At 62.4% G+C, this 57,671-nt stretch carries 43 protein-coding genes and 1 tRNA gene (1 of these 44 cut by a window edge); 26 read left to right on the top strand and 18 right to left on the bottom strand.

Annotation, left to right across the window (positions count from 1 at the left end):
• Nucleotides 1-702: 702 nt before the first annotated feature.
• From proP to argA, 3 genes are all read right to left on the bottom strand, one after another.
• Nucleotides 703-2,172, bottom strand: a complete 1,470-nt coding sequence (gene proP / locus G3O01_RS18140) for a glycine betaine/L-proline transporter ProP (protein WP_205806521.1) — start codon at nt 2,170-2,172, stop codon at nt 703-705.
• A 738-nt stretch (nt 2,173-2,910) separates the two neighbouring features.
• On the bottom strand, nt 2,911-3,186 hold the full coding sequence (locus tag G3O01_RS18145; RefSeq protein WP_205806522.1) for an oxidative damage protection protein: 276 nt from the start codon (nt 3,184-3,186) through the stop codon (nt 2,911-2,913).
• A 52-nt stretch (nt 3,187-3,238) separates the two neighbouring features.
• A complete protein-coding gene (gene argA / locus G3O01_RS18150) occupies nt 3,239-4,618 on the bottom strand; it encodes an amino-acid N-acetyltransferase (protein ID WP_205806523.1) in 1,380 nt (459 codons plus the stop codon).
• A 23-nt stretch (nt 4,619-4,641) separates the two neighbouring features.
• On the opposite strand from argA, the gene hrpA reads away from it, so the two are divergent.
• The 5 genes from hrpA (at nt 4,642) to G3O01_RS18175 (ending at nt 13,305) form a co-directional block, all read left to right on the top strand.
• Entirely contained in the window at nt 4,642-9,054 is a 4,413-nt protein-coding gene (gene hrpA / locus G3O01_RS18155; protein WP_205806524.1) for an ATP-dependent RNA helicase HrpA, read from the top strand.
• Nucleotides 9,055-9,300: 246 nt separating this feature from the next.
• Nucleotides 9,301-10,314, top strand: a complete 1,014-nt coding sequence (locus G3O01_RS18160; RefSeq protein WP_205806525.1) for a beta-propeller fold lactonase family protein — start codon at nt 9,301-9,303, stop codon at nt 10,312-10,314.
• A 94-nt stretch (nt 10,315-10,408) separates the two neighbouring features.
• Nucleotides 10,409-11,392, top strand: a complete 984-nt coding sequence (locus G3O01_RS18165) for a sterol desaturase family protein (protein WP_205806526.1) — start codon at nt 10,409-10,411, stop codon at nt 11,390-11,392.
• Nucleotides 11,393-11,591: 199 nt separating this feature from the next.
• Nucleotides 11,592-12,449 (top strand): EI24 domain-containing protein, encoded by an 858-nt coding sequence (locus G3O01_RS18170; RefSeq protein WP_205806527.1) that lies wholly within the window; start codon nt 11,592-11,594, stop codon nt 12,447-12,449.
• Between the two features lie 19 nt (nt 12,450-12,468).
• Nucleotides 12,469-13,305, top strand: a complete 837-nt coding sequence (locus G3O01_RS18175; protein ID WP_205806528.1) for a molybdopterin-binding protein — start codon at nt 12,469-12,471, stop codon at nt 13,303-13,305.
• A 166-nt stretch (nt 13,306-13,471) separates the two neighbouring features.
• Here the strand turns inward: G3O01_RS18175 and G3O01_RS18180 are convergent, their stop codons facing one another.
• On the bottom strand, nt 13,472-13,936 hold the full coding sequence (locus G3O01_RS18180; RefSeq protein ID WP_035990574.1) for a rhodanese-like domain-containing protein: 465 nt from the start codon (nt 13,934-13,936) through the stop codon (nt 13,472-13,474).
• Nucleotides 13,937-14,391: 455 nt separating this feature from the next.
• Between G3O01_RS18180 and glnA the strand changes: the two genes are divergently transcribed.
• From glnA to ntrC, 3 genes are all read left to right on the top strand, one after another.
• The gene (gene glnA, locus G3O01_RS18185) at nt 14,392-15,807 is read left to right on the top strand and encodes a type I glutamate--ammonia ligase (RefSeq protein WP_028365844.1); all 1,416 of its coding nucleotides are present in this window, start codon (nt 14,392-14,394) and stop codon (nt 15,805-15,807) included.
• 269 nt (nt 15,808-16,076) lie between these two features.
• A complete protein-coding gene (gene glnL, locus G3O01_RS18190) occupies nt 16,077-17,219 on the top strand; it encodes a nitrogen regulation protein NR(II) (RefSeq protein WP_205806529.1) in 1,143 nt (380 codons plus the stop codon).
• A gap of 63 nt (nt 17,220-17,282) precedes the next feature.
• Entirely contained in the window at nt 17,283-18,794 is a 1,512-nt protein-coding gene (gene ntrC / locus G3O01_RS18195; RefSeq protein WP_205806530.1) for a nitrogen regulation protein NR(I), read from the top strand.
• Nucleotides 18,795-18,900: 106 nt separating this feature from the next.
• Here the strand turns inward: ntrC and xth are convergent, their stop codons facing one another.
• Together xth and G3O01_RS18205 are read right to left on the bottom strand one after the other, a co-directional pair.
• Nucleotides 18,901-19,677, bottom strand: coding sequence for an exodeoxyribonuclease III (gene xth / locus G3O01_RS18200; RefSeq protein WP_205806531.1), 777 nt, complete (start codon nt 19,675-19,677; stop codon nt 18,901-18,903).
• 174 nt (nt 19,678-19,851) lie between these two features.
• A tRNA-Met gene (locus tag G3O01_RS18205) sits at nt 19,852-19,928 on the bottom strand.
• Between the two features lie 174 nt (nt 19,929-20,102).
• Here G3O01_RS18205 and G3O01_RS18210 point away from each other — a divergent pair.
• Entirely contained in the window at nt 20,103-21,392 is a 1,290-nt protein-coding gene (locus G3O01_RS18210) for an amidohydrolase family protein (protein WP_205806532.1), read from the top strand.
• Nucleotides 21,393-21,491: 99 nt separating this feature from the next.
• Here the strand turns inward: G3O01_RS18210 and G3O01_RS18215 are convergent, their stop codons facing one another.
• A complete protein-coding gene (locus G3O01_RS18215) occupies nt 21,492-23,606 on the bottom strand; it encodes a M3 family metallopeptidase (RefSeq protein ID WP_205806533.1) in 2,115 nt (704 codons plus the stop codon).
• A 418-nt stretch (nt 23,607-24,024) separates the two neighbouring features.
• Here G3O01_RS18215 and G3O01_RS18220 point away from each other — a divergent pair, with 418 nt between their 5' ends.
• On the top strand, nt 24,025-25,161 hold the full coding sequence (locus G3O01_RS18220; RefSeq protein WP_205806534.1) for an acyltransferase: 1,137 nt from the start codon (nt 24,025-24,027) through the stop codon (nt 25,159-25,161).
• Between the two features lie 109 nt (nt 25,162-25,270).
• Here the strand turns inward: G3O01_RS18220 and folD are convergent, their stop codons facing one another.
• The 5 genes from folD to fixL all read right to left on the bottom strand — a co-directional run bounded on the left by folD (nt 25,271) and on the right by fixL (nt 32,580).
• Nucleotides 25,271-26,128: a bifunctional methylenetetrahydrofolate dehydrogenase/methenyltetrahydrofolate cyclohydrolase FolD gene (folD, locus tag G3O01_RS18225; RefSeq protein ID WP_205806535.1), complete on the bottom strand. Its 858-nt coding sequence runs from the start codon at nt 26,126-26,128 to the stop codon at nt 25,271-25,273.
• Between the two features lie 329 nt (nt 26,129-26,457).
• Entirely contained in the window at nt 26,458-27,432 is a 975-nt protein-coding gene (locus tag G3O01_RS18230) for a DUF2950 domain-containing protein (protein WP_205806536.1), read from the bottom strand.
• An 80-nt stretch (nt 27,433-27,512) separates the two neighbouring features.
• Nucleotides 27,513-28,793: a DUF3300 domain-containing protein gene (locus G3O01_RS18235; RefSeq protein ID WP_205806660.1), complete on the bottom strand. Its 1,281-nt coding sequence runs from the start codon at nt 28,791-28,793 to the stop codon at nt 27,513-27,515.
• A 629-nt stretch (nt 28,794-29,422) separates the two neighbouring features.
• Complete coding sequence (gene fixJ, locus G3O01_RS18240) at nt 29,423-30,067, bottom strand: oxygen response regulator transcription factor FixJ (RefSeq protein ID WP_205806537.1); 645 nt, start codon at nt 30,065-30,067, stop codon at nt 29,423-29,425.
• Nucleotides 30,064-32,580, bottom strand: coding sequence for an oxygen sensor histidine kinase FixL (gene fixL, locus G3O01_RS18245; RefSeq protein ID WP_205806538.1), 2,517 nt, complete (start codon nt 32,578-32,580; stop codon nt 30,064-30,066). The genes fixJ and fixL overlap by 4 nt, the downstream gene beginning before the upstream one ends.
• Before the next feature lie 287 nt (nt 32,581-32,867).
• Between fixL and aceE the strand changes: the two genes are divergently transcribed.
• The 3 genes from aceE to lpdA all read left to right on the top strand — a co-directional run bounded on the left by aceE (nt 32,868) and on the right by lpdA (nt 39,622).
• Nucleotides 32,868-35,567, top strand: a complete 2,700-nt coding sequence (gene aceE, locus G3O01_RS18250) for a pyruvate dehydrogenase (acetyl-transferring), homodimeric type (RefSeq protein WP_205806539.1) — start codon at nt 32,868-32,870, stop codon at nt 35,565-35,567.
• Between the two features lie 82 nt (nt 35,568-35,649).
• On the top strand, nt 35,650-37,293 hold the full coding sequence (gene aceF / locus G3O01_RS18255; protein ID WP_205806540.1) for a dihydrolipoyllysine-residue acetyltransferase: 1,644 nt from the start codon (nt 35,650-35,652) through the stop codon (nt 37,291-37,293).
• Nucleotides 37,294-37,561: 268 nt separating this feature from the next.
• Nucleotides 37,562-39,622, top strand: a complete 2,061-nt coding sequence (gene lpdA / locus G3O01_RS18260) for a dihydrolipoyl dehydrogenase (RefSeq protein ID WP_205806541.1) — start codon at nt 37,562-37,564, stop codon at nt 39,620-39,622.
• 1,112 nt (nt 39,623-40,734) lie between these two features.
• Here the strand turns inward: lpdA and G3O01_RS18265 are convergent.
• Nucleotides 40,735-41,319, bottom strand: coding sequence for a phasin family protein (locus G3O01_RS18265; protein WP_035990605.1), 585 nt, complete (start codon nt 41,317-41,319; stop codon nt 40,735-40,737).
• 773 nt (nt 41,320-42,092) lie between these two features.
• Between G3O01_RS18265 and pbpG the strand changes: the two genes are divergently transcribed.
• Nucleotides 42,093-43,256 carry a D-alanyl-D-alanine endopeptidase gene (pbpG, locus tag G3O01_RS18270; protein ID WP_205806542.1) on the top strand — a complete coding sequence of 388 codons (1,164 nt, stop codon included), beginning with the start codon at nt 42,093-42,095 and terminating at the stop codon, nt 43,254-43,256.
• A 66-nt stretch (nt 43,257-43,322) separates the two neighbouring features.
• On the opposite strand, the gene G3O01_RS18275 is transcribed toward pbpG, so the two are convergent.
• Nucleotides 43,323-44,135 carry an IclR family transcriptional regulator gene (locus G3O01_RS18275; protein WP_205806543.1) on the bottom strand — a complete coding sequence of 271 codons (813 nt, stop codon included), beginning with the start codon at nt 44,133-44,135 and terminating at the stop codon, nt 43,323-43,325.
• 189 nt (nt 44,136-44,324) lie between these two features.
• On the opposite strand from G3O01_RS18275, the gene G3O01_RS18280 reads away from it, so the two are divergent.
• Both G3O01_RS18280 and G3O01_RS18285 read left to right on the top strand, forming a co-directional pair.
• A complete protein-coding gene (locus G3O01_RS18280; protein WP_205806544.1) occupies nt 44,325-45,047 on the top strand; it encodes a (Fe-S)-binding protein in 723 nt (240 codons plus the stop codon).
• 66 nt (nt 45,048-45,113) lie between these two features.
• Nucleotides 45,114-46,526, top strand: a complete 1,413-nt coding sequence (locus tag G3O01_RS18285) for a lactate utilization protein B (protein WP_205806545.1) — start codon at nt 45,114-45,116, stop codon at nt 46,524-46,526.
• A gap of 108 nt (nt 46,527-46,634) precedes the next feature.
• Here G3O01_RS18285 and G3O01_RS18290 read toward each other — a convergent pair whose 3' ends face one another.
• On the bottom strand, nt 46,635-47,141 hold the full coding sequence (locus G3O01_RS18290; protein WP_205806546.1) for a hypothetical protein: 507 nt from the start codon (nt 47,139-47,141) through the stop codon (nt 46,635-46,637).
• A 272-nt stretch (nt 47,142-47,413) separates the two neighbouring features.
• On the opposite strand from G3O01_RS18290, the gene G3O01_RS18295 reads away from it, so the two are divergent.
• The 10 genes from G3O01_RS18295 (at nt 47,414) to iscX (ending at nt 54,415) form a co-directional block, all read left to right on the top strand.
• The gene (locus tag G3O01_RS18295) at nt 47,414-47,641 is read left to right on the top strand and encodes a hypothetical protein (protein WP_205806547.1); all 228 of its coding nucleotides are present in this window, start codon (nt 47,414-47,416) and stop codon (nt 47,639-47,641) included.
• Nucleotides 47,642-47,745: 104 nt separating this feature from the next.
• On the top strand, nt 47,746-48,273 hold the full coding sequence (locus tag G3O01_RS18300) for a low molecular weight protein-tyrosine-phosphatase (RefSeq protein WP_205806548.1): 528 nt from the start codon (nt 47,746-47,748) through the stop codon (nt 48,271-48,273).
• Between the two features lie 110 nt (nt 48,274-48,383).
• Nucleotides 48,384-48,908 carry a Fe-S cluster assembly transcriptional regulator IscR gene (gene iscR / locus G3O01_RS18305; protein WP_205806549.1) on the top strand — a complete coding sequence of 175 codons (525 nt, stop codon included), beginning with the start codon at nt 48,384-48,386 and terminating at the stop codon, nt 48,906-48,908.
• A 67-nt stretch (nt 48,909-48,975) separates the two neighbouring features.
• Nucleotides 48,976-50,199: an IscS subfamily cysteine desulfurase gene (locus G3O01_RS18310; RefSeq protein ID WP_205806550.1), complete on the top strand. Its 1,224-nt coding sequence runs from the start codon at nt 48,976-48,978 to the stop codon at nt 50,197-50,199.
• 65 nt (nt 50,200-50,264) lie between these two features.
• Entirely contained in the window at nt 50,265-50,681 is a 417-nt protein-coding gene (iscU, locus tag G3O01_RS18315) for a Fe-S cluster assembly scaffold IscU (protein ID WP_205806551.1), read from the top strand.
• Nucleotides 50,682-50,833: 152 nt separating this feature from the next.
• Nucleotides 50,834-51,157, top strand: coding sequence for an iron-sulfur cluster assembly protein IscA (gene iscA / locus G3O01_RS18320; RefSeq protein WP_029967490.1), 324 nt, complete (start codon nt 50,834-50,836; stop codon nt 51,155-51,157).
• Nucleotides 51,158-51,272: 115 nt separating this feature from the next.
• Nucleotides 51,273-51,800, top strand: a complete 528-nt coding sequence (gene hscB, locus G3O01_RS18325) for a Fe-S protein assembly co-chaperone HscB (RefSeq protein WP_205806552.1) — start codon at nt 51,273-51,275, stop codon at nt 51,798-51,800.
• 82 nt (nt 51,801-51,882) lie between these two features.
• Nucleotides 51,883-53,754, top strand: a complete 1,872-nt coding sequence (hscA, locus tag G3O01_RS18330) for a Fe-S protein assembly chaperone HscA (protein ID WP_205806553.1) — start codon at nt 51,883-51,885, stop codon at nt 53,752-53,754.
• Between the two features lie 106 nt (nt 53,755-53,860).
• Entirely contained in the window at nt 53,861-54,202 is a 342-nt protein-coding gene (gene fdx / locus G3O01_RS18335; RefSeq protein WP_205806554.1) for an ISC system 2Fe-2S type ferredoxin, read from the top strand.
• Nucleotides 54,203-54,217: 15 nt separating this feature from the next.
• Nucleotides 54,218-54,415, top strand: coding sequence for a Fe-S cluster assembly protein IscX (gene iscX, locus G3O01_RS18340; RefSeq protein WP_205806555.1), 198 nt, complete (start codon nt 54,218-54,220; stop codon nt 54,413-54,415).
• A 106-nt stretch (nt 54,416-54,521) separates the two neighbouring features.
• Here iscX and G3O01_RS18345 read toward each other — a convergent pair whose 3' ends face one another.
• The 3 genes from G3O01_RS18345 to prfB all read right to left on the bottom strand — a co-directional run.
• Nucleotides 54,522-55,280 carry a glycine zipper 2TM domain-containing protein gene (locus tag G3O01_RS18345; RefSeq protein WP_205806556.1) on the bottom strand — a complete coding sequence of 253 codons (759 nt, stop codon included), beginning with the start codon at nt 55,278-55,280 and terminating at the stop codon, nt 54,522-54,524.
• Nucleotides 55,281-55,638: 358 nt separating this feature from the next.
• Nucleotides 55,639-57,180 (bottom strand): lysine--tRNA ligase, encoded by a 1,542-nt coding sequence (gene lysS, locus G3O01_RS18350; RefSeq protein ID WP_205806557.1) that lies wholly within the window; start codon nt 57,178-57,180, stop codon nt 55,639-55,641.
• A gap of 114 nt (nt 57,181-57,294) precedes the next feature.
• The gene (gene prfB / locus G3O01_RS18355; RefSeq protein WP_205806558.1) for a peptide chain release factor 2 occupies nt 57,295-57,671 on the bottom strand (it continues 728 nt past the right edge of the window). Within the gene, nt 57,295-57,671 belong to an annotated coding region that runs on past the window's edge; the region does not span the whole gene.

The following is a 57,671-nucleotide window of genomic DNA, read 5'->3' on the forward strand; positions in this document are numbered from 1 at the left end:
GCAACTTCTCAGTCGCCGCCCGTTGCCAACGCTTCGAATAGTCGTCTCACCCACTTCAATCACCCGTAGCGCAAGCAGCGGCAGCGAATGGTTGCGGCCGCCCAGGTGGCAAACTGTGTGTAGGTCGTAGTGGCTCACGCGTCAGCGCTCCTACGACACCGATCCCGCTTCGAGCGCGACCTTGGTTTTCAGTCCGGAGTGAAGCGCATGAGCCGTGAAAGCCGACACACAGTTTGCCGCTATAGGACGCGTGCAATGCGACTGCGCATGCCTCGACGCGGGAGCGTGAAGCAGGTGATGAGCTAATTCGACGCGTTGGCAGCGGGCATCGAGAAGAGAGATGCCGCAGGCAGGACGGGGCCGTTGGGGGCCCGTGGGAAGGGAGAGGAGTTGGCGGTGTTCAGCGGCTTTCTTTTGCCTACTTTTCTTTGCCGCGGCAAAGAAAAGTAGGTGCTGCCCCGCACAGGGGCGACGCGTGAAGGGGTAAGTCATCTCGCGGATGCCAGCGACAACACGAGCAAACCAAACCAGCGTCGCGAGACAAACCAAAAGCAAACACCGCCCCGCACAAGTGCAACGCCAGCACCGCGCAGACGCCACGTGAATGCCAGCAACGGCAAAACCAACCCACCTGCTTGCGCAGCAAAAAAAACGGGCCAACCTCAGCTGACCCATTTCATCTCACGCAGACACTGCGAGAACTTAAGCGCGAGCCGTCACGGCATTGGCATAAGCCTCTTCAAGCTCGGCTGCTTCGCGTTCGCCGCGCAACACGGCATGCGCTTCCGCCCGCGTCGCGACGCACGGACCCGAGCCGAGCAGCGGCTTGCGAGCCGTCTCGCGCAGTGCGAGCACCGACACGATACCGATGATCGATGCACCCATCAGGTAATACGCGGGCATCATGAGGTTGCCGGTGCGATCGACCAGCCATGCCGTCACGAGCGGCGTCGTACCACCAAACAGCGATACCGACACATTGAAGCCAATCGCGAGCGCGCCATAACGGATCTTCGTCGGGAAGAGAGCAGGCAGCGACGAGGGCATAACACCCGTGAACGTTGACAGCAGCGCACCGAGAATCAGCAGCCCACCGAATACGGGCATCACAGCACCCGTACGGATCAGCAGCAGCGCAGGAATCGACAGCACGAACAGACCCACGCAGCCCAACAGCATCACAGGCTTGCGGCCGATCTTGTCCGACAGGTGACCCGCATAGATCGTCATCGGCATCATCAACACCATCACGGCCAGCACGAGGAACAGACCGTGCGATTCGTTGAAGTGCAGCGTCGCCGACAGATAGCTCGGCAGATACGACAGCGCCATGTAATCGGTGACGTTGAAGATCAGCACGAGACCCACGCACTGCAACAGCGGCTTCCATTGCTGCGCGAGCAGTTCCATGAAGCTCTGCTTCGGACGCGACTTCTCGTCGGCTTCACGTGCTTCCGCTTCCTTCTTGAAGGCAGGCGTTTCTTCGAGCTTCATCCGGATGTACAGACCCACCAGACCCAACGGACCCGCGATAAAGAACGGCACACGCCAGCCCCACGACAGCAGGGCTTCCTGCGACAACGAAGCCGTCAGCACCGCCACCGTTCCGGCACCGAGGATATAGCCTACCAGGGTGCCGAATTCGAGGAAGCTGCCCGCGAAGCCGCGTCGACGATCTGTGGCGAACTCGGCGATGAAGGTCGCCGCGCCACCGTATTCGCCACCCGTCGAGAAACCTTGCACCAGACGCGCAACCAGCAGCAACGCCGGAGCGAGAATGCCGATCGAGCCATAGCTCGGAATCAGGCCGATCGCGAACGTGCCGATGGCCATCATGATCATCGTCATGGCGAGCACGCGTTGTCGGCCGATGCGGTCGCCGAGCGGGCCGAACACCATGCCGCCGATCGGGCGCACGAGGAAGGCTGCTGCGAACGTGCCGAACGTCGCGATCAGCTGCGCGGACGGGCTGCTCGACGGGAAGAAGACTTTGCCGAGCGTCACAGCGATATAGCTGTACACGCCGAAGTCGAACCATTCCATTGCGTTGCCGAGCGCCATGGCGCCGACGGCACGCTTGAGAAGAGAGTTGTCGACGACCGTGATGTCGTCGAGAGTCAGGCTATTGTCGTTGTTCTTTTGTCGCCAGAAGCCGTTGCTGGAAGCGGTCAAGGTTAATGCTCCTATGACTGCGGCCGAACGCGACAAGGCGCTCCGCCACGGATTGCTGGTAAGTGCAGTTTCGCGAACGGCCAAAGGCGTCATGCCTGGCACGGACCACGCAAAGGCGCGCTGCGCAGGCGTGCATCAGCACTACGCGCAGAAAAAGTAACGCCCGTGCATCGCGAAGGTCGTCGCGAAAGTGCACTCGTTGGTTGCTGCTAAACGTTGGTACCCACGTGGCCTTGCAGGGGGGCAGATACCGGAGGACATTCACGCACGCAGTGCGCTCATGCCGCTTGAAAAAGGCTTGAAACGAAAAAGGCCGGCGAGGCGTCGCTCTCGATCGCACCGGTCTAACCGATGCGACTTGCAACGAAACAACCGACAAGCCTTCTTGTATAAAAAACAATTCAATCCGACCCGGCGCGCATGGCTGCCAGCGTGCGAACTGAACGCGAATGAAGGGTTAAAGCTGTCAGAACGAAGAACATGATAGCACGATAAGCGATGATCGTGCAAACCGCTTGTCCGGCGCGGCTCGGGCGGTGACGCGCAATCCCTTGCCTGGCGGGGGATTGCGGGAATTCGGCAGGTGCAGAAAAAGTGGCTCGGGATTAACGGTTTCGTTCAATTTTCTGGACGGCACCGGGCACCGCCCGATGCCCGACATCAACGGAAACAGGCGAAAAAAATCCGCGCACCGGGCGCGGATTTTTTGTGGCCTGCTGCAGGCTTTGGAGCGAATACTCAGCCTTCTGCGGGCGGCACGTAGCCCTGAGCCTGATCGGCGCCTTCGCCGAAGAAGAATTTCTCCGTCTGCTTCATCAGATACTGACGCGCGCGCGGATCGGCCATGTTCAGGCGGTTTTCGTTGATCAGCATGGTCTGCTGCTTGAGCCATTGCTGCCACGCTTCCTTCGAAATGCTCTCGTAGATCCGTTTGCCGAGTTCGCCCGGCAGCGGCGGGAAATCGAGACCTTCGGCTTCCTTGCCGAGCTTCGTGCATTGAACCATGCGAGTCATGCTGTGCTTCTCCTGTAATCGGTGGGGTGTGGCGTGGCGCTATTGTGCGCGCTCAGAGCTGTTTCATCAGCACGAGCGACTTGCGCTGCCAGTTATAGAGGCGGCGGCGGTCTTCAGGCAGGTCGTCGACCGTCACCTTGACGAAGCCGCGCTTGAGGAACCAGTGCTCCGTGCGCGTGGTCAGCACGAAGATGCGTGTCAGGCCGCGTGCCCGCGCGCGTTGTTCGACGCGCTTGAGCAGCCGCTCGCCGTCGCCCGAGCCTTGTGCTTCCGGCGATACCGTCAGGCACGCCATCTCGCCGATGCGCTCCGCCGGATACGGATACAGTGCCGCGCAGCCGAACAGCACGCCATCGTGCTCGATCACCGAGAAATGGTCGATGTCGCGTTCGATCTGGTGACGCCCGCGCCGCACCAGCGTGCCGTCGGACTCAAGCGGCTCGATCAGCGTGAGAATGCCGCCGACGTCGTCCGGCGTCGCTTCGCGCAGGCTTTCCAGATTCTCGTACGAGATCATGGTGCCCACGCCATCGTGCAGGAACAGTTCCAGCAGCAGGCTTCCGTCGAGCGCGTACGGAATGATGTGCGCGCGGGTGACACCGCCGCGGCAGCCGCGTATGGAGTGCTTCAGATAGAAACCGGCGTCGCCCGTCACTGCGCCGCTTTCGTGCAGGCGGTACGCGTCGTCCAGCGACAGTTCGCGGATCAGCGCGCCTTCTTCATCGAGCAGGCCGTCGGTTTCGGTGAGAAACACGATCTTGTCGGCGCGCAGCGCGATCGAGGCCGCCGATGCGACGTCTTCCATCGACAGATTGAATGCTTCGCCCGTCGGCGAGAAGCCGAGCGGCGACAGCAGCACGATCTTGCCGCTTGCGAGCGACTGGCGGATCGACTCGGCATCGATCTTGCGCACCACGCCCGTGTGCTGGAAATCGACCCCGTCGAGAATGCCGACGGGCCGCGCCGTCACGAAGTTGCCCGACACCACGCTGATGTGCGCGTGCGCCATCGGCGTGTTCGGCAAGCCCTGGCTGATCGCGGCCTCGATGTCCAGACGCACTTCGCCGGCCGCTTCTTTCGCGGATTCGAGCGCGCGCGCATTGGTGATGCGCATACCGTGCGAAAACTCGGACTCGACGCCGTGCAGGCTCATCTGCTCTTCCACTTGCGGACGCGAGCCATGCACGAGCACGATCTGGATACCCATCGCCTGCAACAGCGCGATATCGGACACGAGCGCGTTGAGCAGCCCCTGATGCACGACCTCGCCGCCGAAGCCGACGACGAACGTCTTGTTTCGGAACGCGTGGATATACGGCGCGACCGATCGCATCCAGTCGACGAATTGCGCGTGCTGCAACAGGGTTTCCGCGTCGCCGGACGATGCCGGGGAAGGGGCGGGCGTGGGGACGAGGTCGGTTTGGGAATTCATGCCCCGGATTATAATGCGCCCCCATGTCGAATGTACCCAAAAGCTCCAAGGGAGCCGATACGAAAAACGCGCCTGACGCGAGCGCGAAAGATGCTGCCGCGCCCGCGCGGCGCGGCCCTCGGGACGCATCACCCGATGCGCGCGGCGACGCAGTGCGTCGTGACGTTTCCGTGAATGTTGCGAATGAGCCGCGCCCGGGCGCTGCGGCGCACGACGGCGCGAGGAAAAACGAAGGCGCGGGCGGTGCGAAAAGCGGGCCGCGCGAGCCGCGGAAGGGCGCGCCTGACCGTCAGCGTGACCCGCAGCAGGGCAAGCGTGGTCCAAACCAGGCGGGCGACGCCGGCCGGCAACAACAGTCGCGTGCTCACGGGAACCCGCAACGCAGTCCGCAAGGCAAGCCGCCGGCCGGCAACCAGCCGGGCGGCGACACGCAGCGCAACGCGCCGCGTGAGCCCCGCGAGACGCATAAGCCCGCGCGCGAATCCCGGAAACCCGTCGAGCCGAACCCCGTTCCGCCCATCGCGTTCCCCGAAGCGCTGCCCGTTTCCGGCCGCCGCGAGGAAATAGCGCGTGCGATTGCGGGCCATCAGGTCGTGATCGTCAGCGGTGAAACGGGTTCGGGCAAGACGACGCAGCTGCCGAAAATCTGTCTCGCGCTCGGGCGCGGACTCGGCGCGGGCGGCAGCGGGCTGATCGGCCATACGCAGCCGCGCCGGATCGCGGCATCGGCGACAGGGCGGCGCATTGCCGAAGAACTCGGCACGCCGTTCGGCGAAGTGGTCGGCTACAAGGTGCGTTTCACCGACAACCTCGCGCCGGGCGCGTCCGTCAAGCTGATGACGGACGGCATTCTGCTCGCGGAAACGCAGACCGACCCGCTGCTGAAGGCCTACGACACGCTGATCATCGACGAAGCGCATGAGCGCAGCCTGAACATCGATTTTCTGCTCGGCTATCTGAAAGAGATTCTGCCGAAGCGTCCTGATCTGAAGCTGATCGTGACGTCGGCGACGATCGATGCCGATCGTTTCGCGCGTCATTTCGGCTCGGAAGAGAAGCCCGCGCCCGTGATCGAGGTGAGCGGGCGTCTGTATCCCGTCGAGGTGCGATACCGTCCAGTGGCGGAAGATTCGCCCGCGGTGAAATCGGCGGAAGGCAACACAGGACGCGAGCGCCCGAAGAGCCAGCGTGAAACCGACCGCGATCTGATGGACGCGATCGTCGAAGCGGCCGACGAACTGTGTCGCGAAGGCCCCGGCGACGTGCTCGTGTTTCTGCCCGGCGAGCGTGAAATTCGCGACGCGGCGGAAGCGCTGCGCAAGCACCATCCGCCGCATACGGAAATTTTGCCGCTGTTCGCGCGGCTGTCGGCGGCCGAGCAGGAGCGCGTATTCCGGCCATCGAACGCGCGGCGCATCGTGCTCGCGACCAATGTCGCGGAAACGTCGCTGACGGTGCCGGGCATTCGCTATGTGATCGACACGGGCCTCGCGCGCGTGAAGCGCTACTCGTACCGCAACAAGGTCGAGCAGCTGCAGGTCGAGTCGATTTCGCAGGCGGCGGCGAACCAGCGGGCAGGGCGCTGCGGCCGGGTCGCCGATGGCATCTGTATCCGTCTTTACGAAGAGAGTGATTTCCAGGCGCGGGTGCGCTTTACCGATCCGGAAATTCTGCGCTCGTCGCTCGCGTCCGTGATTTTGCGGATGAAGTCGCTGCATCTGACGGCGATCGAAACTTTTCCGTTCATCGAGCCGCCGCCGGGCCGCGCGATCGCCGACGGCTATCAGCTGCTGAACGAACTCGGCGCCGTCGACGACGACAACGCGCTGACGCCGCTCGGCCGCGAACTCGCGCGTCTGCCGCTCGATCCGCGTGTCGGCCGGATGATTCTCGGCGCGCGCGACCAGCAGTCGCTGCGCGAAGTGCTGATCATCGCGAGCGCGCTGTCGGTGCAGGATCCGCGCGACCGTCCGATCGATGCGCAGGAGCAGGCCGACCAGGCGCACCGCAAGTTCGCCGACGAGCGCTCCGAATTCCTGCAATGGCTGAAGATCTGGGCGTGGTTCGAAGAAGCTGTCGCGCACAAGAAGTCGAACAGGCAGCTGACGGACGCGTGCAAGCAGAACTTCCTGTCGCATCTGCGTCTGCGCGAATGGCGCGACGTGCATTCGCAACTGCTGACTGTCGTGCGCGAGCACAACTGGCGCATCAACGAAAGCGAAGCGACCTTCGAACAAATCCATCTCGCGCTGCTGACGGGCCTGCTCGGCAACATCGGCCTGAAAGCCGACGACGAGCCGTACTATCTCGGCGCGCGCAGTATCAAGTTCTATCTGTGGCCTGGCTCGGCGCTCGTGAAGAAAGCGGGCAAATGGGTGATGGCGGCCGAACTCGTCGAGACGAGCCGGCTGTACGCGCGCTGCATCGCGAAGATCGAGCCGGAATGGGTCGAGCGCGTCGGCGCGCATCTGTTGAAGAAGTCGCTCTCCGAGCCGCACTGGGAAAAGCGCTCGGCGCAGGTGACGGCCTTCGAGCGCGCGATGCTGTACGGCTTGCCTGTCTATCACCGGCGGCGTGTGAGCTTCGGCCAGCAGGATCCGGCGCGCGCGCGGGAACTGTTCATCCGCGGCGCGCTGGTGGAAGGCGAATTCGACACGAAGCTCGCGTTCTTCGCGCACAACCGCAAGCTGCTCGCCGATATCGAGCAACTGGAACACAAGTCCCGCCGCCAGGACGTGCTGGTCGACGACGAACTGATCTTCGCGTTCTACGATCAGGCGATTCCGAACGGCATCCATACGGGCGCTGCGTTCGAGCGCTGGTATCGCGATGAAGTGAAGAAGAGCGCTCAGCAGGAAGACAAGCTGCGCCTGCTGTATCTGTCGCGCGACGATCTGATGCGCCACGAAGCGGCCGGCGTCACGACCGATCTGTTCCCGAAGCGGATGACGATGGCGGGCGTCGACATGACGCTCAGCTATCACTTCGAGCCCGGCTCGCCGCGTGACGGCGTGACGCTCGCCGTGCCGCTGTATGCGCTGAATCAGGTGGATGCACGGCGTATCGAGTGGCTAGTGCCCGGCATGCTGAAGGAGAAGACGCAACTGCTGCTGAAGTCGCTGCCGCAGAAACTGCGGCGCCATGTCGTGCCGTTGCCGGAGTACGCGGCGGGTTTCGTCGATCGCCATAGCGGCGCGAAATTCGGCGCGGGCGGTTTGCTGGAAACCGTGATCGCCGATGTCCGCGAGCAGACGCAGGTCGCGACGAAGCAGTCGGACTACAAGCTCGAAACGCTCGCGCCGCACCTGTTCATGAACTTCAAGGTGATCGACGAGCATGGCCGGCAGCTCGCGATGGGTCGCAATCTCGCGCAACTGCGCGCGGAACTCGGCGGTCAGGCGCAGCAGCAGTTCCAGAAAATCGCCACGGGCGCAGCGGGTGTTGCGCTTGCCAATGCGGGCGGCGGGGATGCGGCGGCGGCCTCTGCGGCGCGTGGCGCGAATACCGGCGGCGGCGCGCGTGGCGCTTCAGCCGCGCCGCACACGCCGGGTGCGTCCGAAGCGTCGGCGGCACCCGCCACCGCGCTCTACGAAAACCTGACGACGTGGAATTTCGGCAAGCTGCCCGAGTTGCTCGAAATCCGGCGCGGTGGGCAGACGCTGTTCGGCTATCCGGCGCTCGTCGATCGCGGCACGCATTGCGACGTCGAAGTATTCGATTCGCCGGACGAAGCGGCGCGCATCCATCGCGCGGGCTTGCGGCGGCTGTTCGCGCTGCAGCTGCGCGAGCCGATCAAGTACCTTGAAAAGAATCTGCCGGGCCTGCGCGAAATGGCGATGCAGTTCATGCCGCGCGGCACACAGGAAGAGTTGCGCGACCAGCTGATCGACACCGCGCTCGACCGCGCGTGCCTGCAAGACCCGCTGCCCACCGACGACGCCAGCTTTCACGCGCGCAAGGACGAAGGCCGCAGCCGGCTGACGCTGCTCGCGCAGGAAATTGCCCGGCTGGTGGGACAGGTGCTCGGCGAGTATGCGGCCGTCGTCAAGAAGCTCGCGCAGGCCAAGCCGTTCGCCGCGGCGTACGCCGACATGCAGAACCAGCTGGATGCGCTGATCGGCAAGCGTTTCGTCGTCGAGACGCCGTATGCGCAGTTGACGCACTTTCCGCGCTACCTGAAGGGCATTGCGCTGCGTATCGACAAGCTGAAAGCGGACCCGACACGCGACGCGCGCCAGTTCGCCGAGCTTGCGCCGCTCGCGCAGCACTACCAGCGCGCGCTCGCGCAGCGCGGCGGCGTGCCGGATGCGCGCCTCGCCGAGTTCCGCTGGCTGCTGGAGGAATTGCGCGTGTCGCTGTTCGCGCAGGAGTTGCGTACGCCGATGCCTGTTTCCGTCAAGCGGCTCTACAAGGTGTGGGAGTCGATGCAGCGTTGATCGACGCGGGCGCGCTCATGTTCATTGCGGCGCGCCCGGTTCGTCTCGAAGGAAATCACGCCCTGTGATTTTCAGCGGATCCGGCGGATGAACGAGCGATGCCCGAAAACCGTGCGGCTGTTCGCGTGCCCGGCTGGCAAGCCGCTGCGGCAGGGCGCCGCAAGCCCCTGATTTCTCTCGATCAAGGTCAACCGTTGCGTCACGCAAACGTTCTACAATGGCGGTTACCCCCTGATGTGAGTCTTCATGCGCAAATTTTCCCTCTCCGGCTTGTCCAGCACGTTTGCAGCCGGCGCTGCGCTCGTCGCGGCAACCTGCTTTTTCTCTCCCGTCGCCCACGCCAATAACGTGATCGTGCTCAATTCCGGCGAAGCCACGCTGAGCCTGATCGACGAGACGACGCGCCAGGTGATCGACACGGTGCCGACCGGCAAGGAGCCGCATCACCTGATGCCGACGCCGGACAACTCGTCGCTGATCGTCGCGAATTCGGTGTCGAACAACCTGATGTTCGTCGACCCGAAAACGGGCAAGCCGCAGCGCTGGATCGAAAATATCGAAGATCCGTATCAGATCGGCTTTTCGCCGGACCGCAAATGGCTCGTCACGACGGGCCTGCGTCTCGACCGCCTCGATATCTATCACTACGACGGTCACAACATGGTGCTAGCGAGCCGTCTGCCGCTCGCGGTGATGCCGAGCCACATGGCGTTTACCGCCGACAGCAAGACGGTGTTCGTCACGCTTCAGGTGTCGGGTGAACTTGCCGCCGTCGATCTCGCCACGCAGACGGTCAAGTGGAAGATGAAGGTCGGCAAGGTGCCGGCCGGCCTGTGGATGACGCCGGGCGAAAAATACCTGCTCGTCGGCATGACGGGCGCGGATTACGTTGCGGTGGTCGACTGGCACAACCAGAAGATCGTCAAGACGATCACGACGGGCAAGGGCGCGCACAACTTCCGCTCGCTCGCGGACGGCAAGCATGTGGTTGTGTCGAACCGCGTGGCCAGCACCATCAGCATCATCGATGAAGACACGCTCACCAACGTCGGCGACATCACGGGATTGATGCCAGGGCCGGACGATATGGAACTTTCTGCTGACAAACGCTATCTGTGGGTAACGTTCCGTTTCGCGAAGCACGTCGGCGTGATCGATCTCAGCACGCACAAGCTGATTCAGACCATCGCAGTCGGCCGCTCGCCGCACGGTATCTATTTCTTCAACCGCGCGCCGGTCACTGCGCCGAACGGGGCGTAACAATCCAGCGGCGCGCCATGCCGGCGCGCCGCAATGAAGTTGCAGCACGGGAAACCCGCGCAGTGAAGCAGAACCGCGACGCATAAAGAGCACCATGTTCCACCTGATCGCCTCCAGCCTCGATAGCTTCATCTCGTCGATCCAGACGCTACTGTACGTCGATGTCGTGCAGCCGCTGCTGTTCCATTTCAACCTGATGGACTACGACGAAGACACCTACGACAGCCTGTACTGGGTGATAGTCGGCGTGCTGGAAGTGCTCGCGATGTACGCGCTGCTGCGCCCGCTCGAAGCATTGCGTCCCGTCGAGCAGTGGAAGGACCGCAAGGCCGTGCGCGTCGACGTGCTGTACACGTGGATCGCGAAGCTCGGCATTCTCAATCTGTTTTTCTTCTTCGCGCTGCAGCCGTTTTTCGATTCGGTGCAGGGCTGGCTGCGTCTGCAGGGCATCGCCAACATCGAACTCGACAATCTGTGGCCGGGCGTGACGACGCAGCCGTTCGTCACGTTCATCATGTATCTGCTGGTGCTCGATTTCGCGGGCTACTGGTATCACCGCGGCGAGCACAAGATCGGCGTGTGGTGGGAACTGCATGCCGTGCATCACAGCCAGCAGCAGATGTCGCTGTGGACCGATGACCGCAACCATTTGCTCGACGATCTGTTGCAGGCGTGTTTCTTCGCCGTGATTGCGCTGTTCATCGGCGTGCCGCCGTCGCAGTTCGTCGTGCTCGTCGCGATCACGAATCTCGCGCAGAGCGTGCAGCACGCAAATATCCGTCTGTATTTCGGCTGGCTCGGCGAGCGGCTGCTGGTCAGCCCGACGTTCCATCGCCGGCATCATGCGATCGGTTACGGCCACGAAGGCCTCAAGTACGGCTGCAATTTCGGCGTGCTGTTTCCGTGGTGGGACATGCTGTTCGGCAGCGCGTCGTGGAGCCGCGAAATGGAGCCGACGGGTATCCGCGACCAGCTGAGCGGCCGTCATTACGGCGAAGGCTTCTGGGCGCAGCATTGGCTTGCGTTCGTGCGCATCGGGCAGCGCGTCACCGGCAAGAAGCAGCGGGGCGCAGCGTAAGCGCGTTGCCGTCCGCGTTTCGGCGCATCGTTCCGCCGCCATGCTTTCCTGACGATCCCTCTCCGCGCGGGCAAACCATCAACGCCCGCGCTGGCGCATTCCAGCGTCGATTCCCACTTTCGACGCTGACCGCCGACGTGGTTTATCCTGTCCACGTTGCTTTCCTTTCCCCGCTTCTTCATCACGTCATCGACTACGCATGAATGACCTCTTGCGCTCGTTCGGGCGCGCGCTTTCTTCCGTGCTGCATCCCCGCATGCTGTGGCTCACTTTCATGCCGTTCGCGGCGTCCGCGATCGTCTGGGGCGTGGTGCTGTGGTATTCCTGGCAGACGCTGATCGGCGCGACGCGCGGCTGGCTCGAAAGCTGGCCGCTGACGACGACGCTCTACGGTCTGTTCGACTGGCTCGGCTTTTCGTCGCTGCATGCGGCCGTGGCGCCTTTCATCGTGATTGCCGTCGCGATTCCGCTGATCGTCGTCACGGTGCTGCTGCTGATCGCCACGCTGTCGATGCCCGCCGTCATCAAGCATCTGTCGAAGCGGCAGTTCGCCGGCCTGGAGATGCGCCGCGGCGGCACGTTCGCGGGCAGTCTCGTGCATTCGGTGTGGACCACGCTCGTGTGCCTGCTGGTGCTCGTGATCACGCTGCCGCTGTGGCTGATCCCACCGTTCTTCGCGCTGATTCCGCCGCTGCTGTGGGGCTGGCTCACCTATCGCGTGATGACTTACGACGCGCTGTCGCTGCACGCCACAGCGGAAGAGCGGCGCGCGCTCGTGCGCCAGCACCGTCTGCCGTTGTTGCTGATCGGCGTGGCGAGCGGTCTGCTCGGTTCGCTGCCTACGCTGATCTGGGCGTCGTCCGTCTGGCTGATCGTGCTGTTCCCTGTGATGACTGCGGTGACCATCTGGATCTATGCTTTTATCCTCGTGTTCACGGCGCTTTGGTTCGGCTATTACTGCCTGCGCGCGCTGCAGCGCATGCGCGCCGGCGAGCACGGCGGCAACGGTCATCACGGTCCCCACGGCGCGCGCGGCACCGCGCCCGTTTCCTACTGACAAGAGACAAGAGGCTTCAATGGCATTTGGCGTCATCATCATCGGCGATGAAATCCTGTCGGGCAGACGTGTCGACAAGCATCTGCCGAAAGTCATCCAGCTGCTGAGCGCGCGCGGCCTGTCGCTGTCGTGGGCGGAATACATCGGCGACGATCCCGAGCGCATCACGGCGACCTTGCGCCGCACGTTCGCATCGGGCGATATCGTGTTCTCGACGGGCGGCATCGGCGCGACACCGGACGATCACACGCGCCAGTGCGCGGCCGCCGCGCTCGCCGTGCCGCTCGAACTGCATCCCGAAGCGAAGGCGCTGATCCAGGAGCGTATCCGCGACACGCACCCGGCCAATTCACCGACGCCCGTCGATTTCAACTCGCCCGACAATCTGCATCGCCTGAACATGGGCACGTATCCGCGCGGCGCGTCGATCATTCCGAACGGGTACAACAAGATTCCTGGTTTCTCCGTTGGCGATCATCACTTCGTGCCGGGTTTCCCGGTGATGGCCTGGCCGATGATCGAGTGGGTGCTGGATACGAAGTACCAGCATCTGCATCATTCGACGCCGCATGCGGAAAAGTCGCTGCTCGTCTTCGAGTTGCCTGAATCGACGCTGACGCCGCTGATGGAAAAGATCGAGCATGACTTTCCGGGCGTGCGCGTGTTCAGCCTGCCGAGCGTCGGCGATGCGGAGCGCGGCGGCATCTATGCGCGCCGGCATATCGATCTCGGTGTGAAGGGCGAACCGGAGGCCGTCGCGGCCGCGTTCGTGAAGCTGCGCGAAGGCGTGCATCTGCTCGGCGGCGATATCGTCGAGCCTGAAGTGTTGGCGGCGCAGGCGAAGCCGCACGGCTGAGCACTGGAGATGAAAAACGGAACGTGCAACGCGTTCCGTTCTCTACGACCATCATCCGCGCGTCATCTGGCAAGCGGACGATGCCAAAACAAAGCGGCGTACGGTGTTCACCGTGCGCCGCCTGTCTGAGAAGCGCAATGCGCTTCTTAACTATGCGTGAGATTCGTCACGCACCGATCCACGGCAGTCCGCGGAAACACCAGCCCGACACCGTCTTCCGATGCCCCTGGCCATCCTTGTCGCCTTCGAAGCCTTCCAGCAGATCCAGCGCCTTCGTGAAGCCCGCTTGTGTCGCGGCGATCGCGGCGAGCTTCGAGCGCGCGGCGCTGCGGCACAACAGCAGCACGGGCGTGTCGGGTGTCGCGACCTGGCGGAGCTGATCGATGAATTCGGCATTCGGCACGCCACCCGGATAGCGCGTCCATTCGACGTGCGCGTATTGGCCGTCGCCGACGACCGGGCGACCGACCCAATCGAGCTCGGCGCGCGTGCGCACATCGACGAGACGGGTGCGCGGGTCGAGTTGCAGAAGCTCGAATGCCTCGGCAGGCGTGACGGCGCCCGCGTATGGGAGCTGGTTGTCGACACGGCGCTTTTCAGCCTGGCTGTACAACTGTTCGAGCGTACTCATGACAGCAAATCTCCTTGGGGCCAAAAAAACATTCTAGCAAGCTGTCGGATTGTCGCGTGCCGGGCTGAGCGCGGCGGCGCTGTTTTCGGAGACAAACCGAATAGCACTATATCGGTGCAAAATAAACTCAATGCACCAATGTGGAATATTAAGCGGTCGCAGATTTTTCCAATGCACGTTCATGGTGCAATCGTGCCGGGGCGCCTCGTATGATTCCCGTAAACGGTGTGTGCGCGTTCCCTGCGAAAGCGCGTTGCCATTGGGGCTGCAACGGTATGGCGCACGCGGAACGCAAACATGGCACGGAAGCTGCTTTATTGGTGCCGATCGACCTGGCCCGATGCCAGCATCACATTTCCCCGTCTCTCATGACGCGAGGGGTGGACGCATCGAGGCTGGTCAGCTAGATTGGGCGGCGGCTCAACCCGCCGAATTCGTTAATCAGGAGATAGGTTATGAGTAAATCCGTGGCCGACGTCATGCAGCTCGTCAAGGACGAGGACGTCAAGTTTGTCGACTTCCGTTTCACCGACACGCGCGGCAAGGAGCAACACGTTTCGGTGCCGGTGTCGGCATTCGACGAAGACAAGTTTGAAAGCGGCCATGCGTTTGACGGTTCTTCGATTGCTGGCTGGAAGGGCATCGAAGCCTCGGACATGCTGCTCGTGCCGGACTCGAACACTGCGTTCATCGACCCGTTCTACGAAGAATCCACGCTCGTGCTGACCTGCGACGTCGTCGAACCGGCTGACGGCAAGGGCTACGAGCGCGACCCGCGCTCGCTGGCAAAGCGCGCTGAAGCGTACCTGAAGAGCACGGGCCTGGGCGACACGGCCTTCTTCGGTCCGGAACCCGAATTCTTCATTTTCGACTCGGTCCAGTGGAACACGGACCAGTCGGGCTGCTTCGTCAAGATCGGCTCGGAAGAAGCACCGTGGTCGTCGGGCAAGGAATTCGAAGGCGGCAACACGGGTCACCGTCCGGGCACGAAGGGCGGCTACTTCCCGGTCGCTCCCGTCGACACGTTCCAGGACATCCGCTCGGAAATGTGTCTGCTGCTCGAACAGATCGGCATCCCCGTCGAAGTGCACCACCACGAAGTCGCTGGTCAAGGCCAGAACGAAATCGGCACGAAGTTCTCGACGCTGGTTCAGCGCGCTGACTGGACGCAACAGCTGAAGTACATCGTGCACAACGTCGCGCACACGTACGGCAAGACGGCAACGTTCATGCCGAAGCCTATCGTCGGCGACAACGGTTCGGGCATGCACGTTCACCAGTCGATCTGGAAGGACGGCCAGAACATGTTCGCGGGCAACGGCTACGCTGGCCTGTCGGAATTCGCGCTGTTCTACATCGGCGGCATCATCAAGCACGCTCGCGCGCTGAACGCGATCACGAACCCGGGTACGAACTCGTACAAGCGTCTCGTGCCGCACTTCGAAGCGCCTGTGAAGCTGGCTTACTCGGCACGTAACCGTTCGGCATCGATCCGTATTCCGCACGTTCCGAATCCGAAGGGCCGCCGTATCGAAACGCGCTTCCCGGATCCGCTCGCGAACCCGTACCTGTGCTTCTCGGCACTGATGATGGCAGGTCTGGACGGCGTGCAGAACAAGATCCATCCGGGCGAAGCGGCTGACAAGAACCTGTACGACCTGCCGCCGGAAGAGGATGCAAAGATCCCGACCGTGTGTGCCGGCCTCGACCAGGCGCTGGAAGCACTCGACGCAGATCGCGAGTTCCTGACGCGCGGTGGCGTGTTCACCGACGGCATGATCGACGCTTACCTCGAACTGAAGGAAAGCGAGCTGCAACGCGTGCGTATGACCACGCACCCGGTCGAATTCGAACTGTACTACTCGCTGTAATCGCTGGACGTGGCGCAGCGCTTCGTTCGCGGCAAGTGAGCGAAGCGTCCGCCCCGACGCTGCGATCGGCCACAAAGGGACGGCGGCGCCGTCCCTTTTTCGTTGGATCGGGCGCTGTGAAGTTTTTGTTGCAGAAACGATGTTGCAGCATGTCGTTGCTGGATTGAACCGCACGCAATCACGCGTGCCTCACCATCTCCTGTCGACTGGCGCAGGCGCATTGGCGCCGACACCCGTCCCATGCAAGGCTATCGAGACCCGACTGCAAGATGGTATTGAAGAACCTGATCAAGGCAAGAAAAGGGCACACCGACGCATTGTCGGACGATGCGCAACTCGTCGATTCCGGTTTGCTGCCGGGCTTTGAGGCGCTGCCCACCGTCGTGCTCGTGCTCGACAAGCGAACGCTGCGTGTCGCGTTCGCGAATCCGTCGGCCGAGTCGATGCTCGAAATGTCGCGCCGCCAGCTCACGCAAATGGCGTGGCCCGACATCTTCACCAACGGCGAAGAACTGACGGCGACCATCGCCGCCATCGCCGCCCACCGTTTTCACGCGACCCATCTCGATGCCGTGCTCGAGCGCGCCGGCCATGAGCCGCTGCACGTGCATGCGATCGTCGGCTATCTGGAGAGCGCGCAGGATTACGTGCTGCTCGAACTGTTTGAGAACGAGCGGCATCTGCGATCCGATCGCGAGGAGCGCATTCACGACCTGACGGCTGTCAACAAGCAGTTGATCCGCAATCTCGCGCATGAGATCAAGAACCCGCTCGGCGGTATTCGCGGCGCGGCGCAATTACTCGAGTTCGAGCTCGGCGCGCGCGAACGCGACGAGTTGCGCGAGTACACGCAGGTCGTCATCAAGGAATCGGACCGGCTGCAGACCCTGGTTGACCGGCTGCTCGAGCCGCATCGTCATCCGCATATCGTCGGCGACGTGAACATTCACGAAGTATGCGAGCGCGTACGCGCCGTGATCCTCGCGGAGTTTCCGCGTGGCCTCACGATCGAGCGCGACTACGACGTGAGCGTGCCCGACCTGCGCGGCGACAAGGAGCAACTGATCCAGGCGCTGCTGAACATCGTGCGTAATGCCGCCGAAGCGCTGCGCGAACGCATCTCGCAAGGCGATGCGCGCATCGAATTGCGCACGCGCGTCGCGCGAAAGATCACGATCGCGAAACGTCTTTGCAAGCTGGCACTGGACTTGCATATCGTCGATAACGGACCCGGCATTCCCGAAGACATACGCGACCGCATCTTCTATCCGCTCGTATCGGGCCGTGAAGACGGTAGCGGTCTTGGCCTGACGCTCGCGCAGACTTTCGTGCAACAACACGAAGGGACGATCGAAGTGGAGAGCCGTCCGGGTCATACCGAGTTTCAGATTCTTTTGCCGCTGAATTGCTGACACTTGATTGCTGATACTCGATTGCTGATACCACACGCATTACAAGACTTCTGACGGACCTATATGAAGCCGATCTGGATAGTAGACGACGATCAATCGATCCGTTGGGTGCTCGAAAAAGCACTCGCACGCGAGAACTTCGCGACGCGCAGCTTCGCGAATGTGCGCGAAGCCGCGGGCGCACTGGAACACGACAGCCCGCAGGTGCTCGTCTCCGACATCAGGATGCCCGGCGGCTCAGGGCTCGAGTTGTTGCAGACCGTACGCGATCGTGTGCCCGGCCTGCCCGTCATCATCATGACGGCGTTCTCCGATCTCGATAGCGCCGTGGCCGCGTTTCAGGGCGGTGCATTCGAATACCTCGCGAAGCCATTCGATGTCGACAAGGCAGTCGAACTGATTCGCCGCGCCGTCGACGAAAGCGTGCGCGGCGAGCATACGTGGGACGACCGCGTGGCCGAAGCGCCCGAGATGCTCGGCCAGGCGCCCGCGATGCAGGACATGTTCCGCGCGATCGGCCGTCTGTCGCATTCGGCCGCGACTGTGCTCATTACGGGCGAATCAGGCACCGGTAAGGAACTTGTCGCGCGCGCCTTGCACCGACATAGCCCACGCGCGAATGGTCCGTTCATCGCGTTGAACACGGCAGCGATTCCGAAAGATCTGCTGGAATCCGAACTGTTTGGTCATGAGCGCGGCGCGTTCACCGGCGCGCAGGCGATGCGCCAGGGTCGCTTCGAACAGGCTGAGAACGGCACGTTGTTTCTCGATGAAATCGGCGATATGCCGTTCGACTTGCAGACGCGTCTGTTGCGTGTCTTGTCGGATGGTCAGTTCTATCGTGTCGGCGGGCACAATCCGTTGCGCGCGAATGTGCGTGTGATCGCGGCGACGCACCAGAACCTCGAATCGCGTGTGCGGCAAGGGCTGTTCCGCGAGGACTTGTATCACCGGCTCAATGTGATCCGTCTGCGCCTGCCGGCGTTGCGCGAACGCAGTGAAGACATTCCGCTGCTCACGCGTCACTTCCTGCAGAAGAGTGCACGCGATCTTGGCGTCGAGCCGAAGCGTGTGTCGGATGAAGCGCTTGCTTATCTGACCTCGCTGCCGTTTCCGGGCAACGTGCGGCAACTCGAGAATCTCGCGAACTGGCTGACGGTGATGGCGCCGGCGCAGACCATCGAGATCAAGGACTTGCCGCCTGATCTCGTATCGACGCAGCAGGCTGGAGCGGAGTTCGCGACATCGTCTACGCCTTCGATTGACGGCGCCGTCGGTAACGGCGGCGCGGCAAACGGCGTGGCGCCCGCGATCGGCGCGCCTGTCGTTGCAGGCGGTGTGGCGATTCCGTCGCCTGTCGCGGCATGGGAAAGCGGGCTGCGCACGGAAGTCGCGAAGCTGCTGCGCGAGAACGCCGCCGATGTGATGGACGAACTGTCGCGCCGCTTCGAAGCAGCTGTGATTCGCGAAGCGCTCGACTTCACGCGCGGTCGCAAGGTGGAAGCGGCGGAGCGGCTCGGTATCGGGCGCAATACGATCACGCGCAAGATTCAGGAGTTGAATCTCGAACCTTGATCGCTGCGTCGCGCGTTCGGAGGAATGCGCGACGCAAACAAAAACGGCTCGATGGCGTCATGCGCCTTCGAGCCGTTTTTTTACGTCTACTACCTTGTTGTACGTGCTATTCGGTTAGCGCGACGACAGGTGCGTGGTCGGAAGGCTGATCCCACTTGCGCGGCGTCTTGTCGACGTCGCAATGCGTGCAGCTCGCGGCGAGCGGCTTTGACAGCAAGATGTGATCGATACGCAGACCCGCGTTGCGGCGGAACGCGAGCATGCGGTAGTCCCACCACGTGAAGGTCTTCTCCGGTTGCTCGAAAAGCCGGAACGAATCGACCAGACCAAGTTCGATCAGACGGTTGAAGTGGCTGCGCTCCTCGGGCGACACGAGGTTCTGTCCTTCCCATGCCTTCGGATCATGTACGTCGCGATCTTCGGGTGCGATGTTGTAGTCGCCGAGCAGCGCGAGCTTCGGATGTTGCGTGAGTTCACTGGCGATCCAGGCTTGCAGCGCGTCGAGCCAGCGCAGCTTGTACTCGAACTTGTCGGTGCCGGGCGCCTGGCCGTTCGGGAAGTAGGCGGAGATTACGCGCACGCCTTCAATGGTCGCCGCGATCACGCGCTGTTGCGGATCTTCGAAACCCGGGATGTTGCGCACGATACTGCCTTCATCGACACTCATGCCGTCGCGCACGAGAATGCCGACGCCGTTATACGTCTTCTGACCGGCGAACCAGCTGCGATAGCCCTTGGCCTCGAGATCGGCGCGCGGAAATTTTTCGTCGGGCAGTTTGAGTTCCTGAAGGCACAGCACGTCGGTCTGGCTCAGTTCGAGCCAGTCGATCACATGTTGCTGACGGACCTTTAGGGAGTTCACGTTCCACGTGGCTAATTTCATCGCTCGTTCTCGTTGTACAGGTGCTGGATGGAATCTTACCGCGATCGGGCAGGGCTGCTCAGTACGGCAACATGCATAGGACAAAAACACAAAAGCCCGCAACGCTTGAGGCGATGCGGGCTTTCACTGTTACTACTCGAGGCCGTGTGGAGCAGGACACGATGCCTATGAAGCTGGTTGCGGGGACAGGATTTGAACCTGTGACCTTCGGGTTATGAGCCCGACGAGCTGCCAGACTGCTCCACCCCGCGTCAGAGAGGCGAATTGTACGGACACCTTCGCCACGCGTCAAACATTTAGTCGAATTTTTTTCATGTTGTTCTGCCAGGCAGTGTAACGGATGGTCTTTCGTCCTATGCCATCGTGCCGAACTCCCCACGCATTTCTTCCGCCGATAGAATCGATGTCATGCATAGGAGCCCCACATGCACCTGATCATCCGTCGTGCCGTATTGCCGCGCAGCGCTTCGCAACAGCAGGGTCCCGTCGACATCGGTATCGAGTCTGGCCGCATCGTCGCTGTCGAGCCGAACCTGGCCGCGACTGCGCGCGAAGAAATCGATGCGAACGGCGCGCTCGTCACGCCGCCTTTCATCGACGCGCATTTCCATATGGACGCCACGCTGTCGTATGGTTTGCCGCGTGTGAACGCATCGGGCACCTTGCTCGAAGGCATCGCACTGTGGGGCGAGCTGAAGCCGCATCTGACGCAGGAAGCGCTGGTCGAACGTGCGTTGCAGTATTGCGATTGGGCCGTCGCGCGTGGACTGCTCGCCATTCGTACACACGTCGATGTATGCGATGAGCGTCTGCTTGCCGTTGAAGCGTTGCTCGAAGTGAAGCGTCGCGTTGCGCCGTATATGGACCTGCAACTGGTTGCGTTTCCGCAGGACGGTGTGCTGCGCAGCGCGGGCGCGTTCGACAATCTGAAGCGCGCGATCGCGATGGGCGTCGATGTGGTCGGCGGCATTCCGCACTTCGAACGGACGATGGCGGACGGCGCTGAGTCCGTTCGCCTGCTCTGCGAATTCGCGGCGGAGAAGGGCTTGCGCGTCGACATGCATTGCGACGAGTCGGATGATCCGATGTCGCGTCATATCGAAACGCTTGCGGCGCAAACGCACCGGCTTGGACTGCATGGCCGCGTGACGGGCTCGCATCTGACCTCGATGCATTCGATGGACAACTACTACGTCAGCAAGCTGCTGCCCTTGATGCGCGAATCGGGTGTGGCGGCGATTGCGAATCCGTTGATCAACATCACGCTGCAAGGTCGCTCGGACACCTATCCGAAGCGACGCGGCATGACGCGCGTACCGGAGATGCTGGCGGCGGGGATCAACGTCGCGTTTGGTCACGACTGTGTGATGGACCCGTGGTACAGCCTCGGTTCGGGCGACATGCTCGAAGTCGCGCATATGGGACTGCACGTCGCGCAGATGACGGGTGTCGACGCGATGCACGCGTGCTTCGATGCCGTGACCGTAAATGCGTCGCGTATTCTCGGGCTGGAGCGCTACGGAGTCGCGCCGGGATGCGATGCGAATCTCGTCGTGCTCGATGCGCGTGATGCCGTCGAAGCGATCCGCCTGCGCGCGGCGCGGCTGGCGGTCGTGAGCCGGGGCAAGGTGGTGAGCCGCGCGCCAGCGGCACGCGCGACGCTGACGCTCGAAGGGCGGCCATCGGAAGTGGACTTCAAACTGCATCGCGAATAAAAAAGCGGGTTCGGTGAACCCGAACCCGCTTTGCCGTTGACCGCGTACTAGCTGTGATCGAAGCGCCGGTTTGACTCCGTGCTTCGATACATCAAGCCATCAATGCGCCGCGCCCGGTACCGCGTCCGGTGCCATGCCGTTGTGGCGCAGCAGCGCATCGATGTTCGGCTCGCGGCCGCGGAACGCCTTGAACGATTCCATCGCGGGACGGCTGCCGCCCACTTCGAGAATCTCCTTGCGGTAGCGCGTGCCTGTCGCCACGTCGAGCACGCTGCCCGTGCCCGCTTGTGCCGCTTCTTCGAACGCGGCATACGCGTCGGCGGACAGCACTTCGGCCCACTTATAGCTGTAGTAACCGGCCGCGTATCCGCCCGCGAAGATATGGCTGAACGTATTCGGCCAGCGCGAAAACGACGCTTGCGGAATCACATGGAAGCGCTCGTTGATCTCGCGCGCCAGATCGTTCGCGCTCTTTGCGCCCGACGTCTCGAAGTCGACGTGCAGCTTCATGTCGAACATCGAGAACACGATCTGACGCAGCGTGCCCAGACCGCTCTGGAAATTCTTCGCGGCGAGCATCTTGTCGAACAGATCGCGCGGCAGCGGCTTCGCGGTATCGACATGCGACGTCATGTCGCTCAGCACGTCCCACTCCCAGCAGAAGTTTTCCATGAACTGCGACGGCAGCTCGACCGCATCCCATTCGACACCGTTGATCCCCGACACGCCCAGTTCGTCCACAAGCGTCAGCATGTGATGCAGGCCGTGGCCGAATTCGTGGAACAGCGTGATTACTTCATCGTGCGTGAAGCAGGCCGGCTTGCCGCCGACAGGCGCCGAGAAGTTGCACGTCAGATAGGCGACAGGCGTCTGCACCGCGCCGTTGACGGGCTTGCGGCGCGAGCGCGCATCGTCCATCCATGCGCCGCCGCGCTTGCCTTCGCGTGCATACAGATCGAGATAGAACTGTGCGACGAGGCCGCCGTCCTGATTCTCGACACGGAAGAACCGCACGTCCTGATGCCACGTCGCCGCTTCGTCGCGGCGGATCTTCACGCCGAAGAGCGTCTCCGTGACCTTGAACAGGCCCTTGAGCACGGCGTCTTCCGGGAAGTACTGCTTCACTTCGTTCTCGGAGAACGAATAACGCTTCTGACGCAGACGCTCGGCAGCAAACGCGACGTCCCACGGCTGCATGTCGCTCATGCCCAGTTCGTTCACGGCGAATTCGCGCAGCTCCTTCCAGTCGTGCTCGGCGTGCGGACGTGCACGCGTTGCGAGGTCTTCGAGGAACGCCATCACCTGTGCCGGCGACTCGGCCATTTTTGGCGCAAGCGACACCTCGGCGAAGTTCCTGTAGCCGAGCATGTGCGATTCTTCTTCGCGCAGCTTCAACGCCTCGGCGATGATTTCCGTGTTGTCCCAGTCGGCATTGCCTTTGCCGTATTGCGGCCCGAGTTCGGATGCGCGGGTCACATACGCGCGATACATCGTCTCGCGCATCGCGCGGTTTTCCGAGTACTGCATGACAGGAAAATACGACGGGAAATGCAGCGTGAACTTCCAGCCGCTCTTGCCTTCACGCTCGGCCGCTTCGCGCGCGGCTTCGATCGTGTCTTCGGGCAGGCCCACCAGTTCGTCCTTGCTCTCCGCAATGTACGCGTACGCGTTCGTCGCATCGAGCACGTGATCCGAAAACGTCTTCGACAGCGCGGCCTGACGTTCCTGCAGTTCCGCAAAACGCGGCTTCTGATCTTCCGGCAGTTCCGCGCCAGACAGTCTGAAGTCACGCAGTGAATTGTTCAGGATCTTCTTGCGTTCACCCGTCAGCGATTCGAAATCGTCGGCAGCGGCGATCGCCTTGTACTTCTCGTACAGCGCGAGATTCTGACCGACGCTCGACCAGAACTCGGTCACGCGCGGCAGGTTCTCGCCATAGGCGGCGCGCAGCTCCGGTGTATCTGCAACGGCATTCAGATGGCCGATTACGCCCCACGCGCGCGACAGCGGTTCCGTCGCCCGTTCGACGGGCTCGACGACGTCGGCCCACGAAGCCGGCGTCGACGGCTCGCTCGCGCGCTCGACGGCGGCGCTCGCGTTCGCGAGCAGCACATCGAGGGCAGGGGTCACATGTTCGGGGCGGATCTCGCCAAAGCGCGGCAGATCGGAGAAATCGAGGAGCGGATTGTCGGATGTCGATTGAGATGTGGACATGATGCTTCCTGTCTGACGCGGTAAATGAACACCCGGATGACGGCCATCCAGGCCTGAAACCTAAGCGGAGCAGCGGATCTGCGCCGCACGCGACGCGTGCGCGCCTATCACCCGGCGCCTTGCAACACGCACATTGGGGCGCCTTGCGCCGTTTCCAACTGCCAGTAGCTGTTATCAGCCAATCTCCAGCCGGTTGCAGCACAAATTATCAGAAGCGCTGCTCGCGCGCAGGGGTCGCGGCCTCAGACGTATTTGTACCAGAACGTGAGGGTGGGCAAGCGCACGGTCGCGGCGCGTGTTCTCGCGCATCGTTGAAGCGTCCGTGCGCGTCGCCATGACGCGCGGTTTTCGTGTCCTCGTGTGGCCTCGCGCGCCGATTTTTGCTCGTGCGTCGGCCGCCTGAAACGGGTAGCTCGCAATGACTCCGCATCCACCGACACTCTCGCAATCGCTCAGCCGCGAGGCAAACAACTTCGATCTCGTACGTCTGATTGCCGCGTGCGCGTTTGTCTGGAGCGCGACGTTCGTGATCCGGCAAACGGGTAGTGGCGATGGCGTCGCGGCCGCGTCTGACCTCGATAGCGTGGGAAGCCTTGGCGTGTACGCGTTCTTTCTGATGAGCGGCCTGCTGGTGAGCGCGAGCTTCGAGCGTCAGCGGTCGGCGTCGCGGTTCGTCGCGTTGCGGTTCGCGCGCGTGCTGCCCGCTGCGTTCGGTGCGGCGCTGGTGGCGTTGTTCGTGGTCGGGCCGATCTTGACGCCGCTGACGCTGCACGACTATTTCGCGGCGCTGGTGATGAAGCGTGAAGGAACGCTGTCGATCGTATTCGACCATGGCAATCTCATGCGCGCTATCGGTGCGCCGCTGTGGGCGCTGACTGGTCTGATGCTGTGCTATCTGCTCGTGCTGATCACGGGCGCGTTCGGTCTGCTATCGACGCGCCGGCGCATCACGCTCGCCGTGCTGATCACGCTCGTTGCATTTTTGATGCGCACGCGACTGGCCGATCTGCAATCAGGCTGGCGCGTTTTCCCCGACAGCGCGACCGGCCTCGCGTTTGCGCCCGAACTGTGCTTCCTTCTCGGCATGGTGCTGTACGGATGGCGCGAGCGCATCAGCATCAGCGGTCTCATCGCGTGCGGTTTGCTGCTGGTGTTTCTCGTGTTTCGCGACACAGCCGGCGCGCAGATTCTGCTCTATATCGCGTTCGTCTACGGTCTGCTGTGGGTGAGCGTGACGCCGATGCTGCATGGCTGGAGGCCACGTCATGACTATTCATACGCGATCTGCCTGTACGGCTTCATGGTGCAGCAATGCGTGGCGGCGCGCTTGCCGGGCATCTCGCCGATGCTCGCGGTCATCGTCGGCGCGCCGTTCATTCTTGCGCTGGCGGTGTTTTCGTCGCGCTGGATCGAGCGGCCTGCAATGAAGTGGTGTCGCGAGCGAATCGCGCGCAATGAAGCGCGTCAACGCGAGCGCAGGAAAACGCGCGAATTGGCCTATGAACGGACGCCGTTGCGCGCGAGCGACCCGGCCGTCCGCTGGCCGCCGCTGTGATGACGCGTTGATGGGGTCCGCGATGCGCGGAGGATGCGCGCCCGGACCGTGACATCCATTCCGGGCGGCGAATGAGAAGGCCGTCGCGTGGACGGCCATGCAGAGAAGCTCAGGCGTTGCCTGCGGCGCGCTCGGCTGCTTCGATCGTATTGACGAGCAGCATCGTGATCGTCATCGGGCCGACACCGCCTGGCACGGGCGTGATATGGCCCGCCACTTCCTTGACGTTCGCGAAGTCAACGTCGCCGCACAGCTTGCCGTTCTCATCGCGATTCATGCCGACGTCGATCACCGTCGCGCCGGGTTTCACCATATCAGCCGTCAGCGTGTTGCGCAGTCCCGTCGCCACCACGACGACATCCGCGTTACGCGTGAACGACGCGATATCGCGCGTCTTGCTGTGGCAGATCGTGACCGTCGCATTCGCTTCGAGGAGCAGCAGCGCCATCGGCTTGCCGACGATGTTCGAGCGGCCGATCACAACCGCGTTCGCACCCTTCAGATCGATGCCGTAAGCCTCGAACATTTTCATCACGCCATACGGCGTGCACGGGCGGAACAGCGGCTTGCCCGTCATCAGCGCGCCGGCATTCGCGACGTGAAAGCCGTCCACGTCTTTTTCAGGCGCGATCGCCTCGATCACCTTGTGGCTGTCGATGTGCTTCGGCAGCGGCAGTTGCACGAGAATGCCGTGGATCTTCGGATCGTGGTTCAGTGCATCGATTCGCGCGAGCAGGTCGGCTTCCGTCATCGTGGCGGGATAGCGGTCGTACGACGAGAATAGTCCGTTGTCCTCGCAAGCCTTTACCTTGTTGCGGACATAGACTTCGCTCGCCGGATTGTCGCCGACGAGCACCACGGCAAGACCGGGTTGATGTCCGCGGGCGGTGAGGGCGGCGGCGCGCGTGGCGACGTCGGCGCGCAGGGTCTTGGAAAGGGCGGTGCCGTCGATCAGTTTGGCTGTCATGGTCGGTCGAGAATGGGCGTATCGGAAAGCGGGCGGGGCGGGCAGGCGCGGGGCGTGCGATCACGTTGCCGCGCAGGCTGCGTCGTGCATGCTGCGCGTGCGCTCGCGACTATCGCCCGGAGACGGACGTCGCGAAAACGCACGGATGGCGCTCGAGGGCAGGAACGGGTCGCATGCCGGAAAGCGCACGGCGCGAAAACCGCGCCGCAGCGAAGTTCGACATTATACCGTTGAGGCCGTGCGCCTGATGGCCGGAGGTGACGCCCGACGACCTGCCGCGCAGTGGCGGCCGCTCTGTAAAGGCCGCCGCTGCGATCTTCGATGCGCGGTCAAGGCTGCGTCGCCTGCCACGACGAGTCGGGGTTGAAGGACGTGATCGTGCCCGCCACGCGCGCCGTTTGCGGCCCGAGATTCTTCTCGTAGACCTGGCCGTTCTGGTTGACGATAAAGCTCATCACCCCCGTCTTGCCATATTCGGCCGGCCAGGCGACGAGACCGAAGCCTTTCGACAGCACGCCATCCTGCACGTAGTTCTGCGAGCCGCCGTCCGCTTTCGCGCCCTGTGCGGTGAGTATGCGGTAGTGGTAGCCGTAGTACGCCTCGCCCGGCGCGATCTGATGCGGCATCGTCGCGGCGAGCGGTCCGAGCGGGCTCTCGGGATCGCCGGGCGCAGTCGGCCAGTACAGGCCGTCCTGCTTGCCGGGCGAACTGATGAACTTCTGCGCGTAATGCTGCATCTGCTTGCGGTAGTCGTTTTGCGCGTCGACATAGGCAAGCGACGTGAGAATCGCCGAGCGCTCGTTGCGGCCGATGCGTCGCGTGAGCATTTCGTCGGTAGCGGCGGGCGTGTTGAACTGCCAGCCGCGCGCTGTCTGCACGATGGGAATCGGCAGCGTCCAGCCGTCGTCGCCGACGGCGATATGCACGCTCTTGCGACCCTGATGCGATGCCGGATCGTCGACGATCCGGTGGCCTTTCGCCCACTGGCCGAGGAACGCGTAGATATCGTCCTCGCCGATGTTGGTGGTCGGAATGTAGCGGCCGAAGTTCTTGCCGAGTACCTTTTCCATCGCGGGATGATCGTTGGTCGCGAGCGCGTTGGCGAACGCGTCGGCGGCGGCGTCGGGCGTCGGATAGGCGGCCTGCGCGGCGGCGGGCTGAGCCATGGCGAAAAGCGCGGCCGCGGCGATTGCGCCGAATGCGTGCGCAAGCGGCGAGCGTGCCGCGCGCGATCCGGTCTGTCCCGCCTGACGCGTGGCGCGTGGCGTGCTGCGGATCGATATGGGTGTTGTTGTGCCGGTCATGTGTGACTCCTGTCGACCAGAGCGGGCGCGTGTGCTGCCGATTCTGGTCCGCTGCAAGATGATTGCTGTCGAAGGTTGGTCTAGCGGCGATGGAATCCGCCGCCGCCGCCGTGGCCGCCGCCGAAGCCTCCGCCTCCGCCGCCACGCTGAAAGCCTCCACCCCCGCCGCCACGGCCACTGCCGCTGCCCCCGCCGCCGAATCCACCACCGGCTCCTTCGCGACCGCCAAACTGCTGCCCGCCGCCGCCCGAACCCAGACGGTTGTTTCCGCCGCCGCTATTTGCCAGCGACTGCCGGCTCGACTGGCCACGCTGGAAGTCCTGGCGCGAGCCCGCTGCGTCGCCCGCGCCACGCAACGCGTTGTCGCGGTTCAGGTTCTGCGCGCTGTTCCGGATCCCGGCATCGCCGCCGCCCTGATGGATGTTCTGCACGCGCTGGCTCGCGTTGCCGCTCAGGTTCTGGCCGGTGCGGTTCTGCAGCGTCTGCTGCGCCTGCGCGCGGGACGCATCGCGTCCGCGGAACTGGTCGCGCTGCGCGCCCAGATTATTGTTATTGAAATTGGCGTTGTTGCGATTGAAGTTCGCGTTATTGCGATTGATGCTCTCGTTGCGATTCCAGTTCGCGGTCGACGTATTCGAGTTGATCCGGTTGTTGACGTTGATGTTGTTGTAGCGGTTGACGTTGATGTTGACGTCGTGATTGTTCCAGTTGAAGCCGCCCCACAGCGAGTTGGCGACAGCGATGCCGGCGCCGAACGCAAGCCCTGTCGCGAAGCCCGTCGCGATCGCATAGCCGGGAGGCGGCGGCACATAGACGGGCGGATAGGCCGGGTAGGGCCACGTACCGTAGACGACCGTCGGGTTATAGGTCGGCACGTAGACCACCTGCGGATTGGCGGGCACGATCTGGATCGTGCTTTGCTCAACGACCACCTTCTGCTGTTCGCTCGATTTCAGATTGCCCGCCGATTGTGCCTGCTTGCGCAACCGTTGCACGGAGTCCATCACGTCGTTGGGCTGGGCGAGAAACGCGTTGCCGAGCTGCTGCACCCAGTCGGGCTTGGAGGCCATCGTGGCGAGCACCTGTGGGAAGGCGACCAGCGACTGCACGCTCGGATCCCAAGGCTGCGATGCGACGGCCTTGACCGCGTCGTCGCCCTTGTACTGCGAATTGGCTTTCGACCACGCAGCGGCCGCTTCGACGTCCTGCGGAAAGGTCGATGCCATCAGCACCTGGGCGAGCAGCGCATCGGGGTAGAGCGCGATGGGCGCCGTCAATGAATCGAGTTGCTGGTTCGAGACTTTGGCGGGCGTTTGCGCGACGGCGTCAAAGGGCGCGACGATGCCCGTGGCGAGCGGCATGCCTGCCAGTGCCGCGCAGACGAGCCAGGCGCGCGACCTGTAAGGTCCGTAACGTTTCACGATGAGAACCTCCTTGCGGCGTTGTGTTCGCGGCAGTGTCCGGATGAACCGGCCCGGCTGCTGCGCGGTGTTGTGGCAATGGAGCGACGTGGAGACGCTGCTGTGTAGCGACTGATAATGGAAGTGGGCGGGACGCGCAAGGGCGACGTGAAGTCGCGGCGGAGTCCGTGAGGAGGGTGCTGCGTGCAACGCGCATCGTGGCCGGCGATACGTGCGTTGCGCCCGTTATGCGCGTTTCAGGCATCGGTGACGTTTCTGGTTGATCCGTCTGTAAGTTAGGAAGCGAAGCCGTCGCTGTCAATGCGACATGTCAAAGGCGATACGCGGATAGAAAGCCGATATGCGATACGTGACTGTTGCGCGATCGGGTGCAATGAAGTCAGTTTGGATCGCTAATGAAATGGCCAGAAGCGAATGGCGCAAGCCTGCTGGCGAGAGAAGGAAGTGAGGCGAGGTGAGGAAGCCATGCAGACGGCGCCGCGCGGCGGCTATCGATAAGCCACCTGCGCGCGGCAACCTGTCATGATGCGTGATGCGCCTGCGCGAGTCACCGCGCAGGCGAGGGGACGTTATTGCGCCGGTTGCGGCTTGTTAGACAACGCGAGGCGCAGCAGGTCGGCGACCGTATTCACGTTGAGCTTCTCCATGATGTTCGCGCGGTGCGCTTCGACCGTCTTGATGCTGATGCCGAGGTCGTCGGCGATCTGCTTGTTCAGACGGCCCGCGATGATGCGTTCCAGCACCTGGTGCTCACGCGCCGTGAGCTTGCCCAGGCGCTCGGCGGCTGCCCGCTGCTGCTGCACGCTGCTGCTTTCGCTGCGCGCCTTGTCGAGCATGCGCTCGACCAGCTTGCGCAGTTCGGCCTCGTCGAACGGCTTTTCGATGAAGTCCATCGCGCCTTTTTTCATCGTCGACACAGCCATCGGCACGTCGCCGTGACCCGTCACGAAGATGATCGGCAGCAGCGTGTTGTCGGCGATCAGGCGTTCCTGCAACTCGAGGCCGCTCATGCCCGACATCCGCACGTCGAGGATCAGGCAGGCGATCTGGCCGGGATGCTGATGCGGCTGCCATGCGTCGATGAACTGCTCGGCGCTCGCGAAGCACTGCACGCGGTAGCCGTTCGCCTCCAGCAGCCAGCGCAGCGAATCTCGCACCGCCTCGTCGTCGTCGACGACAAAGACGGTTTCCTGTGTGGTGACTGGGGTGTTCATAGCTCTCCCGTAACGGTTTGTGGTGTCGGCGCCTCGGACCCGCCGTTGCTCGGGCCGTCAGGCTCTCCAATAGGCAGACTGCAATGGAAAGTGGCACCCGTGATGTGGCCGTCGGATTCGACGTTGTTCACCACCCACAGGCGTCCGCGATGCGATTCGATGATCGAACGGCAAATGTTCAGCCCCATGCCCATGCCGTCGGACTTGGTGCTGTAAAACGGTTCGAAGAGACGCTCGGCCGTCGCTTCGTCCACGCCCGGCCCCTGGTCCACGACGCTGATGCACACGAAGCCGGAATCGAGCTTCACAACGAGGCGAATGACGGGATCGACGGCGTTGGGATGCGCGTCATGCATGGCTTCCGCGGCGTTCTTCAGCAGGTTCACCAGCACCTGTTCGATCAGCACCGGATCGACGTAGATCACGGGCAGGCGCGAACGCATATCCGTCACGATGCGGATACGGCGTTTGCGTGCTTCGATCTCGGCAAGGCCGACGGCGTCGGCGACGATGTCGGCGACACGGGTGGCCTGGCGTTTCGGTTCGCTGCGTTTCACGAATTCGCGGATGCGCTTGATGATCATGCCGGCCCGTACAGCCTGCTGCGCCGTCTTTTCGAGGACTGGTAACAGGTTGTCAGGAGTTGTCCGACCAGATTTAACCAGCGCAACGGCTCCAGAGCAATAGTTATTGATGGCCGCGAGAGGCTGGTTTAATTCGTGCGCGAGCGACGACGCCATTTCACCCATCGTCATCAGGCGGCTGGTGAACTGCAGCTTCTCGTCCTGCTGACGCGCGAGTTCCTGCGCCTGCTTGCGGGTGGTGATGTCGGTGGCGATCTGCATCTGCGCGAGATGGCCGTCCACCCACTGGATGTACTGGCGGCGCACTTCGAACCACTTCTGGATGCCTTGCACGTAGACTTCCTGCGCGTCGGCGGAGCCTTCCGTGAGCGCTGTCGCGGGCAAGCCGGCAAACGCGTCGACCATGTCGATGGAATCCGACGAAGCAGCGGAGCTGTCGAAGCCGCCGCCGCCCGCCAGTTCCAGATGGCCGTCCGGGCGGATGCCGAACAGGTGCCGGTAATAGCGGTTGGCGAACAGCAGTTCGGCTTCGTCGGCGGCGAGCACGGACACGGCGGCATCGAGACTTTCGAGCACGGTCGTGAAGCGCTCGTGCGCGGCGGCGAGTTCTTCGCGTGCGCGTTTCGGCTCGGTGATGTCCGTCATCGACGACATCCAGCCGGTCTGGCGGCCCGAGCTGTCGATCAGCGGCGATACATACAGACGCGCATGGAACAGCGAGCCGTCCTTGCGGCGCACACGCAACTCGAAACCGGAAGAGGGCGCCTTGCCGCGCAAGGTCATGTCGAGCTGGCGCTGCATTTCCGGATACGAATCGCGCGGCCAGTAAGGGAACGGCGCGTTCTTGCCGACGAGATCGCTTTCATCCCAGCCCGTCATCCTGCAGAAGGCGGGATTCACGTGCGTGATGCGGCCGTGCATGTCGAGCACGCGCATGCCGATCAGCACGGAGTTTTCCATCGCGCGGCGGAAGAACGCTTCGGCGTACAGCGCCTGTTGCGCCTCGAAGCGCTGGCGCGTGTGCTTCCACAAACTCCACAGGCTCCACAGCACGAAACACGAGAGTCCGGCGACCAGCCACACGAGCGTGTTGTTCGTGAAGTTGGTCATCTGCGGATACGCGTACACGCGTACCGACACGCCCTGGCCAGGCGGATCGAGCGGCAGGTCGTAGTACGCGTCGCGCGGCAGGCGCGGGCGCGTCGACGTGGTGGCCAGCTCGCGGTTGTTGATATCGATGATCGAGATCTTGTACTTCGCGGACAGCTCGGGCGGGATGTCGCGCTTCAGGATCCCTTCGACCGAGAACACGGCCGCGACCGTGCCGAGAAAGTCGCGGTCGCGATAAACGGGAGTTTGCAGCGTGATATAGCCGTTGCCGACATCGTCGTACATCAGCGGTGAGTAGACCTGGCGGCGCGTGTTCTTCGCCTCCGCGAAGGCGGCCTTCACGGCCTCGTCCATCTGCTGGTCGTTGGGTTTGGCGAGACGCTGGCCCAGCACGGGTAGCGCGTTGTTCGGCCAGCGCGGCTGCTGCGCGCTGGTGTACCAGTTCATGTAGAGGATCTCGGGATGCCCCTGCATGATGTCCGCCGTTGACACCTGGAAGGAATGCGGGTCGGCGCGGCCTGAAACGAGATCGCGGGCGAGCGCCTGAAGCTGTTCCTGTGCGCCCGTCATCGACAGGCGAATCTGCTGCTGCGCCCACGCGACGTTGCGGTAAAGGGTGTCTTCCTGTTGCTGCTGTTCGCGCCGGTTCAGGCTCCACAGGATCAGACTCATCACCACGAGGAAGACGAGGATCGACAGCAGCGGCGTCAGCAAATAGGAATTCGACCACCACGGTCCGTGGTGCCAGCGGGACGGCGACGAATCCGCCGACTGTCCGGCAGAGCGCGCCGAGCGTGCGAAAAGCCGATCGGTCAACATGGCTGGCATTGTAGCGCAGCGGCTGACACGTAATTGCCGCAAAAAAGCGATGAAACTCACGCAATTCGGCGCAAACTAGCCGACGTACTTGCTGATGGGCAGTCAAACCAGGGTGCGCCGCAGCAATTTTCCGCATTATGAGAAACTCTCTCGTAATCTGAAAATTTCCTTGCGCAGGCAATGTGGGCCTTATTACAATCGGCCGGAAGCTGCCGCGGCCGATGTTCGTCCTCGACGTTAGTCCGCGTCGCCTGTTCACAGAGCGTTCCCATATCCAGGAGACGAGCATGTCCGCTGTACCTGACGAAGTCCTGAAATACGTCGCCAACGCGAAAGACGACAACGACCCGCAAGAAACGGCCGAATGGCTCGAAGCGCTAGATGGCGTGATTTCTGCTGTTGGACCCGACCGCGCTCACTACCTCATCGAAAAGCAGATCGAATTTGCCCGCGTGCATGGCGAGCATCTGCCTTTCTCCGCTAACACCCCGTACATCAACACGATCCCCGTCGCGAATCAGGCGAAGATTCCGGGCGACCAGGACATCGAGCACCGCATCCGTTCGTACACGCGCTGGAACGCGATGGCAATGGTGCTGCGCGCCGGCAAGGAAACCAACGTCGGCGGCCACATCGCATCGTTCGCGTCGGCTGCGACGCTGTACGACGTCGGTTTCAATCACTTCTGGCATGCACCGTCGCCCGAACATGGCGGCGACCTCGTGTTCGTGCAGGGCCATTCGTCGCCGGGTGTGTACTCGCGCGCGTTCCTGCTCGGCCGTCTGACCGACAAGCAACTCGACAACTTCCGCCAGGAAGTGGGCGGCGAGGGCATCTCGTCGTATCCGCACCCGTGGCTGATGCCGGACTTCTGGCAATTCCCGACGGTGTCGATGGGTCTCGGCCCGATCATGGCGATCTACCAGGCGCGCTTCATGAAGTACCTGCATGCGCGCGGTATCGCAAAGACCACGGGCCGCAAGGTCTGGGCGTTCCTCGGCGACGGCGAAACGGATGAACCGGAATCGCTCGGCGCGATCGGCATGGCCGGCCGCGAACGCCTGGACAACCTCGTGTTCGTCATCAACTGCAATTTGCAGCGTCTGGACGGCCCGGTGCGCGGCAACGGCAAGATCATCCAGGAACTGGAAAGCGAATTCCGCGGCGCCGGCTGGAACGTCATCAAGGTCGTCTGGGGCAGCCGCTGGGACGCGCTCTTCGCACGCGACAAGTCGGGCGCGCTGATGCGCCGGATGATGGAAGTCGTCGACGGCGAATATCAGACGTACAAGTCGGAGTCGGGCGCTTACGTTCGCGAGCACTTCTTCAACACGCCGGAACTGAAGGCGCTGGTGTCCGACTGGTCGGACGAAGACGTGTGGAACCTGAACCGCGGCGGCCACGATCCGCACAAGATCTACGCAGCGTTCAAGGAAGCAACGCAAGCCAAGGGGCAGCCGACCGTCATCCTTGCGAAGACGATCAAGGGCTACGGCATGGGCGAAGCCGGCCAGGCGATGAACATCACCCACCAGCAGAAGAAGATGCAGGTGGAAGCGCTCAAGCATTTCCGCGACCAGTTCCGTCTGCCGATCTCGGACGACGAAATCGCGCACGTGCCGTATCTGACCTTCGAAGAAGGCTCGAAGGAACTCGAATACATGCGCGCCCGCCGTCAGGAACTCGGCGGCTATCTGCCGGCGCGTCGCCAGAAGGCGGAATCGCTGCCTGTTCCGGCGCTCGACGCATTCGAGCCGTTGCTCAAGGGCACGGGCGAAGGCCGTGAAATTTCGACGACGATGGCGTTCGTCCGTATTCTCAACATCCTGTTGAAGGACAAGGCGATCGGCAAGCGCGTCGTGCCGATCGTGCCGGACGAATCGCGTACCTTCGGTATGGAAGGCCTGTTCCGCCAGATCGGTATCTGGAATCAGGACGGCCAGAAGTATGTGCCGGAAGATTCCGACCAGCTGATGTTCTACCGTGAGTCGGAAACCGGCCAGATCCTGCAGGAAGGCATCAACGAAGCAGGCGGCATGTCGGACTGGATCGCAGCAGCGACGTCGTACTCGACGCACGGCGAGATCATGATCCCGTTCTACATCTTCTACTCGATGTTCGGCATGCAGCGTATCGGCGACCTGGTGTGGGCCGCTGGCGACATGCGTTCGCGTGGCTTCCTGCTGGGCGGCACGGCAGGCCGTACGACGCTGAACGGCGAAGGCCTGCAGCACGAAGACGGCCACTCGCTGCTATGGGCGGCGTCGGTTCCGAACTGCCTGAGCTACGACCCGACGTTCGGCTACGAACTCGCCGTCATCATGCAGGACGGTATGCGCCGCATGGTGCAGGATCAGGAGGACGTGTTCTATTACATCACGGTGATGAACGAGAACTACGAGCACCCGGCGATCCCGCAGGGCGAGCATGTAGCGAAGGACATCATCAAGGGCATGTACGCGTTCCGCAAGGGCGCCGACAACGCGAAGGCGCCGCGCGTGCAGTTGATGGGCGCGGGCACGATCTTCAACGAAGTGATCGCCGCCGCCGACCTGCTGAAGAACGACTGGGGCATCGAAGCCGATCTGTGGAGCGTGCCGAGCTTCACGGAACTGGCGCGCGAAGGTCACGAAGTGCAGCGTCAGAACCTGCTGAACCCGCTCGCCGAGAAGAAGCTCTCGCACGTCGAGACGCTGCTGAAGGACGCGAAGGGTCCGGTGATCGCATCGACCGACTACGTTCGTGCGCTGGTCGACCAGATCCGCGCGTTCGTGCCGCAACGCTTCGTCGTGCTGGGTACGGACGGCTTCGGCCGCTCGGACACACGCGAAAAGCTGCGTCACTTCTTCGAAGTCGACCGCTACTGGACCACGGTTGCTGCGCTGAGCGCACTGGCCGATGAGGGTACGATTGAGCGCAAGGTCGTGGCCGACGCGCTGAAGAAGTACAACCTCGATCCGTCCAAACCCAACCCGATGACCGTCTAAGGCATCGACCCGCGAGCCCCAATGTGCACCTCGCCGCCCGAAGCGGGCGGCGAGGTGCGCGCGGCCCTGGAGACAGAAAACAATGAGCCAAGCGATCGAAGTCAAGGTGCCGGACATCGGCGATTACAAGGACATTCCTGTAATCGAGGTGCTGGTCAAGGCGGGTGACACCGTCACGAAAGAGCAGTCGCTCGTCACGCTGGAATCCGACAAGGCGACGATGGATGTGCCGAGCCCGGCATCGGGTACGGTCAAGGAAGTGAAGGTCAAGCTTGGCGATACGGTGTCGGAAGGCACGCTGATCGTGCTGCTCGACGGCGAAGGCGGTGCTGCTGCGAAGGGTAATGGCGCCGCTGCGCCTGCGCCGGCGCCCGCACCGGCGCCCGCTGCTGCGCCTGCCGCAAAGAGCGGTGGCGTGCAGGAAGTCAAGGTTCCCGATATCGGTGACTATAAAGATGTGCCCGTCATCGAAGTCTCGGTGAAGGTCGGTGATCGCGTCGAGAAGGAACAGTCGCTCGTCACACTGGAATCCGACAAGGCAACGATGGACGTGCCGAGCCCGGCCGCTGGCGTCGTCAAGGAAATCAAGGTCAAGGTCGGCGACAACGTGTCGGAAGGCACGCTGATCGTGGTGCTCGAAGGCGAAGGCGGCGGTGCTGCTGCGCCGGCGCCGGCACCTGCCGCCGCGAAGCAGGAAGAAAAGCCGTCGGATGCGCCCGCGACGCCGTCGCCCGCTCCCGCGCAGCCGTCCGCGCTCGCACAGGCACCCGTCATTCCGGCTGGCGAAGGCGGCGCGCATCGCGCAAGCCACGCATCGCCGTCGGTACGCAAGTTCGCGCGCGAACTCGGCGTCGACGTGTCGCGCGTGCAAGGTACGGGTCCGAAGGGCCGCATTACGCAGGACGACGTGACCGCGTTCGTCAAGGGCGTGATGACGGGCCAGCGCGGCGCGCCCGTTGCGGCGGCTGCACCGGCGGCTGCCGGTGGCGGCGAACTCGGCCTGCTGCCGTGGCCGAAGATCGACTTCACGAAGTTTGGTCCGGTCGATCCGAAGCCGTTGTCGCGCATCAAGAAGATTTCGGGCGCGAACCTGCATCGCAACTGGGTGATGATCCCGCACGTCACGAACAACGACGAAGCGGATATCACCGAGCTGGAAGAGTTGCGCGTCAAGCTGAACAAGGAAAACGAGAAGTCGGGCGTGAAGTTCACGATGCTCGCTTTCGTGATCAAGGCTGTCGTCGCGGCGCTGAAGAAATTCCCGACGTTCAACGCGAGCCTCGATGGCGACAACCTGGTGTTCAAGCAGTACTACAACGTAGGTTTCGCTGCCGATACGCCGAACGGTCTCGTCGTGCCTGTGATCCGCGACGCCGACAAGAAGGGTCTCGTCGATATCGCGAAGGAAATGACCGAGCTGTCGAAGCTGGCGCGTGAGGGCAAGCTCAAGCCCGATCAGATGCAAGGCGGCTGCTTCTCGATTTCGTCGCTGGGCGGGATTGGCGGCACGCATTTCACGCCGATCATCAATGCGCCTGAAGTCGCGATTCTCGGTTTGTCGCGCGGCTATCAGAAGCCCGTGTGGGATGGCAAGCAATTCGTGCCGCGTCTGACGCTGCCGATGTCGCTGTCGTATGACCATCGTGTGATCGACGGTGCTGAAGCTGCGCGCTTCAATGCGTATCTCGGGTCGATTCTTGCCGATTTCCGGCGTGTGATTCTTTGATTGTTGTTAGCTGTGTCGCTGGCGCTTGATGACTGTGTTTGATCTGGTCATCAAGCGCTTTCGTTGAACCTGCTTTGTCGTCTCGCTTCATGCGTCGCCCCTGTGCGGGGCGGCACCTACTTTTCTTTGCCTCGGCAAAGAAAAGTAGGCAAAAGAAAGCCGAGTCCTTGGCGGACGGCATTGAGTCTTCGCTTGATGTCGGCGGTTATCTAAGCAAGGTTCTTCGCGACTCATCTTTCAACACGGTCAATAAGAGAAGGGGACACTAATGAGTCTCGTCGAAGTGAAGGTGCCGGACATCGGCGATTTCAAGGACGTCGATGTCATCGAAGTCAATATCAAGCCGGGCGACTCGATCGAACTCGAGCAGTCGCTGCTGACGCTCGAAACCGATAAGGCGTCGATGGAAGTGCCGAGCGAAGCGGTCGGCACGGTCAAGGAAGTCCGTGTGAAGTCGGGCGACAAGGTCTCGCAAGGCACCGTGATCGCCATCGTCGAAACGGCGGGCGAAGCCAAAGCTGCTAAAGAACCTGAGAAAGCCGCGCCTGCAGCCGCACCCGCTGCCGCACCGGCTGCAAGCGGCGGCAGCGTGCAGGAAATCAAAGTCCCCGATATCGGTGACTATAAAGATGTGCCCGTCATCGAAGTGTCGGTGAAGGTGGGCGACCGCGTCGAGAAGGAACAATCGCTCGTCACGCTCGAATCCGACAAGGCGACCATGGATGTGCCGAGCCCGGCCGCCGGCGTCGTCAAGGAAATCAAGGTCAAGGTCGGCGATAACGTGTCGGAAGGCACGGTGATTGTGTTGCTCGAAGGCGAAGGCGCGGCGGCTGCGCCCGCTCCGAAGGCAGCACCGGCGCCCGCTCCCGCTGCTGCATCGACGCCCGCGCCGCAAGCCGGCAGCTACTCGGGTTCCGCCGATATCGAATGCGACATGCTCGTGCTCGGCGCTGGCCCCGGCGGTTATTCGGCGGCGTTCCGTTCGGCCGACCTCGGGATGAAGACGGTGCTGGTCGAACGTTATTCGACGCTCGGCGGCGTGTGTCTGAACGTCGGTTGTATTCCGTCGAAGGCGCTGCTGCATACGGCGCTCGTGATCGACGAAGCGGCGGCGCTCGGTTCGCACGGCATTTCGTTCGGCAAGCCGCAGATCGATCTCGACAAGCTGCGCGACTTCAAGTCGGGTGTCGTCAAGAAACTGACGGGCGGTCTCGCGGGTATGGCGAAGGCGCGCAAGGTCGAAGTGGTGACGGGTGTCGGCACCTTCGTCGATCCGTATCACATGGAAGTGCAGGGCGAGAACGGCAAGAAGATCGTCAAGTTCAAGCAGGCGATCATCGCTGCGGGTTCGCAGGCCGTGAAGCTGCCGTTCATTCCGGAAGATCCGCGTGTGGTCGATTCGACGGGCGCGCTGGAGCTGCGTCAGTTGCCCAAGCGGATGCTGGTGATCGGCGGCGGCATTATCGGCCTGGAAATGGCGACGGTGTACGCGACGCTCGGCGCGCAGATCGACGTGGTCGAAATGCTCGATGGCCTGATGGCCGGCGCGGACCGCGATCTCGTGAAGGTCTGGGAGAAGTTCAACAGCAAGCGTTTCACCAACGTGATGCTGAAGACCAAAACGACGGCAGCGGAAGCGAAGCCGGACGGCATCTACGTGACGTTCGAAGGCGAGAAGGCCCCGGCCGAGCCGCAACGCTACGACCTCGTACTGGTTGCCGTGGGCCGCAGCCCGAACGGCAAGAAGATCGGCGCGGACAAGGCGGGCGTGGCGGTGACGGATCGCGGCTTCATCGAAGTCGACAAGCAGATGCGTACCAACGTGCCGCACATCTTCGCGATTGGCGATGTCGTTGGTCAGCCGATGCTGGCGCACAAGGCCGTGCACGAAGGCCACGTTGCGGCCGAAGCGGCGCATGGCGAGAAGGCTTACTTCGACGCGCTGCAGATTCCGTCGGTGGCTTACACCGATCCGGAAGTGGCCTGGGCGGGCAAGACGGAAGAGCAGTGCAAGGCCGAAGGCATCAAGTACGGCAAGGCGGTGTTCCCGTGGGCGGCTTCAGGTCGCGCGATCGCGAATGGTCGCGATGAGGGCTTTACGAAGCTTATCTTCGATGAAGAGACGCATCGTGTGATTGGTGGCGGGATTGTTGGTCTGAATGCCGGCGATCTGATCAGCGAAGTGTGTCTCGCGGTTGAGATGGGCGCTGATGCTACCGATATCGGCAAGACTATTCATCCGCATCCGACGCTTGGGGAGTCTGTTGGCATGGCTGCCGAACTGTATGAAGGTGTTTGTACGGATCTGCCGCCGCAGAAGAAGAAGTAACTCTTCGGTTTAGGTGGCCTTTGGGCTGCTTTGCCGATGATGATGGCGTGCTCTTTTTTGCGAAGAGTGCGCCGTTTTTCTTTTGGTTGTTGTCTTGCGACGCATTGATTGGTTTGCTTATGCGTTCGCTGGCATCCGCGTTTTGTCTTGCCTGCTTCATGCGTTGCCCCTGTGCGGGGCGGCACTTACTTTCTTTGCCGCCGCAAAGAAAGTAAGCAAAGAAAGCGGGCTAACACCGCTAATTCTTGACCACCGCCTGAGGGCCCCCAACAGTTCCTCTCCTTCAAACGGCAACTTCTCAGTTACCGCCCGTTGCCAGCGCTCCGAACCTGCGCCTCACCCACTTCAATCACCCGTACAACTGCCAGCGGCAGCGAATGGTTGATGCCGCCCAGGTGGCAAACAGTGTGTAGGTCGTAGTGCCGCAGGTGTCGGCGCTCTTACGACACCGATCGTGTTTTTCAGTCTGGAGTGAAACGTGTATGGCGCGAAAGCCGACACACAGTTTGCCGCTATAGAACGTGGGAGATTTGATCGCGCGTGTGGCGACGCGGGAGTGTGAAGCGGGTGAGGCGCCGTTTCGAGGCGCTGGCAACGGGCAGTGAAAAGCAGGTTGCCGTGTGAAGCGGAGGACCCGTTGGGGGCCCTCAGGCGGGAACAAGAATTGGCGGTGTTCAGCGGCTTTCTTTTGCCTACTTTTCTTTGCCGCGGCAAAGAAAAGTAGGTGCCGCCCCGCACAGGGGCGACGCCTGGAGCACCAGTAACAAAACGCGGATGCCAGCGAAAGCAAACGCAAAAACCAAAAAGCAAACACAAAAACCAAAAGCCCAACCTCAAAGCCGCCAGCAAGGCAAAACCAAACCAAACCAAACCCAAAAACCGGCGAACGACGTGAGCCAAAAAAAATCCCGGCCTAAGCCGGGCAAACGATACGCTGTTTAACGTATCGGAGCGTCTGGCCGCTCGGTCGTCGAAGTGAATCTCGACACCCAGCGGCGCTGTTCATCAACCGCCAGTCACTTCGACAGTGTATCTCGCGGCTGCGCGCCGACAGATGATGGGGCATCCGTCAACGCGCAGGTGAAGCCCGATCCGTTGAATCCGTTACGTTCTTAGACAGCAGCCTTCTTGGCCGAAGCTGCCGTGCGCGAAGCCTGTGCAGCAGCTTGCGACGCAGCCTTCGATGCAGCCGTAGCAGCCGCATTGAAGTTGCTTTCAGCGATTTCGACAGCTTGCTTCGTTGCCTTGTGAACCGTTTCGTACGTCGTGTTCGCAGCCGTGATGGCCGACTTGATCACGGCGACAGCCGTTTCCGAACCTGCCGGTGCGTTCTTCGCAACATTCTCGACGAGCGCCTGAACCTTCTTGTTCTGCTCTTCGTATTGCGCTTCAGCAACGCGTGCGAATTCAGCTTGCGTAGCCGATGCGATTTCGTACAGATGACGGCCATACGACAGAACCTTCTCTGCCACCGGCTGCGTCAGGCTCGCTTGCAGTGCGAGCAGTTCCTGCGCGTCCTTCACGGACAGCGCGCGTTGTGCGTTTTCCTGGCCTTCAGCGATCGTCGACTTGACGACTTGCAGATTCAGCTCGACCAGCTTTTCGACGCCTTCGAATGCCTTCGAGGTCAGGCCGAACAGGGTTTCGAGGTTGGCCTTCTGTGCTGCGGCGAATTGCTCGGGGGTCAGCAGAGTCATGTTTACGCTCCTGGAATACCGGCCCGTCTGGCGCGGACCGAGTTGGGTTAACTGCGGAAGTGAATTCGAATCGCTGGTCCGCAGTTCATTGTGCGTCGCAGCAACGGTTCCCATTTTAGGACGCCGCCGATAGATGTCAAGGACTTTTTTGTGCAACGCACAACGCATAGAAATTACTAATAAAACAATACGTTATGTAGTGTTTATGACATTGTGGTGAAGCGCGTGCACATTAGGGTTTGCACCGATGTGGTGCGGCACAAAACGTGGTCTCTCAAGCCCAGTAAGGACCAGGAACGCGCCGACGGCGCATTTTCGAGCAAAAAGGTAAAATTCTCAGGTAAACCGAAAACCGTAGCGGAACGTTAAATTCCCATCCCGGTCGAACGCGCGGCGTGCTGTTTCGCAGTAGTCGCTTAAGAGCAGGCTGGCTCGCGGCGTCCTGGTTGCGTGAACGGTGCGGCAGGACGCATGTGCCGGACGCTTGCAGCTGGATCGTAGTGCCATCCGTACGCGACCGTACTTCCCCTGATCAAGTTTGTATCGAATATGCCGATATGCTGAACGAGTGAGAGTCCTTCAGCGATATTGGCGGTGGCAACTTGCCGATGCGTCATTGGTATTTTCGATGGTGCGCATGCAACTTATTGCCTTTTCCCAATCGAGCCTGACAACTCGGTTTAAGGACTGTCGATAAGTGCTTAATATTGCTAATTTTTAACCGTTTTACTACACTGGCGGAAAACTCTCTCGCCGCTCCAACCAGAACACCAATGAAAACCGACATGTTTTCGTCACTGAAAGTGATGCACGGCGCGGCGCTCAGCACCGCTCTATCGGTGGCTGCCTCGGTGGTCATCGCAGCGGCTTTTGCCGCGCCGGTGGACGCATTTGCCGCATCCGCCACGGCTCCCGCCAAGTCGGCGAAAGCCGGCAAGAAGTCCTCGAAGAAGGCGGCTGCCGAGAAAGTCTCGAGCAAGTCGTCGAAGGCCGTGCAGGCCGCCGCGAAGGACGACGACGAGCCCCGCACCGTTTCGAAGAAGCGCCGCGTGTCGTACACGGTGAATGGCCGCCATCACTCGGTCGTGCGCCGCGTCGCGTATGAGCCGCGCCAGCCTTCGGTCGGCACGGCATTCGGCCTGCACGAAACGCCGGACGCGCTGATGCTGCGCTCCAGCGTCGCCTACGTGGTCGACCAGAACACGTCGGAGTCGCTGTTCGACAAGAACTCGCGTGCCGTCGTGCCCATCGCGTCGATCACCAAGCTGATGACGGCGATGGTCGTGCTCGATTCGAAGTCAGCGATGACCGAGCAGATCGAAGTCACGGACGAAGACCGCGACTACGAGAAGAACACCGGTTCGCGCCTGTCTGTCGGTTCGGTGCTCTCGCGTGAAGACATGCTGCACATCGCCCTGATGGCGTCGGAAAACCGCGCGGCGGCTGCGTTGTCACGTTATTTCCCGGGCGGCCGTCCCGCTTTCATGGCGGCGATGAACGCGAAAGCGAAGTCGCTTGGCATGAGCGACACGCACTTCGAAAACCCGACGGGCCTGACGAGCCAGAACGTGTCGAGCGCACGCGATCTCGTGAAGATGGTCAACGCTGCGTATCAATACCCGATGATCCGCAAGTTTTCGACCGATCGCAGCTACGACGTGTACACCGGCAAGCGCACGATCGCCTACAACAGCACGAACGCGCTGGTGCGCAACTCGTCGTGGGATATCGGCCTGCAGAAGACGGGCTTCATCAACGAAGCGGGTGAATGCCTCGTCATGCAGGCAACCATCCACGACCGCCCGATGATCATGGTGTTGCTCGATTCGTCGGGCAAGTACTCGCGTTTCGCGGATGCGCAGCGTCTGCGCACGTGGATCGACAACGGCGGCGAGCAGCGCATCACGAGCGCGGACGCCAACGGCGCCGGCACCTGAGCGTAAGCCGCCAACAAAAAGCCCCGCAATGCGGGGCTTTTTTTATGCGTCGGCGAGAAGGGAAGTTCAGTGTGCCGTCGACTGCGCGGAGGTATTCGCGTGCTGCACCTGCGGGTGATAACCGAGCGATTCGGAAATGACCAGCGCAGTCTTGCTCAACTGACCGAGCCACGAGTCTTGCAGACGATCGGCGGGAGCGGATAGCGACAGCCCTGCGACGAGCTTGCCCGTATCGTCGTAAATGCCCGCCGCGATACAGCGCACGCCGAGTTCCAGTTCTTCGTTATCGCGCGCGCACGCCTGCTGGCGCACGTGCGACAGCTCGCGTTCGAGCTTGCTGAGATCCGTGATGCTGTTTTGCGTGTGGCCCGACAGGCCCGTGCGAGTAGCGTAGGCGCGCACGCGGGTCGATTCGTCGGCGGCGAGGAACAGCTTGCCGACGGACGTCAGATGCAGCGGCGCCCGGCCGCCGATCGCGCGCACCACCTGCATGCCCGATCGCTCAGAATAGGCGCGTTCGATATAGACGATCTCGTCGCCCTGACGCACCGAAAGATTGACCGTCTGGCCCGTGAGCCGGTGCAGCTCGCGCATCGGCATCAGCGCCGCGTCGCGTACCGACAGGCGCGCCTTCACGAGATTGCCCAGTTCCAGCAGCCGCATGCCGAGACGATAGGTGCCGGGGTCCGACCGATCGACCAGCCGGCAAGTCACCATATCGTTCAGGATGCGATGGGCGGTGGACGGGTGCAGATCGGTGCGCTGCGCGAGTTCCTTCAGGCTGACCGGGTCGCTATGCGCGGCGAGGGCATCCAGCAGGCGCATCATGCGCTCGATCACCTGGATCGACGTTTTGGGGTCCGGGCTCGTATCGCTCATAAGACTAAACGGTTGACGCGTCAAACAGCGGAAAAACGATTGTATCTCGTATTGTGAAAAAAGCGAACGCCGTTGGAGACGATCCTCGAATCTCATTATTTGGCGGTTCATTGCGCATAGGGGCCGTTACGCGTTGGTATTGCGCGCCAAACAGCGGATAATCGGGGACGTTTCCCCGGAGGAGCACACATGCGAGTCGGTTTTTTCGTCACCTGCCTGATCGATCTGATGCGCCCCGAAATCGGCTTTTCCGCGATCAAGCTGATCGAGCGCGCGGGCTTCGAAGTGTTCGTGCCGCCGGCGCAAACGTGCTGCGGGCAACCCGCCTATAACTCCGGCGACCGGCGCATCGCGCGCGATCTCGCGGAAAAGACGCTGCGCGAATTCGAGCAATATGACTACGTGGTCGTGCCGTCCGGATCGTGCGGCGGGATGATCCGCGCGCACTACGGCGATCTGTTCGCCGACGATCCCGAACTGATGGGGCGCTACGCGCGCCTGCGTCCGAAGGTTTACGAGCTGACCGATTTTCTCGCCAACGTCGCGAAGATCGAACTGACGCCGGGCGAATTCCACGGGCCCGTGACCTATCACGATTCCTGTTCGGGCTTGCGCGAACTGGGCGTCAAGCAGCAACCGCGCGAGCTGCTCGCACAGGCGGGCGTCGCCGTGACCGAGATGAAGGATTGCGAGCACTGCTGCGGTTTTGGCGGTACGTTTGCGCTGAAGTTCGGCGATATCTCGACGGCCATCGTCGATGAAAAGTGCGCGAATATTCAGGCAAGCGGCGCGCAGGCCGTCGTGCTGGGCGATCTCGGCTGCATGCTGAATATCGAAGGGCGCCTGCGGCGCACGGGCGATACGACCACGCGCGTGCTGCACATCGCGCAGGTGCTCGCGGGCGACGCCTGAGCAGCCACTTCCGTTGTTTGCCTGACTAGCGGCAGATCACCTACCTAACCGATCATCAGGGCCGTCATGCAAGTCCAAACGATGCAGTTCAAGGCGCGCGCGGGCCAGAAACTCGCTGACCAGCGCCTGCAGCAGAACCTGACCAAACTATCGACGAAATTCGTTTCGGCGCGCGCGTCGGCGATGACCGCGATCGATTTTCCCGCCACGCGCGCCGCGCTGAAAGAGCGCCGCAACCGCGCGCTGGAGAACCTCGACGTGTGGCTCGAAACCTTCGAGCGCGAAGCGACGCGGCGCGGCGTCACCGTGCTGTTTGCCGAGACCACGGCGGAAGCCGCGAAGCTCGTCGCCGATATAGCGCGCAAGCACGATGTGAAGAAGGTGATCAAGACGAAGTCGATGGTGTCCGAGGAAATGCGCCTGAATGAGGTGCTCGGACAGATGGGCGTGCAGTCGATCGAAACCGATCTCGGCGAATACATCCTGCAGATCAACGACAACGAGCCGCCAAGCCACATCATTGCGCCCGTCGTTCACAAGGACAAGGAAGAGATCGCCGACCTGTTCGCGAAGACGCACCAGAAGCCGCGTCTCACGGAAATCCCCGAAATGACGCGCGAGGCGCGCGAGATGCTGCGCCCGCACTTCATGACGGCCGACATGGGCGTGACGGGCGGCAACTTCGTGATCGCGGAGACGGGCTCGGTCGCGCTCGTTACGAATGAAGGCAACGAAGGCATGTGTACGGTGATGCCGCGCGTGCATGTTGCCGTGACGGGCATCGAAAAGGTGCTGCCTACGCTGGAAGATCTCGCCACGGCGATGCGCCTGTTGCCGCGCTCGGCAACAGGCCAGGATGTCTCGAACTATTTCTCGGTGCTGACGGGCCCGCGCCGCGCAGGCGATCAGGACGGGCCGGAGCATATGTACGTGGTGCTCGTCGATGGCGGGCGTACCGGGCTGATCGGCGGCGACTTTCAGGAGATGCTGCGCTGTATCCGTTGCGGCGCGTGCATGAACCACTGTCCCGTGTATCAGAAGGTCGGCGGCCATGCGTATGGCTGGGTGTATCCGGGGCCGATGGGCTCGGTGTTGACGCCGAGTTATGTCGGTATCGAAAAGGCGCTCGATCTGCCGCAAGCCGCGACGCTATGCGGTGAATGCAATAGCGTGTGTCCCGTCGGCATTCCTTTGTCGGACCTGTTACGCAAGCTGCGTGAGCGCCAGATGGAGCGGCATCTGCGGCCATGGCAGGAGCGCTTCGGACTGGCCGTCTGGGGCTATCTGGCAATGCACCCGACTGCGTACGGACTGTTCACGAAGCTCGCGGTGCGGATTCTCGAGCGGATGGGCGGCGGCCGGAAGTCGATCGCCAAGCTGCCGCTTGGCGCCGGCTGGACCAATACGCGTGAGATGCCGGCGCCTGTCGGTCGTACCTTCCGCGAGTTGTACGCGGCGAGCAAAACGCATATCGGCTGAAGCGTCTGCTCAGACCTTGCCAATGAAAGAGGCTGCATCGCGTCATGCGATGCAGCCTCTTTTTTTTTCAGTTTGCCCGGCGATCTTCATGCCGACCGCGAAGGGAATTCAATGCGGTCTGCCGCCTTCGTTATTCCACGCCTGACCGCCGCCCTGGTTGCCACGATTGCCGCCGCCGCGCTGCGGCTGCCCTGAGCCCGCCTGCGCGGGCGGACGGTTCCCATGCCAGCCACCGCCTGAATTGCCGCCGGGGTTCGGCGGAGGCGGCGGGTTGCCTGCCTGCGGCGGCTGGCCGCGAGGCGGGCCGCCGTTGTTGCCGTGTCCGTTGCCGTTCCAGTTGCCGCGATTGTAGTTGCCGTGGTCATAGCCGCGGCCGCCCCAGTAGCGGCGATCGTAGTCGTTCCCCGAATACCCGCCCCCGCCGAAGCCGAGGAACAGGCTCGATTGGACGGGCGGCTCGGCGTAGCCATATGCGGGCGCACCGTAGCCATCGTAATAGCCACCGTCGTAGCCGTAAGCGGGTGCGCCGGCGTACGGATACGCGCAGCCACCGAGCGCTGCCACGGCGCACAGTGCGGCGGCAGTTGAAGCGAGAGAAGGAATAAGACGTTTCATTTGGGTGTTAAGACAGGCGAGGGGCGCACTGTTCATATAGCTATTTGTAGCGCTAGCCGAGTATTACCTGTGTGTGCTTTTGTAAGGAAGTCTTTCGGCAGCCGAAAGATATCCCATCCATGCCTCGCATTGCCAGTGCTTCACCCGACTGTTCATCTGGGCGCAACGCAGTGTTTTGTTGGGGCGGGTTTATCCGGATTGCGTCCTCATTTACCATTTCGACTGGGCAAAGTGCGTCTGTGCACTGTGGCCCGCCTTTAGAGAACGACATCATGAAAAAGAAAATATCGGTGTATTGGCCTTTGGCCGTCGTCGTGCCGCTTGCGGCAGTTGCTTACCTTCATCTGTATAACGGCGCCGCTGCGCAGTCGCCGCTTGCGGCTGAGCGTGTATCGGCTGAACTGGCGCGCACGGTTTCGTATGGATTCGTCGGCGGCGAGGCCGCGATGCCCGTCGACACGATGCCCGCGGCATCGCGCATGTCCGCCCAGCCGATGTGAACTGCACGGGCTGGCGTGCTGCCGGCGTGATTTTGCACGGCTTTGTATAATCGCGGCACCGTTTCACCACTTATGACATTTGCGGCTGAGCCGCTCAGCCATCGATGAAAACCGTCGCCATCTGCTTCGTGTGCCTTGGGAACATCTGCCGTTCCCCGACTGCGGAAGGCGTCATGCGGCACCTGCTGGCAGAGGCGAAGTTGGCGGATCGCGTAAGCGTCGATTCCGCGGGCACGGGTGACTGGCATATCGGCGAAGCACCTGACGAGCGAGCGCAGCGCGCCGCGAAAAACCGCGGTTACGATTTGTCGATATTTCGTGGCCGTCAGATCACCGTGGCCGACTTCGAGCGCTTCGATCTGATCATCGCGATGGACGACAAGAATGTCGCCGCGCTCAGACAAGTTTGTCCGCCAGCGCAGCGCGACAAGATTCGTCTGCTGATGGAATTTGCGACTGACGCAGGCACGGCGGTCGCGAAAGGCGCGGAAAAGCGCGCGCCAGGTTTCGATTCACGCGAAGTCGTCGATCCGTATTTCGGCGGCGGCGAGGGCTTCGAAACCGTGCTGGACCAGTGCGAAGCCGCCTGCCGTGGCCTGATCGCGGCACTGCGGCCCCAATTGACCCTGTAAGGCAAGTTTTCGTTAAGTAAATGACCCAAATCGAGATAGGGATACTTGACTAAATCCGTCATGTATTTATACTTGACCAAACTTGTCGAGAATTGCGGTTCCCACCACATATGAGACTCACCACGAAAGGCCGTTTCGCCGTCACGGCGATGATCGACCTGGCATTGCGCCAGGAGCAGGGCCCGGTGACGCTTGCAGGTATCAGCCAGCGCCAGCACATCTCCCTGTCCTACCTCGAGCAGCTGTTTGGCAAGCTGCGCCGGCACGAGATCGTCGAATCCGTGCGCGGGCCGGGCGGCGGCTACAACCTCGCGCGCCGCGCGGAGGATGTGACGGTCGCGGACATCATCATTGCCGTCGACGAACCGCTCGACGCCACCCAGTGTGGCGGCAAGGGTACGTGTGAAGGCACGAAGCATCACGACGGCCACTGCATGACGCATGAGCTCTGGTCGACGCTGAACCAGAAGATGGTCGAGTATCTCGACTCCGTTTCCCTGAAAGACCTGGTCGACCAGCAGCGCTCGCGCGAAGGGTCGACGGCCGTGCTGCGCGACCGGCGCACCGAAGCACCCGCCGTCGAGCCGCGCGCGGTGCCGAAAGGCCCGAATTCCGTTTTCAACATGGCCGGCTGACAGAGCGCGCCCAGACGCGAACGTTAGCAACACGAAGCCATAAGCACTGATGTCCCCGGAGCGATTGATGAACAACGACATTCCCCACCTGCCCATTTACATGGACTACAGCGCAACGACGCCCGTCGATCCGCGCGTGGTGGACAAGATGATTCCGTACCTGCGCGAGCAGTTCGGCAACCCGGCATCGCGCAGCCACGCCTACGGCTGGGACGCGGAACGTGCCGTCGAAGAAGCGCGCGAGAACGTCGCGGCGCTCGTCAACGCCGACCCGCGCGAAATCATCTGGACGTCGGGCGCAACGGAATCCGACAACCTGGCCATCAAGGGCGCTGCGCACTTCTACAAGGGCAAGGGCAAGCACATCATCACCGTGAAGACGGAGCACAAGGCTGTGCTCGACACCACGCGTGAGCTGGAGCGCGAAGGCTATGAAGTCACGTATCTCGACGTGAAGGACGACGGTCTGATCGACCTCGACGTGTTCAAGGCTGCGCTGCGCCCGGACACGATCCTCGTTTCCGTGATGCACGTGAACAACGAGATCGGCGTGGTGCAGGACATCGAGACGATCGGTGAAATCTGCCGCGAGAAGGGCATCATTTTCCACGTCGACGCCGCACAGTCGACGGGCAAGGTCGAGATCGACCTGCAGAAGCTGAAGGTCGACCTGATGTCGTTCTCGGCACACAAGACGTATGGCCCGAAGGGCATCGGCGCGCTGTACGTGCGCCGCAAGCCGCGCGTGCGCATCGAAGCGCAGATGCACGGCGGCGGTCACGAGCGCGGCATGCGTTCGGGCACGCTGGCGACGCACCAGATCGTCGGCATGGGCGAAGCGTTCCGTATCGCGCGTGAAGAAATGGCGACGGAGAACGAACGCATCCGCGCGCTGCGCGACAAGCTGCTGCGCGGCCTGAAGGAAATCGAAGAAACGTATGTGAACGGCGACATGGAAAAGCGTGTCCCGCACAACCTGAACATCAGCTTCAACTTCGTCGAAGGCGAATCGCTGATCATGGCGGTGAAGGACGTGGCCGTGTCGTCGGGTTCGGCCTGCACGTCGGCTTCGCTGGAGCCGTCGTACGTGCTGCGCGCGCTGGGCCGCAACGACGAGCTGGCACACAGCTCGATCCGCTTCACGGTCGGCCGCTTCACGACGGAGCAGGACGTCGATTACGTCATCAACCTGCTGAAGAGCAAGATTGCGAAGCTGCGCGATCTGTCGCCGCTGTGGGAAATGCACAAGGACGGCATCGATATTTCGACCATCCAGTGGGCCGCGCACTAAACGTGCACTGAGCGCCCGGACAGGCGAACACGAACGCAGGTTGAATCGAATCAAGGAGTCACAAAATGGCATACAGCGATAAGGTCCTGGACCACTACGAAAATCCGCGCAACGTCGGTTCGTTCGCGAAAGACGACGACACGGTCGGCACCGGCATGGTCGGCGCGCCCGCTTGCGGCGACGTGATGAAGCTGCAGATCCGCGTCGGTGCGGATGGCGTGATCGAAGACGCGAAGTTCAAGACGTACGGCTGCGGTTCGGCGATCGCGTCGAGCTCGCTCGTGACGGAATGGGTGAAGGGCAAGACGCTTGATCAGGCGCTGTCGATCAAGAACACGCAGATCGCCGAAGAACTGGCGCTGCCGCCCGTGAAGATCCACTGCTCGATCCTCGCGGAAGACGCGATCAAGGCAGCGGTCGCCGACTACAAGCAGCGTCACGGCGACACGGCTGATGCAGCGAAGGCCGAGCAGTCGGCTTAAGCGGGCTTTAGCGGCGTTGCGAACAACGCGCAAAGTGGCACGGCGTGGCGCCGGATCCTCGAATCCGACGCCCACCGCAACGATTTGAGAAGCAGGCAGGGTCGCGACACGCATCGTGAGGAACGACAGCGTGCCGCACATTGAGAAACGCTATGGCAATTACGTTGACCGAAAAGGCAGCACAACACGTGCAGAAATATCTGATCCGACGCGGCAAGGGCGTCGGGCTTCGGCTCGGTGTGCGCACGACGGGTTGCTCGGGCCTCGCATACAAGCTCGAGTACGTCGATGAACTCGCGCCCGAAGACGAAGTGTTCGAATGCAACGGCGTGAAGATCATTGTCGACCCGAAGAGCCTTGCTTATATCGACGGCACGGAACTCGATTTCGCACGCGAAGGGCTGAACGAAGGCTTCAAGTTCAACAACCCGAACGTGAAGGACGAGTGCGGCTGCGGCGAATCGTTCCGCGTGTAAGCGCGCGAGTCATGCTGAAAAGGCGGCCTGTGCCGCCTTTTTTCAATTTCGCCGCGCAATTGCACGTCGCTCTTACGGAGCTGACCTGCGCCCTTTGGATGGACAAAGTAACCTGATGGCCTCGCTGAACGACAGTCACTTCAAACTCTTCGATCTGCCCGAGCAGTTCGCGCTGGACGCATCCGCTTTGGACCACGCGTATCGCACGGTGCAGGCGCAGGTGCATCCGGACCGCTTCGCCGCGGCAGGCGACGCGCAAAAGCGCATCGCGATGCAATGGGCGACGCGCGCGAACGAGGCGTATCAGACGCTGCGCGATCCGCTCAAGCGCGCGCGCTATCTGCTGTCGCTGCGCGGCGTCGACGTCGGCGCGGAGAACAACACGGCGATGGAGCCGGCGTTCCTGATGCAGCAGATGGAATGGCGCGAGGCAATCGAAGATGCGTCGGCGGCGAAGAACGTCGATGCGCTGGATGCACTGCTTGGCGAACTGCGCGACGAAGAAAAAGTGCGCTTCACGAAGCTGGCCGCCTTGCTCGATAGCGACTCGAATCAGGCGGCAGGCGAAGCGGTGCGGCAATTGATGTTCATCGAACGCGTGGCGGCGGAAATCGGCACGCAGATCGAGCGGCTCGACAACTGACGCCGCGCGACAAACTGCCCAATCATCACGCGAACACACATGATCAGGACCGGGGCGAAGCAAACCCCGAAGAAGATTCCAGATGGCTTTACTGCAAATCTCTGAACCCGGCATGGCGCCCGCGCCGCACCAGCGGCGTCTCGCGGTCGGCATCGACCTCGGCACCACCAATTCCCTCGTCGCGGCTGTGCGCAGTGGCGTGCCCGACGTGTTGCCCGACGAAGATGGCCACTATCTGCTGCCGTCCGTCGTGCGGTATCTGGAGAAGGGCGGTCGGCGTATCGGCCGCGCGGCGAAAGCGGAAGCCGCCACCGATCCGCGTAACACGATCGTCTCCGTCAAGCGCTTCATGGGCCGCGGCAAGAGCGAAGTCGAGCACGCGGAAAACGCGCCGTACGATTTCGTCGATGCGCCGGGCATGGTGCAGATCCGTACCATCGACGGTGTGAAGAGTCCTGTCGAAGTGTCGGCGGAAATTCTCGCGACGCTGCGTTATCGCGCGGAAGACACGCTCGGCGACGAGCTGGTCGGCGCCGTGATCACGGTGCCCGCGTATTTCGACGAAGCACAGCGTCAGGCGACTAAAGATGCCGCGCGTCTCGCCGGCCTGAACGTGCTGCGTCTGCTGAACGAGCCGACGGCGGCTGCAATCGCTTACGGTCTCGATAACGGCGCGGAAGGTCTGTTCGCGGTGTACGACCTTGGCGGCGGCACGTTCGATCTGTCCATTTTGAAGCTGACGAAGGGCGTCTTCGAAGTGCTCGCGGCGGGCGGCGATTCGGCGCTCGGCGGCGACGACTTCGATCACGCGCTGTATCGGCACGTCCTGGAAAAGGCGAACGTGCCCGCGCAGTCGTTGACGCCGGAAGACGTGCGTCTGCTGCTCGACACCGTGCGCGTGACGAAGGAAGCCTTGTCGTCGGCCACGAGCGCGTCCGTTCAGGCGACGCTCGCCAATGGCACGAAGATCGACGTCACCGTCGATGACGCAACCTTCGAAACGATCACGCAGGCGCTCGTGCAGCGCACGCTCGGACCCACGAAGAAGGCTCTGCGCGACGCGAAGCTGACGCCCGCCGAGATCAACGGCGTTGTCCTCGTTGGCGGCGCGACGCGCATGCCCGTGATCCGCCGCGCGGTCGAAAATTTCTTCGGCCAGCCGCCGCTGACCAATCTCGACCCGGATCAGGTCGTCGCGCTTGGCGCGGCGATCCAGGCCGATCTGCTCGCGGGCAACCGCGGCGCCGACGGCGACGACTGGCTGCTGCTCGACGTGATCCCGCTGTCGCTCGCCGTCGAAACGATGGGCGGCCTCTCCGAGAAAATTATCCCGCGCAATTCGACGATTCCCGTCGCGCGCGCGCAGGAATTCACGACCTTCAAGGACGGTCAGACGGCGATGGCGATCCACGTCGTCCAGGGCGAACGCGAGCTCGTGTCCGATTGCCGTTCGCTCGCGCGCTTCGAGCTGCGCGGCATTCCGCCGATGGCAGCGGGCGCGGCGCGCATCCGCGTCACCTATCAGGTCGATGCAGACGGGCTGCTGTCCGTGTTCGCACGCGAACAGCATTCGGGCGTGGAAGCGTCGGTGGTGGTGAAGCCGTCGTACGGTCTCGCCGATGACGACGTCGCGCGCATGCTCGAAGACAGCTTCAAGACGGCCGAAGTCGATATGCGCGCACGGGCACTGCGCGAGGCGCAGGTCGAAGCGCAGCGCCTGATCGAAGCAACGGAAGCGGCGCTTGCCGCCGACGGCGAACTGCTCGACGCCGACGAACGCACGACACTCGAAGGCCTCGTCGACGCGCTGCGCGATGTTGCGCCCAGCGACGACGTCGACGCAATCGAGGCCACGACGAAGACGCTCGCCGAAGGCACCGACGAATTCGCCGCACGCCGGATGGACAAGAGCATTCGACGTGCGCTCGCGGGCCGCAAGCTCGACGAAATCTGATTCACGCGGCGCGCGCCAAAAACGGCCGCGCCACCCGTAAAATGGTACGGTGCCTGAGGGCGGCGTCCGTGCCACATAGACCAGACCCGACCAGAACGGAATTTGTATGCCTCAAATCGTTGTGCTGCCTCACGTCGAACTGTGTCCGGACGGCGCGGTCATCGACGCCGTGCCGGGCAAGAGTATCTGCGACAACCTGCTCGACAACGGTATCGAAATCGAGCATGCGTGCGAGAAGTCCTGCGCATGCACGACCTGTCACGTGATCGTGCGTGAGGGTTTCAACGCATTGGAGCCGTCGGAAGAACTCGAGGATGATCTGCTTGACAAGGCATGGGGTCTCGAGCGCGAGTCGCGTCTGTCCTGCCAGGCGATGATGCCTGAAGGCGACGATCTGGTTGTCGAGATTCCGCGTTATACGATCAACCACGCGAAGGAAAATCACTAACAGGAGCAAGCAGCCATGAAGTGGACCGACACACAAGATATCGCGATGGCCTTGACCGACAAGCACCCGGAGATCGATCCGCGACAGGTGCGGTTCACCGATCTTCACCGCTGGGTGATGGAGCTGGAAGGTTTCGACGACGATCCGAACCGGTCGAACGAGAAGATTCTCGAAGCAATCCAGGCGGCATGGATCGAAGACGCGGATTACTGAGCGCAGCGCGTTCAGCGGCGTTTCGAGCTGCAGCAAAGAAAAAGGCGACTTCCGTGGAAGTCGCCTTTTTTCATGGCTGGGCGTCTGAGAGCACGAGGAGCCGTGCTCAGCTTGCCACGAGCGTGCCGTTCTCAACCCGCACGCGCTGACCTTGCTGGAATGGCGGCGCTTCGTGATACGTGAAGTAGCGCGTCTTGCCGTTTTCCATGTGCACGCGCACCGAGTAGCTGGTCGTGCTGCGCAGATGCTTTTCGACCGAGTTGCCCGCGAGCCCGCCGCCGAGCGCACCAAGCAGCGTCATCGCCGTGCGGCCGCCGCCGCTGCCGAACTGGTTGCCCACGACACCACCCGCCACGGCGCCACCGACAGCGCCAATCCCGGTGCCGTGACCTTCCTGACGCACAGCCGAGATCGCCTCAACCGTGCCGCAGGTCGAGCAGTACGCCGGCCGGGCCGCTTGCTGCTGCGCGTATTGAGGCTGCTGCGCATATTGCGGGCTCGGCGCAGGGGCGGGCGCGCGCGGCGCCTGTGCCTGTTGCGCAGCAGCTTGCGCTTGCGCCTGCTGCTGAGCCGCTGCCTGTTGAGCCTGAGCCTGTTGCTGGGCCGCCTGCTGCTCGGCCTGCTGTTGCGCCGCAGCCTGTTGCTGTGCGCTCAGGTTGGCCGGTTGCGCCGTATCGACGACGGGCTGTTGTTGCTGCGTGACAGCCGCCGCCTGCGTCTGATCGTTTTGCTCGCCGTTGCTCGATGCCTTCGGGAACAGTCCTGTCACGGCTGCCGTTGCCGCCAGGCTGGCGATGATGACGGCGCCCGCCGCCACGGCAATGAGAGGGTGAAGACGGCGTGGTGAAGTGTTCGGATTATCCATGGTTGTAGGCCTCTTGCTATGCAGAATGGACCTGTGAAAGGAATTCGTGAGTCACGAGGGCAAGCCGTGCATCGGCTAACTGTCTAAGTGTCGGACACCCCGCTTTGGCCAGGGTTTCAATTTGTAACGGCTGGCGAATGCAACACTCAGTTCCATCGGACGCAAAAAGTGCGCCGACCAGCGAAAGCCGCATTGCGCCTTGCTTTCAGCGCACAGGAGGAACAACCGGGGATGTAGGAAGCGCGCAGTTTTTACCGATAGTTACAACCGGCGGTACGCGTGGAGAAGCAGGCGGAGGAGAAAAGCCGCGCACGATGCGAAAACGCTCGTGCGCGGCCGTGGTCACGACATGAGGCGCTTAGTCTTCGCGGCGCAGATGCGGGAACAGGATGACGTCGCGGATGCTCGGGCTGTCGGTGAGCAGCATCACCAGACGGTCGATACCGATGCCGCAACCGCCAGCGGGCGGCATGCCGTATTCGAGCGCGCGGATATAGTCGGCGTCGTAGTACATCGCTTCTTCGTCGCCGGCGTCCTTCTGGTCGACCTGCTTCTTGAAGCGCGCAGCCTGATCTTCCGGATCGTTCAGTTCCGAGAAGCCATTGGCGATTTCACGACCCGTGATGAACAGCTCGAAACGCTCGGTGATGCCGTCGACGGTATCCGATGCGCGCGCGAGCGGCGACACTTCCACCGGGTAATCGATGATGAAGGTCGGCTCCCACAGTTGCGATTCCGCCGTCTCTTCGAACAGCGCCAGTTGCAGCGCGCCGATACCCGCGTTCAGGAACTGCGGCTGGTTCGCGTCGACGCCGAACTTCTTCAGTTCCGTACGCAGGAACGCGCCGTCCGCGAGTTGCGCGTCGGTGTATTGCGGCGCGTATTTCTGGATGGCTTGCGTGATCGTCAGACGATGGAACGGCTTCGACAGATCGAGTTCACGGCCCTGATACGTGATCGTCGCGTTGCCGAGCGCATCGACGGCGGCCTGACGGATCAGTTGCTCGGTGAAATCCATTAGCCACTTGTAATCGGTGTACGCGGCGTAGAACTCCATCATCGTGAATTCCGGATTGTGACGCGGCGACACGCCCTCGTTACGGAAATTCCGGTTGATCTCGAACACACGCTCGAAGCCGCCGACCACCAGCCGCTTCAGGTAAAGCTCGGGCGCGATACGCAGGAACATCTGCATATCCAGCGCGTTGTGATGCGTGACGAACGGCTTTGCCGCCGCGCCGCCCGGAATCGGGTGCAGCATCGGCGTTTCGACTTCCATGAAGTCCGCGTCGGCCATGAACTTGCGGATCGACGACACGGCCTTCGTGCGTGCGACGAAGGTCTTGCGCGCTTCGTCGGTGACGATCAGGTCGACATAGCGCTGGCGATAACGCATTTCCTGGTCGGCGAGACCGTGGAACTTGTCCGGCAGCGGGCGCAGCGCCTTCGACAGCAGACGCAGTTCCGTGCAGCGCACGGAGAGTTCGCCCTTGTTGGTGCGGAACAGCACGCCCTTGGCGGCGACGATATCGCCAAGGTCCCACTTCTTGAACGCTTCGTATGTCGCTTCACCGACATCGGCGGGCGTGATGAAGAACTGGATCTGGCCCGAGCCGTCGCGCACCGTCGCGAAGCTGGCCTTGCCCATCACGCGCTTGAGCATCATCCGGCCGGCCAGCGCGACTTGCAGTGCTTTGGCTTCGAGCGCGTCCTTGTCGGCGTCCGCGTATTCCGTTTGCAGATCGGCGGCGTGGTGGGTCGGACGGAAGTCGTTCGGGTAGGCGACGCCTTGCTCGCGCAGCGCGCGCAGCTTTTCGCGGCGCTCGGCGATGATCTGGTTGTCGTCCACCTCGGCGGCTGCGTTCTGCTGGGCAGCGTTAGGCTGGGTCGGTTCGGTCATGGTGATGAGGTTCGGTGTTCGGTGCGTCCTGTTGCGCGTGATGCAAATGACGGCGGCAGGGCGCGGGCGGTGAAAAATGCGGCGCGGCGAAAGAGCATGCCGCGCCGGCTGCGCTTAGATGCCCTGTTTGAGGCTCGCGCTGATGAATGCGTCGAGATCGCCGTCGAGCACGCTCTTCGTGTTGCTGATTTCGACGTTGGTGCGCAGATCCTTGATACGGCTGTTGTCGAGCACGTACGAACGGATCTGGTGACCCCAGCCCACGTCCGACTTGCCCGCTTCGAGCTTGTCCTGTTCCGACTGGCGCTTGCGCATTTCGGCTTCGTACAGGCGCGACTTCAGCATCGCCATCGCTTCGGCGCGGTTGCGGTGCTGCGAGCGGTCGTTCTGGCACTGCACGACGATGCCCGACGGAACGTGCGTGATACGCACGGCGGAGTCGGTCTTGTTGATGTGCTGCCCGCCCGCGCCCGACGCGCGGTAGGTATCGA

The sequence above is a fragment of the Burkholderia sp. Ac-20365 genome (assembly GCF_017104715.1).
In the GTDB taxonomy this organism is placed as follows: Bacteria; Pseudomonadota; Gammaproteobacteria; order Burkholderiales; family Burkholderiaceae; genus Paraburkholderia.

Bases quoted from the DNA above. Each gene is read 5' to 3' on its own strand.
- folD (WP_205806535.1), bottom strand. From the start codon at position 26,128: ATGACAGCCAAACTGATCGACGGCACCGCCCTTTCCAAGACCCTGCGC.
- G3O01_RS18345 (WP_205806556.1), bottom strand. From the start codon at position 55,280: ATGGATAATCCGAACACTTCACCACGCCGTCTTCACCCTCTCATTGCC.
- pbpG (WP_205806542.1), top strand. From the start codon at position 42,093: ATGAAAACCGACATGTTTTCGTCACTGAAAGTGATGCACGGCGCGGCG.
- G3O01_RS18280 (WP_205806544.1), top strand. From the start codon at position 44,325: ATGCGAGTCGGTTTTTTCGTCACCTGCCTGATCGATCTGATGCGCCCC.
- hrpA (WP_205806524.1), top strand. From the start codon at position 4,642: ATGTCGAATGTACCCAAAAGCTCCAAGGGAGCCGATACGAAAAACGCG.
- G3O01_RS18210 (WP_205806532.1), top strand. From the start codon at position 20,103: ATGCACCTGATCATCCGTCGTGCCGTATTGCCGCGCAGCGCTTCGCAA.
- G3O01_RS18160 (WP_205806525.1), top strand. From the start codon at position 9,301: ATGCGCAAATTTTCCCTCTCCGGCTTGTCCAGCACGTTTGCAGCCGGC.
- G3O01_RS18235 (WP_205806660.1), bottom strand. From the start codon at position 28,793: ATGCCGCTCGCCACGGGCATCGTCGCGCCCTTTGACGCCGTCGCGCAA.
- G3O01_RS18145 (WP_205806522.1), bottom strand. From the start codon at position 3,186: ATGACTCGCATGGTTCAATGCACGAAGCTCGGCAAGGAAGCCGAAGGT.
- lysS (WP_205806557.1), bottom strand. From the start codon at position 57,180: ATGACCGAACCGACCCAGCCTAACGCTGCCCAGCAGAACGCAGCCGCC.
- xth (WP_205806531.1), bottom strand. From the start codon at position 19,677: ATGAAATTAGCCACGTGGAACGTGAACTCCCTAAAGGTCCGTCAGCAA.
- aceE (WP_205806539.1), top strand. From the start codon at position 32,868: ATGTCCGCTGTACCTGACGAAGTCCTGAAATACGTCGCCAACGCGAAA.
- G3O01_RS18290 (WP_205806546.1), bottom strand. From the start codon at position 47,141: ATGAAACGTCTTATTCCTTCTCTCGCTTCAACTGCCGCCGCACTGTGC.
- argA (WP_205806523.1), bottom strand. From the start codon at position 4,618: ATGAATTCCCAAACCGACCTCGTCCCCACGCCCGCCCCTTCCCCGGCA.
- ntrC (WP_205806530.1), top strand. From the start codon at position 17,283: ATGAAGCCGATCTGGATAGTAGACGACGATCAATCGATCCGTTGGGTG.
- aceF (WP_205806540.1), top strand. From the start codon at position 35,650: ATGAGCCAAGCGATCGAAGTCAAGGTGCCGGACATCGGCGATTACAAG.
- G3O01_RS18180 (WP_035990574.1), bottom strand. From the start codon at position 13,936: ATGAGTACGCTCGAACAGTTGTACAGCCAGGCTGAAAAGCGCCGTGTC.
- G3O01_RS18230 (WP_205806536.1), bottom strand. From the start codon at position 27,432: ATGACCGGCACAACAACACCCATATCGATCCGCAGCACGCCACGCGCC.
- fdx (WP_205806554.1), top strand. From the start codon at position 53,861: ATGCCTCAAATCGTTGTGCTGCCTCACGTCGAACTGTGTCCGGACGGC.
- G3O01_RS18310 (WP_205806550.1), top strand. From the start codon at position 48,976: ATGAACAACGACATTCCCCACCTGCCCATTTACATGGACTACAGCGCA.
- G3O01_RS18295 (WP_205806547.1), top strand. From the start codon at position 47,414: ATGAAAAAGAAAATATCGGTGTATTGGCCTTTGGCCGTCGTCGTGCCG.
- iscA (WP_029967490.1), top strand. From the start codon at position 50,834: ATGGCAATTACGTTGACCGAAAAGGCAGCACAACACGTGCAGAAATAT.
- fixL (WP_205806538.1), bottom strand. From the start codon at position 32,580: ATGTTGACCGATCGGCTTTTCGCACGCTCGGCGCGCTCTGCCGGACAG.
- G3O01_RS18175 (WP_205806528.1), top strand. From the start codon at position 12,469: ATGGCATTTGGCGTCATCATCATCGGCGATGAAATCCTGTCGGGCAGA.
- glnA (WP_028365844.1), top strand. From the start codon at position 14,392: ATGAGTAAATCCGTGGCCGACGTCATGCAGCTCGTCAAGGACGAGGAC.
- iscR (WP_205806549.1), top strand. From the start codon at position 48,384: ATGAGACTCACCACGAAAGGCCGTTTCGCCGTCACGGCGATGATCGAC.
- glnL (WP_205806529.1), top strand. From the start codon at position 16,077: ATGGTATTGAAGAACCTGATCAAGGCAAGAAAAGGGCACACCGACGCA.
- hscA (WP_205806553.1), top strand. From the start codon at position 51,883: ATGGCTTTACTGCAAATCTCTGAACCCGGCATGGCGCCCGCGCCGCAC.
- hscB (WP_205806552.1), top strand. From the start codon at position 51,273: ATGGCCTCGCTGAACGACAGTCACTTCAAACTCTTCGATCTGCCCGAG.
- G3O01_RS18275 (WP_205806543.1), bottom strand. From the start codon at position 44,135: ATGAGCGATACGAGCCCGGACCCCAAAACGTCGATCCAGGTGATCGAG.
- G3O01_RS18285 (WP_205806545.1), top strand. From the start codon at position 45,114: ATGCAAGTCCAAACGATGCAGTTCAAGGCGCGCGCGGGCCAGAAACTC.
- G3O01_RS18220 (WP_205806534.1), top strand. From the start codon at position 24,025: ATGACTCCGCATCCACCGACACTCTCGCAATCGCTCAGCCGCGAGGCA.
- G3O01_RS18265 (WP_035990605.1), bottom strand. From the start codon at position 41,319: ATGACTCTGCTGACCCCCGAGCAATTCGCCGCAGCACAGAAGGCCAAC.
- G3O01_RS18215 (WP_205806533.1), bottom strand. From the start codon at position 23,606: ATGTCCACATCTCAATCGACATCCGACAATCCGCTCCTCGATTTCTCC.
- G3O01_RS18165 (WP_205806526.1), top strand. From the start codon at position 10,409: ATGTTCCACCTGATCGCCTCCAGCCTCGATAGCTTCATCTCGTCGATC.
- iscU (WP_205806551.1), top strand. From the start codon at position 50,265: ATGGCATACAGCGATAAGGTCCTGGACCACTACGAAAATCCGCGCAAC.
- G3O01_RS18170 (WP_205806527.1), top strand. From the start codon at position 11,592: ATGAATGACCTCTTGCGCTCGTTCGGGCGCGCGCTTTCTTCCGTGCTG.
- iscX (WP_205806555.1), top strand. From the start codon at position 54,218: ATGAAGTGGACCGACACACAAGATATCGCGATGGCCTTGACCGACAAG.
- fixJ (WP_205806537.1), bottom strand. From the start codon at position 30,067: ATGAACACCCCAGTCACCACACAGGAAACCGTCTTTGTCGTCGACGAC.
- G3O01_RS18300 (WP_205806548.1), top strand. From the start codon at position 47,746: ATGAAAACCGTCGCCATCTGCTTCGTGTGCCTTGGGAACATCTGCCGT.
- lpdA (WP_205806541.1), top strand. From the start codon at position 37,562: ATGAGTCTCGTCGAAGTGAAGGTGCCGGACATCGGCGATTTCAAGGAC.